The sequence below is a fragment of the Nitrospirillum bahiense genome (assembly GCF_007828025.1).
GTDB classification, from domain to species: Bacteria; Pseudomonadota; Alphaproteobacteria; order Azospirillales; family Azospirillaceae; genus Nitrospirillum; species Nitrospirillum amazonense.
Genome location: NZ_VITO01000003.1, coordinates 153,041 through 210,160, shown reverse-complemented (window position 1 = coordinate 210,160; position 57,120 = coordinate 153,041). Strand labels below are relative to the sequence as shown.

The 57,120-nt window shown below is 68.2% G+C and carries 47 protein-coding genes (2 of these 47 only partly in view); 30 read left to right on the top strand and 17 right to left on the bottom strand.

The genetic code is table 11. The features are described from left to right. Together FBZ88_RS06225 and FBZ88_RS06220 are read right to left on the bottom strand one after the other, a co-directional pair. Positions 1-785, bottom strand: partial view of a FadR/GntR family transcriptional regulator gene (locus FBZ88_RS06225; RefSeq protein ID WP_246138525.1) — the 5' portion only. 49 nt of this gene lie to the left of the window's left edge; the window shows 785 of its 834 coding nt (coding positions 1-785); it begins with the start codon at positions 783-785; the stop codon falls past the left edge of the window. A gap of 44 nt (positions 786-829) precedes the next feature. Beyond that, positions 830-1,060 carry a tautomerase family protein gene (locus FBZ88_RS06220; protein WP_145615913.1) on the bottom strand — a complete coding sequence of 77 codons (231 nt, stop codon included), beginning with the start codon at positions 1,058-1,060 and terminating at the stop codon, positions 830-832. Between the two features lie 798 nt (positions 1,061-1,858). On the opposite strand from FBZ88_RS06220, the gene FBZ88_RS06215 reads away from it, so the two are divergent. From FBZ88_RS06215 to FBZ88_RS06200, 4 genes are all read left to right on the top strand, one after another. Then, positions 1,859-4,612, top strand: coding sequence for a TonB-dependent receptor (locus tag FBZ88_RS06215; RefSeq protein WP_211102547.1), 2,754 nt, complete (start codon positions 1,859-1,861; stop codon positions 4,610-4,612). Positions 4,613-4,787: 175 nt separating this feature from the next. Continuing rightward, positions 4,788-6,323, top strand: coding sequence for a tryptophan halogenase family protein (locus tag FBZ88_RS06210; RefSeq protein ID WP_145615911.1), 1,536 nt, complete (start codon positions 4,788-4,790; stop codon positions 6,321-6,323). 15 nt (positions 6,324-6,338) lie between these two features. Then, the gene (locus tag FBZ88_RS06205) at positions 6,339-7,046 is read left to right on the top strand and encodes a SapC family protein (RefSeq protein WP_186464235.1); all 708 of its coding nucleotides are present in this window, start codon (positions 6,339-6,341) and stop codon (positions 7,044-7,046) included. Between the two features lie 14 nt (positions 7,047-7,060). Then, positions 7,061-8,068 carry a cupin-like domain-containing protein gene (locus FBZ88_RS06200; protein WP_145615909.1) on the top strand — a complete coding sequence of 336 codons (1,008 nt, stop codon included), beginning with the start codon at positions 7,061-7,063 and terminating at the stop codon, positions 8,066-8,068. Positions 8,069-8,136: 68 nt separating this feature from the next. On the opposite strand, the gene FBZ88_RS06195 is transcribed toward FBZ88_RS06200, so the two are convergent. After that, entirely contained in the window at positions 8,137-9,687 is a 1,551-nt protein-coding gene (locus tag FBZ88_RS06195; RefSeq protein ID WP_186464234.1) for a tryptophan halogenase family protein, read from the bottom strand. A gap of 139 nt (positions 9,688-9,826) precedes the next feature. On the opposite strand from FBZ88_RS06195, the gene FBZ88_RS06190 reads away from it, so the two are divergent. The 5 genes from FBZ88_RS06190 to ku (FBZ88_RS06170) all read left to right on the top strand — a co-directional run bounded on the left by FBZ88_RS06190 (position 9,827) and on the right by ku (FBZ88_RS06170) (position 16,911). Further along, positions 9,827-10,159 (top strand): hypothetical protein, encoded by a 333-nt coding sequence (locus FBZ88_RS06190; RefSeq protein ID WP_145615908.1) that lies wholly within the window; start codon positions 9,827-9,829, stop codon positions 10,157-10,159. A gap of 77 nt (positions 10,160-10,236) precedes the next feature. After that, complete coding sequence (locus FBZ88_RS06185; protein WP_145615907.1) at positions 10,237-11,478, top strand: TolC family protein; 1,242 nt, start codon at positions 10,237-10,239, stop codon at positions 11,476-11,478. Beyond that, positions 11,475-12,647 (top strand): efflux RND transporter periplasmic adaptor subunit, encoded by a 1,173-nt coding sequence (locus FBZ88_RS06180; protein WP_145615906.1) that lies wholly within the window; start codon positions 11,475-11,477, stop codon positions 12,645-12,647. Before FBZ88_RS06185 ends, FBZ88_RS06180 begins: the two co-directional genes overlap by 4 nt. Before the next feature lie 170 nt (positions 12,648-12,817). Continuing rightward, on the top strand, positions 12,818-16,039 hold the full coding sequence (locus FBZ88_RS06175) for an efflux RND transporter permease subunit (RefSeq protein WP_145615905.1): 3,222 nt from the start codon (positions 12,818-12,820) through the stop codon (positions 16,037-16,039). A gap of 59 nt (positions 16,040-16,098) precedes the next feature. Next, the gene (gene ku / locus FBZ88_RS06170; protein ID WP_145615904.1) at positions 16,099-16,911 is read left to right on the top strand and encodes a non-homologous end joining protein Ku; all 813 of its coding nucleotides are present in this window, start codon (positions 16,099-16,101) and stop codon (positions 16,909-16,911) included. A 10-nt stretch (positions 16,912-16,921) separates the two neighbouring features. Here ku (FBZ88_RS06170) and FBZ88_RS06165 read toward each other — a convergent pair whose 3' ends face one another. The 3 genes from FBZ88_RS06165 to ku (FBZ88_RS06155) form a co-directional block, all read right to left on the bottom strand. After that, positions 16,922-17,536 carry a glutathione S-transferase family protein gene (locus FBZ88_RS06165; protein WP_145615903.1) on the bottom strand — a complete coding sequence of 205 codons (615 nt, stop codon included), beginning with the start codon at positions 17,534-17,536 and terminating at the stop codon, positions 16,922-16,924. A 79-nt stretch (positions 17,537-17,615) separates the two neighbouring features. Further along, the gene (ligD, locus tag FBZ88_RS06160) at positions 17,616-20,186 is read right to left on the bottom strand and encodes a DNA ligase D (RefSeq protein ID WP_145615902.1); all 2,571 of its coding nucleotides are present in this window, start codon (positions 20,184-20,186) and stop codon (positions 17,616-17,618) included. Between the two features lie 3 nt (positions 20,187-20,189). Further along, positions 20,190-21,059 (bottom strand): non-homologous end joining protein Ku, encoded by an 870-nt coding sequence (ku, locus tag FBZ88_RS06155; protein WP_145615901.1) that lies wholly within the window; start codon positions 21,057-21,059, stop codon positions 20,190-20,192. Between the two features lie 129 nt (positions 21,060-21,188). On the opposite strand from ku (FBZ88_RS06155), the gene FBZ88_RS06150 reads away from it, so the two are divergent. The 3 genes from FBZ88_RS06150 (at position 21,189) to FBZ88_RS06140 (ending at position 25,237) form a co-directional block, all read left to right on the top strand. Then, entirely contained in the window at positions 21,189-22,268 is a 1,080-nt protein-coding gene (locus FBZ88_RS06150; protein ID WP_145615900.1) for a zinc-binding metallopeptidase family protein, read from the top strand. Positions 22,269-22,405: 137 nt separating this feature from the next. After that, the gene (locus tag FBZ88_RS06145) at positions 22,406-23,626 is read left to right on the top strand and encodes an ROK family transcriptional regulator (protein ID WP_145615899.1); all 1,221 of its coding nucleotides are present in this window, start codon (positions 22,406-22,408) and stop codon (positions 23,624-23,626) included. A 99-nt stretch (positions 23,627-23,725) separates the two neighbouring features. Further along, positions 23,726-25,237 (top strand): carboxylesterase/lipase family protein, encoded by a 1,512-nt coding sequence (locus tag FBZ88_RS06140; protein WP_145615898.1) that lies wholly within the window; start codon positions 23,726-23,728, stop codon positions 25,235-25,237. Positions 25,238-25,244: 7 nt separating this feature from the next. Here FBZ88_RS06140 and FBZ88_RS06135 read toward each other — a convergent pair whose 3' ends face one another. After that, complete coding sequence (locus FBZ88_RS06135; RefSeq protein WP_145615897.1) at positions 25,245-25,808, bottom strand: TetR/AcrR family transcriptional regulator; 564 nt, start codon at positions 25,806-25,808, stop codon at positions 25,245-25,247. 102 nt (positions 25,809-25,910) lie between these two features. Here FBZ88_RS06135 and FBZ88_RS06130 point away from each other — a divergent pair, with 102 nt between their 5' ends. Beyond that, entirely contained in the window at positions 25,911-27,320 is a 1,410-nt protein-coding gene (locus FBZ88_RS06130) for an amidase (protein WP_145615896.1), read from the top strand. Between the two features lie 26 nt (positions 27,321-27,346). Here the strand turns inward: FBZ88_RS06130 and FBZ88_RS06125 are convergent, their stop codons facing one another. Next, positions 27,347-27,658: a helix-turn-helix domain-containing protein gene (locus FBZ88_RS06125; RefSeq protein WP_145612001.1), complete on the bottom strand. Its 312-nt coding sequence runs from the start codon at positions 27,656-27,658 to the stop codon at positions 27,347-27,349. An 83-nt stretch (positions 27,659-27,741) separates the two neighbouring features. Here FBZ88_RS06125 and FBZ88_RS06120 point away from each other — a divergent pair, with 83 nt between their 5' ends. After that, entirely contained in the window at positions 27,742-28,104 is a 363-nt protein-coding gene (locus FBZ88_RS06120; RefSeq protein WP_145615895.1) for a VOC family protein, read from the top strand. A gap of 51 nt (positions 28,105-28,155) precedes the next feature. On the opposite strand, the gene FBZ88_RS06115 is transcribed toward FBZ88_RS06120, so the two are convergent. Continuing rightward, entirely contained in the window at positions 28,156-29,187 is a 1,032-nt protein-coding gene (locus FBZ88_RS06115) for an aldo/keto reductase (protein ID WP_145615894.1), read from the bottom strand. 99 nt (positions 29,188-29,286) lie between these two features. On the opposite strand from FBZ88_RS06115, the gene FBZ88_RS06110 reads away from it, so the two are divergent. The 11 genes from FBZ88_RS06110 to FBZ88_RS06060 all read left to right on the top strand — a co-directional run bounded on the left by FBZ88_RS06110 (position 29,287) and on the right by FBZ88_RS06060 (position 44,987). Then, positions 29,287-29,907: a TetR/AcrR family transcriptional regulator gene (locus FBZ88_RS06110; RefSeq protein ID WP_145615893.1), complete on the top strand. Its 621-nt coding sequence runs from the start codon at positions 29,287-29,289 to the stop codon at positions 29,905-29,907. Between the two features lie 268 nt (positions 29,908-30,175). Beyond that, the gene (locus FBZ88_RS06105) at positions 30,176-33,652 is read left to right on the top strand and encodes a glycosyl hydrolase 2 galactose-binding domain-containing protein (protein ID WP_211102546.1); all 3,477 of its coding nucleotides are present in this window, start codon (positions 30,176-30,178) and stop codon (positions 33,650-33,652) included. A gap of 188 nt (positions 33,653-33,840) precedes the next feature. After that, on the top strand, positions 33,841-34,689 hold the full coding sequence (locus FBZ88_RS06100) for a universal stress protein (RefSeq protein ID WP_145615892.1): 849 nt from the start codon (positions 33,841-33,843) through the stop codon (positions 34,687-34,689). A 108-nt stretch (positions 34,690-34,797) separates the two neighbouring features. Further along, positions 34,798-35,358, top strand: coding sequence for an Hsp20/alpha crystallin family protein (locus FBZ88_RS06095; protein ID WP_145615891.1), 561 nt, complete (start codon positions 34,798-34,800; stop codon positions 35,356-35,358). A gap of 199 nt (positions 35,359-35,557) precedes the next feature. Continuing rightward, positions 35,558-36,391: a universal stress protein gene (locus tag FBZ88_RS06090; protein ID WP_145615890.1), complete on the top strand. Its 834-nt coding sequence runs from the start codon at positions 35,558-35,560 to the stop codon at positions 36,389-36,391. 84 nt (positions 36,392-36,475) lie between these two features. Further along, positions 36,476-37,513 carry a zinc-dependent alcohol dehydrogenase family protein gene (locus tag FBZ88_RS06085; RefSeq protein WP_145615889.1) on the top strand — a complete coding sequence of 346 codons (1,038 nt, stop codon included), beginning with the start codon at positions 36,476-36,478 and terminating at the stop codon, positions 37,511-37,513. 146 nt (positions 37,514-37,659) lie between these two features. Further along, positions 37,660-38,499, top strand: coding sequence for an LOG family protein (locus tag FBZ88_RS06080; RefSeq protein WP_145615888.1), 840 nt, complete (start codon positions 37,660-37,662; stop codon positions 38,497-38,499). 32 nt (positions 38,500-38,531) lie between these two features. Beyond that, positions 38,532-40,133 (top strand): MBL fold metallo-hydrolase, encoded by a 1,602-nt coding sequence (locus FBZ88_RS06075; RefSeq protein WP_246138524.1) that lies wholly within the window; start codon positions 38,532-38,534, stop codon positions 40,131-40,133. Positions 40,134-40,148: 15 nt separating this feature from the next. Further along, a complete protein-coding gene (locus FBZ88_RS06070; protein WP_145615887.1) occupies positions 40,149-41,144 on the top strand; it encodes an HlyD family secretion protein in 996 nt (331 codons plus the stop codon). Next, complete coding sequence (gene rbbA / locus FBZ88_RS06065) at positions 41,141-43,855, top strand: ribosome-associated ATPase/putative transporter RbbA (protein WP_145615886.1); 2,715 nt, start codon at positions 41,141-41,143, stop codon at positions 43,853-43,855. Before FBZ88_RS06070 ends, rbbA begins: the two co-directional genes overlap by 4 nt. A gap of 4 nt (positions 43,856-43,859) precedes the next feature. Next, positions 43,860-44,987 (top strand): ABC transporter permease, encoded by a 1,128-nt coding sequence (locus tag FBZ88_RS06060; RefSeq protein WP_145615885.1) that lies wholly within the window; start codon positions 43,860-43,862, stop codon positions 44,985-44,987. Between the two features lie 3 nt (positions 44,988-44,990). On the opposite strand, the gene FBZ88_RS06055 is transcribed toward FBZ88_RS06060, so the two are convergent. After that, on the bottom strand, positions 44,991-45,974 hold the full coding sequence (locus FBZ88_RS06055) for a zinc-dependent alcohol dehydrogenase family protein (protein ID WP_145615884.1): 984 nt from the start codon (positions 45,972-45,974) through the stop codon (positions 44,991-44,993). A gap of 193 nt (positions 45,975-46,167) precedes the next feature. On the opposite strand from FBZ88_RS06055, the gene phbB reads away from it, so the two are divergent. Beyond that, positions 46,168-46,893, top strand: coding sequence for an acetoacetyl-CoA reductase (phbB, locus tag FBZ88_RS06050; protein ID WP_145615883.1), 726 nt, complete (start codon positions 46,168-46,170; stop codon positions 46,891-46,893). A 66-nt stretch (positions 46,894-46,959) separates the two neighbouring features. Here phbB and FBZ88_RS06045 read toward each other — a convergent pair whose 3' ends face one another. Together FBZ88_RS06045 and FBZ88_RS06040 are read right to left on the bottom strand one after the other, a co-directional pair. Further along, positions 46,960-47,316 (bottom strand): hypothetical protein, encoded by a 357-nt coding sequence (locus FBZ88_RS06045; protein WP_145615882.1) that lies wholly within the window; start codon positions 47,314-47,316, stop codon positions 46,960-46,962. A 16-nt stretch (positions 47,317-47,332) separates the two neighbouring features. After that, positions 47,333-48,550: a site-2 protease family protein gene (locus FBZ88_RS06040; protein ID WP_145615881.1), complete on the bottom strand. Its 1,218-nt coding sequence runs from the start codon at positions 48,548-48,550 to the stop codon at positions 47,333-47,335. 172 nt (positions 48,551-48,722) lie between these two features. Between FBZ88_RS06040 and FBZ88_RS06035 the strand changes: the two genes are divergently transcribed. Further along, on the top strand, positions 48,723-50,546 hold the full coding sequence (locus tag FBZ88_RS06035; RefSeq protein WP_186464233.1) for a PHA/PHB synthase family protein: 1,824 nt from the start codon (positions 48,723-48,725) through the stop codon (positions 50,544-50,546). A gap of 67 nt (positions 50,547-50,613) precedes the next feature. On the opposite strand, the gene FBZ88_RS06030 is transcribed toward FBZ88_RS06035, so the two are convergent. Both FBZ88_RS06030 and FBZ88_RS06025 read right to left on the bottom strand, forming a co-directional pair. Beyond that, positions 50,614-51,537: an NADP-dependent oxidoreductase gene (locus tag FBZ88_RS06030; RefSeq protein ID WP_145615880.1), complete on the bottom strand. Its 924-nt coding sequence runs from the start codon at positions 51,535-51,537 to the stop codon at positions 50,614-50,616. A gap of 2 nt (positions 51,538-51,539) precedes the next feature. Beyond that, entirely contained in the window at positions 51,540-51,992 is a 453-nt protein-coding gene (locus FBZ88_RS06025) for an ester cyclase (RefSeq protein ID WP_145615879.1), read from the bottom strand. 88 nt (positions 51,993-52,080) lie between these two features. Here FBZ88_RS06025 and FBZ88_RS06020 point away from each other — a divergent pair, with 88 nt between their 5' ends. Then, positions 52,081-53,007: a LysR family transcriptional regulator gene (locus tag FBZ88_RS06020; protein ID WP_145615878.1), complete on the top strand. Its 927-nt coding sequence runs from the start codon at positions 52,081-52,083 to the stop codon at positions 53,005-53,007. A gap of 255 nt (positions 53,008-53,262) precedes the next feature. Next, positions 53,263-54,324 (top strand): aldo/keto reductase, encoded by a 1,062-nt coding sequence (locus FBZ88_RS06015; RefSeq protein WP_145615877.1) that lies wholly within the window; start codon positions 53,263-53,265, stop codon positions 54,322-54,324. Here the strand turns inward: FBZ88_RS06015 and FBZ88_RS06010 are convergent, their stop codons facing one another. Next, positions 54,325-55,248, bottom strand: a complete 924-nt coding sequence (locus tag FBZ88_RS06010; RefSeq protein ID WP_246138523.1) for a LysR family transcriptional regulator — start codon at positions 55,246-55,248, stop codon at positions 54,325-54,327. It lies immediately after the preceding gene. An 11-nt stretch (positions 55,249-55,259) separates the two neighbouring features. Then, positions 55,260-56,000 (bottom strand): TetR/AcrR family transcriptional regulator, encoded by a 741-nt coding sequence (locus FBZ88_RS06005; protein WP_211102545.1) that lies wholly within the window; start codon positions 55,998-56,000, stop codon positions 55,260-55,262. On the opposite strand from FBZ88_RS06005, the gene FBZ88_RS06000 reads away from it, so the two are divergent. Continuing rightward, positions 55,990-56,424 carry a DUF1330 domain-containing protein gene (locus FBZ88_RS06000; protein WP_145615875.1) on the top strand — a complete coding sequence of 145 codons (435 nt, stop codon included), beginning with the start codon at positions 55,990-55,992 and terminating at the stop codon, positions 56,422-56,424. The genes FBZ88_RS06005 and FBZ88_RS06000 overlap by 11 nt on opposite strands. A 60-nt stretch (positions 56,425-56,484) precedes the next feature. Here FBZ88_RS06000 and FBZ88_RS05995 read toward each other — a convergent pair whose 3' ends face one another. Beyond that, positions 56,485-57,120 carry the 3' portion of a hydantoinase/oxoprolinase family protein gene (locus FBZ88_RS05995; protein ID WP_145615874.1) on the bottom strand. The gene runs 1,470 nt beyond the window's last position, so the window shows 636 of its 2,106 coding nt (coding positions 1,471-2,106); the start codon falls outside the window, past its right edge — the gene reads right to left on this strand; it ends in the stop codon at positions 56,485-56,487.

Below are 57,120 nucleotides of genomic sequence, written 5' to 3'. Positions count from 1 at the left end.
AGGCGCATGGCGTCGCGCGCCGCCTCGGCATCGCGGGCGGCGACGGCGTTCAGGACGTAGCGGTGCAGGGGGATGGGGTCGCGCAGCACCACCCCCTCGCGCAGCTTGTGGATGGTGCTCCACCGCACCGCCGCCCCGATGCTGACGGCCAGCGACCCGATGAGCGGATTGCCGCTGGCCTCGAGCAGGGTATCGTGGAAGTCGGCGTCGGCGGTCTGTCCCTTTTCCGCCGCCAGCGTGTGGCGATCCATGATGTCCAGCGCCGCCGTCATGCGGGCCAGCTGTTCCTCGGTGCGCCGCTCCGCCGCCAAGGCGGCTATGCCCGGTTCCACGATCATGCGCAGTTCGAACAGGCTGTAGATGAAGTCCTTGCTGGGCTCGGCCGCGAAATGCCAGGCCAGGACATCGGGATCCAGCAGGTTCCAGCGCGACCGGGCGCAGACCTGGGTGCCGCTTTTGGGCCGGCTCTCCACCAGCCCCTTGGCCGCCAGGATGCGCAACGCCTCGCGATAGGCGGAGCGGGAGACCTTGAATCGCCCGGCGTTGACGATCTCATTCTCCAGGACATCGCCCGGCCGGTAGCGGCCGGTGACGATGTCGGTGCCCAGCTTTCGGGCCAGGGAGCCGTGCAGCCGACCCATCGGGGAACCCCGGCCCAGACGAGTCAGCCCGGCGATCAATTCATCCATACGACAATCCGCCGGCGCTGACGTCCACAGGGCGGCCCCGCGATGGGCCACCGCCAGCACCGTTGTAACATTCGCGGCGGCAACGGCACCAGTCATCGCCGCCGCGGCATCCGTCGACGGACCATCTTGGGTGGGGTCTTTTACCGGGGATCGTAGCCCGGCTTCTTATAAAGGATCGCGGGCTTGTCCACGATGTCGGGCTTGTAGACCGTCTCCACCCAATCCGCGGGATCGACGTCCTCGATGCTGATGGAAACCGATGCCTCGCTGCTGCCCATGTGGGTCATGAGGGTCCGGGTCAGTTCCTCGGCCAGCTTGGCCTTCTGCGTTTCACTGCGGCCGGCGTACATCTTCACGATGATGTGGGGCATGGGTCAGGCGGCTCCGTACAGGTCGGGGTCCATCAGGCGGTCGGCCCTTAGGCGGCCGCTGAACAGGCGTGTGACAGGCCGGCCACTTTAGCAGAGGCCGGGCGCATTCAGGGGGCGCGATCACGCATGGTCTATGAGATGGCCTCAGGCCTGCGGCGGCGTTTCGGGCGACCGGGGCATTTCCCCTTCTGGTTGCTGCACCCGCGAAAAACGCCGGAGTCCCCATGCCGCGCCGCCGTTGTGGGCCGCGCGTCATTGGCTGAGACCGCTCTCACCGGCCCGTTGCCGCCGGAAATGTTGGTACAAATGACACACTCACCCTCTCAAAATCGCAATGTTCAGATTTTTGTCGCCCCTACCCGCACCCTGTGGTAGCGTTACCATTGCATAGGGTTGGGGGCTTTCCACGACAGTGGCGGCTTAGAATTACTCTAGCGAACGGGAGGATGAACGCTGGCCGGCAAATCATGCCGCTTCGCCGCCAGCCATAAGCTACACACGGGATTTTGCATATAAATATGATAGCGCTAACAGCTGCTGTTGGTGCTTCCGTTTTTCTGCGCCCCGTGCCCGGTACCACAAACAAAATCAGTGCCTTCAAAACTAGGGAGGGAAAATATGGTGAGTTTCCAAAGAAAAAAGGGAGCGTCCAAGTCACCGGCAGCGAATTTCCGCACGGCCGTTCTGGCCGGTGTTTCGCTGATGACCATCGCGGGCCTGGCAACGCCGGCATTTGCGCAAACGACTCAGCCCAGCCCCGGCACAGGAACAGGCAAGGGCGGCGCCAATTCCGATACGATGGAAGATATCATCGTCACCGGCATCATCGGGTCTCTGCAACGTAACCTTGACATCAAGCGCGAGGCGGACGGCATCGTCGATGCCATTTCGGCCGAGGACATCGGTAAGTTCCCCGATTCCAACGTCGCGGCCTCGATGCAGCGCATTCCCGGCGTGTCCATCAGCCGCGGCACCAGCAGCATGGGCGGCGTGCCCACCTCCACCGGTGACGCCACCGCCATCACCGTCCGCGGCTTCGGTCCCAGCTTCAACGAAACATTGTTCGACGGCCGTGTGTCCGCCTCGGCCGCCAGTTCCGGCCGCGGTTTCGACTTCAGCTCCGTCAGCTCCGATTTCGTCGGGCAGATCGACGTCCTGAAGTCGCCGGACGCGTCCCTGTCGGCCGGCGCCATCGGCGCCACCGTCAACATCAAGTTCCCCAAGCCGCTGGAGCATTCGGGTTTCCGGGCGGCGGGTTCCGTCTCGGGCTCCTACGCCTCTGACGCGGATGGCGCTTCACCCAACGGCGCTTTCCTGGTCAGCGACACCTTCGCCCACGACACCTTCGGCATCCTGCTGGCCGCTGGCTTCAACGAGACCCAGACCCTGGGCAACCACGTGAACAGCCAGGGCTGGATCGGTACCACCAGCGACAAGTTCGGCAGCCTGGCGTCCGGCACGCCGTCCGGCGTTCCAGCCTGGTTCATCCAGGACTACGGCCTGTACCAGGAACACAGCGACACCATCCGCAAGTCCGGCCGCCTGGCGTTGCAGTGGCAGCCGTCCGACCAGCTTGAAATCACGCTGAACGACGACTTCCAGCGTGAGGACGCCCACCAGAACCAATACGGCTACAGCATCTGGTTCAACTCGGGCGCCCTGCAGAATGTGAAGCTGAACAGTAACGGGTCGGTGACCGACTTCGTTCAGCCCAACACGCCGACCGATTTCCAGGCCCAGTACAACAGCCAGGTCCTGCAGAACAACCTGTACGGCCTGAACGTCAAGTGGACGCCGACCAACAACTGGAAGATCACGGTCGACGCCGCCCGGTCGGAATCCTGGCAGAACCCGGGCGATCAGCTGACCAGCCTGGACGCCGACGTGGGTTACGGCTCCTGCGCCAGCGGCACCTGCATCAACACCAACAATGTGGGCATCACCGGCGTCGCGGCCGGCGCCCTGCCCTACCCCACCGTCTACGGGCCGAACGGCGACGCGTCGCACTTCACCAACGGCTTCATCGGCTCGCACGTCTTCCCGATGAGCTCGACCCGCAACTACAACGTCATCGACCAGGGCAAGGCCGAGGCTGAATGGAAGAGTGGCGACACCACCATCCGCTTCGGCATGCAGTACATCGATAACAAGGAAGACCTGAGCAGCTACGACACCTTCACCAACAGCGATTGGCAGGCGTACAGCGGCTACGGTCCGGCATCGGGCTCGCCCACGGGCGTGGCGCTGCCGCAGGATTGGTTCACCAAGACCTTCAGCACGTCCAACTTCATCCCGGGCTTCGCCAACAACGGCAACCTGCCGCCGCAGATCCTGATGGCCAACCCGGGCCAGATCCTGAACTACCTGCAGTCGCTGGGCAATCCGCAGACGAAGAACATTCCGGGCTTCAACTACGGCTGTTGCACCCCGCCCTTCGACGGCACCTACCGCCTGATCCTGTCCCCGGGTTCCAAGCGCGACATCGAGGAAGAGACCTTCGCCCCCTATGTCGCGGCGACCTTCAAGACCCAGGTGGCGGATATGCCGCTGAAGGTCAACGTGGGCGCCCGCGAGGAAATCACCCACGTGACGTCTTCCGGCCTGGGCCAGACGCCGACCGCCTTCACCGTGACGCCGGGCGACAAGACCGCGTTCACCGTGGCCTACGGTCCCGTCACCACCGTCTCGGGCACCAACAACTACCAGTTCCTGCTGCCCAACCTGGACTTGACCTTGGGCGTCACGGACGACCTGCAGGTGCGCTTCAACGCGTCGCGCACCCTGACCCGTCCGCCGCTCAACAACATGACCCCAGTCTACAGCATCAGCACCCAGCGCGTCGGCACGGTGTCGGCGTCGGGCGGCAATCCGCAGCTGATGCCCTACCTGTCCGACAACGTGGACATCGGCGCCGAGTACTACTACCAGCGCAACTCCTACGTCGCGATCGACGGCTTCATGAAGAGCGTCACGAACTTCGTGGTCGGCGGCACGTCGCAGAAGAGCTTCGCCGGCGTTCTCGACCCGACCACGGGCAAGGACGTCCAGTACGCGTACAGCACCTACCTCAACGGACCGTCGGCCCAGGTCTATGGTCTGGAAATGTCCATCCAGCACGTGTTCGATGACACCGGCTTCGGCTTCCAGGCCAACGCCACCGTCGTCGGCACCGACAAGCCCTATGATCCGAACAACCTGTCGGTCAGCGGCTTCGCGGTCACGGGTCTGGCCAACTCCGCCAACTTCGTCGGCTTCTACGACAAGTACGGGTTCCAGGCGCGTATCGCCGTCAACTGGCGCGATGAGTACCTGGACCACTTCGGCCAGGCGCAGGGCGGTTCCATCTACGGGTCCGAGCCGACCTTCGTCGATCCGGCCTGGGAAGTGGACTTCAGCACCAGCTACGACGTGAACGAGTATGTGAGCGTCTACTTCGAAGCCTTGAACCTGACCAACGAGACCTACTCGACCCATGGCCGGTACAAGGAGCAGCTGCTGGACGCCGTCGCCTACGGGCAGCGGTACACCGTCGGCGCGCACTTCAAGTACTAAGGTTTGTTTGTGAGCGTACCTTCCTCCTAAACTCCTGGGGGGCCGCCGTGGCACGTGGCGGCCCCCTTTTTCCCTCTGAAGGAGCGGGAGAAAGGCCTTACACTGGACCGATACCGGATGCCGCACGTCCCCGCCAGGGAGGGGGGCCGGCGTCCCCGAAAACCAGGATGCCTTCATGGATCGTCCCATCCAGCATATCGTCGTCGTCGGCGGCGGTACCGCCGGCTGGCTGACCGCGGGCGTCATCGCCGCCCGGCACAAGGCGCGCATGGCCTCGGGTTTCAAGGTCACCTTGGTGGAATCCCCCAACGTCGCCATCATCGGCGTGGGCGAGGGCACCTGGCCCACCATGCGCACCACGCTGGAAAAGATGGGCGTGTCGGAGACGGAGTTCTTCCGCCACTGCGACACTGCTTTCAAGCAGGGCGGCAAGTTCGTGGGCTGGACCACCGGCGCCCCGGATGACGCCTATTACCATCCGCTGATGCTGCCGCACGGCTGGTCCCAGGTGAACCTGGTGCCCCATTGGCTGCAGGATGGGCGCGGCCGCACCTTCTCCGCCGCCGTCTGCCCGCAGGAAGCCATTTGCGAGGAAGGCCTGGCGCCCAAGACCATCGCCACCCCCGAATACCGGGGCCTGGCCAACTACGCCTATCACCTGGACGCCGGCAAGTTCGCCAGCTTCATGCAGAAGCACTGCACGGAAAAGCTGGGCGTCCACCATGTCCTGGCCGACGTCACCCAGGTGAAGCAGGATGAAAGCGGCGACATCACCAGCCTGGTGACCGAGCAGGCGGGTGAGATCACCGGCGACATGTTCGTGGACTGCACCGGTTTCCGTGCCCTGCTCATCGAAAAGACCTTGGGGGTGGGCTTCAAGGACTGCCGCGACGTGCTGTTCTGCGACACGGCGCTGGCCGTGCAGGTTCCGCACGAGAGCGACGACGCCCCCCTGGCGTCGCAGACCATCGCCACCGCGCAGTCATCCGGCTGGATCTGGGACATCGCCCTGCCCACCCGGCGCGGCCTGGGCTACGTCTATTCCAGCAACCACATCGATGAGGAGGCGGCGCGGGCCGAGCTGGCGCGCTACGCCGGCACCCAGGCCGAGGCGCGCAAGATCCCCATCCGCTCCGGCCATCGCGAGATGTTCTGGAAAAACAACTGCGTGGCCGTGGGCCTGGCGGCGGGTTTCCTGGAACCGCTGGAAGCTTCCGCCATCATGCTGATCGAGCTGTCGGCCAAGATCATCGCCGACCAGCTGCCGGCCCGCCGCAGCGTCATGGATGTGGTCGCCCGCCGCTTCAACGAGGTGACGCACTACCGCTGGGGCCGCATCATTGATTTCCTGAAGCTGCACTACGTCCTGACCCAGCGGACGGACACGGCGTTCTGGCGCGACAACATCGACCCCGCCTCGACACCGGCACGGCTGCAGGATCTGCTGCGCCTGTGGAAATACCGCGCGCCCTGGTTCCTGGATGAGTTCGACCGGCTGGAGGAAGTGTTCCCCGCCGCCAGCTACCAATACGTGCTGTATGGCATGGGCTTCCGCACCGAGGTGGACCCCGTCGAAAACAGCGCCGACGCCCTCCTGGCCAGCCGCATCATGGAGGAGAACGCGGCCATGGCCCAGAAGATGAGGGCGAACCTGCCCAAGAACCGCGACCTGGTGCGCAAGATCCGCGACCACGGCATGCAATCGATCTGAGCCCGGATGGGACCCATGACCAATATCGCCATCGTGAACGCCCACGCCCACCGCGACCTGCAGGTGAAGGCTAAGGCCAACCCCGCCTTCGACGCCAAGCATTTCGTCACCGTCATTGTGGCCGAGTTCCCCCTGCTGGCCGTCCAGTGCCCCATCCTGCTGTCCAAGGACGCGGAAACCGGCGCCTTCGTCTGTGGCGCCGTGCTGGGTTTCGCCCAGAATGAAAACCTGTTCCTGACCCCGGACGGCTGGCAGGGCTACCGCCCCCTGACCCTGCAGCGCGGCCCCTTCTACACGGTGGGGGAGGATCTGGCCATCGACCTGGACGACGCCCGGGTTGGCACCGACGCCGGCGAGCCGCTGTTCGCGCCGAACGGGGAAATGACCCCCTATCTGCGGGGCATCATCAACGCCATGCAGGAATTACGGCCAGGGCTGGAGCGCACCAAGCGCTTCATCGAGACGCTGATGAACCTGAAGCTGATCGAGCCCATCGACATCAGCCTCAGCTTCGACGACGGCAGCCGGCATGAGCTGGCCAACCTGTACACCATCGATCGCGAGGCCCTGCGCGCCCTGCCCGACGCCGCTGTGCTGGACCTGTTCCGCCGCGGCTATATGCAGCTGATCTACCTGATGATCGCGTCGCTGAAGCACGTGCCCCTGATGGCGGAGCGCAAGAACAAGCAGCTCAGCTCCGGCCCGGCTCCGGCCTGGGGCTGACGGCGGCGTACCCCATGACGACCGAAGTCGCCGACCGCGACGGCCGCACCATCACCTCGCCGGGGCAGTTCCTGGGTGAGGTGGTGGCGGCGGGCCAGCCCCTGATCCTGCGCGGCCTGGTGGCGCATTGGCCGGTGGTGGCGAAGGCCACGCCCGCCGCCCTGCGCGACTATCTCAGCGGCTTCGGACCCGGCACCGTCATGGAGACCTTCGTCGGCCCGCCGGAGATCCGGGGCAAGTATTTCTATGGCGCGGACCTCAAGGGCAACAATTTCGAGCGCCGCACCCTGCGCCTGGGTGAGGCGCTGGACCAGATGGTGAGGACCCTGGATGACCCAGCCTCCCCCACCCTCTACGCCGGGTCGCTGACCCTGGACGAGCATCTGCCGGGCTTCGCGGCGGAGAATGCCATGCCCCTGCTGCCGCCCGGTGTGGCGGGACGCATCTGGCTGGGCCACGCCTCCACCGTCGCCACCCATTACGACGCGTTCGAGAACCTGGCTTGCGTGGTGGCCGGCCAACGGCGTTTCACGTTGTACCCACCGGCGGCCGTAGGCGACCTTTACGTCGGCCCCATCGACAACACCCTGTCGGGCCAGCCCATCAGCCTGGCCGCATCCGACCCTGACAACCCCGCCTATCCGCGCTTCCAGGCAGTCCGCGACCAAGCGCTGGTGGCGGATCTCGAGCCTGGCGACGCCCTGTTCCTGCCCAAGCTGTGGTGGCACCAGGTGGAGGCGACCGCCCCCTTCAACGGCCTGGTCAACTATTGGTGGGACGCCTTCGCCACCGGCCCGGACGCCCCCTTCACCAGCCTGCTTCTGGCCATGATCACGATGGCGGAGCGGCCGGCGGCCGAGCGCCAAGCCTGGCGCGCTTTCTTCGATCACTACGTCTTTCGCCCCGAGGGCCACCCCCTGGCCCACCTGCCAGCGGAGCAGCACGGCGTGCTGGGACCCCTGAAGGCAGGCAACTACGGCCGCATCCGTGCGCGGGTGATGCAATTGCTGCGCGGGGGATAGCCCTTATTCGCCTCGGTCGCCGGACGGTCCCCGCCGGCGCCGATCAATACCCATCATGTCAATGCCCATCATGATTGGGCGGCGCAGTACCGGTCGATGAAGGCCTGATGATGGGGCATGGTCTGGACCACCCGGCCGATCACGTCGTGGATGTTGGCCAGGGCGCCGCGCATCTTCTCCGGATCCAGCAGGTCGGTCAGCGGGTCATAGCGGCGCGGGACCAGGCCCTGGCCGGTGAAGACGTAAAGCCAGCTTTGCTCAGGAAACAGCTCGGTATCCTCGCGCTGGATACGGCCATGGCTCTGGAACAGCTCGATCTTGGACTTCAGGCTGTCCGGCCACTCGATGCCGGCGCAATGGCGCCAGAAGTCCGTATCCCGCCGTTCGTTGGTGGCGTAGTGCAGCACCAGGAAGTCGCGGATGCGCTCATACTCGAACGCCACCATCCTGTTGTAGCGGGCAATGTCCGCAGGCTCGCACCGCCGGTCGGGCAGCATCTGGATGAACAGGGCCAAGCCCCGGTGCACCATGTGAATGCTGGTGGACTCCAGGGGTTCGAGAAAGCCGCTGGCCAGGCCCAGGGACAGGCAGTTGCGCTTCCAGGTTTCACGGCGGCGGCCGGTGACGAAGCGCAGGATGCGGGGGTCGGCCAGGGGCTTGCCCACCAGGTTGGCCAGTAGCGTCTCCCGCGCCGCCTCATCGTCCAGGAAATCGCGGGCGTAGACCACGCCGTTGCCTTCACGGTGCTGCAGCGGAATGCGCCATTGCCAGCCGGCCTCCCGCGCCGTCGCCAGCGTGTAGGAGGGCGGCGCGCCCGCCCGCTCGCTGGGTACGGCGACGGCACTGTCGCACGGCAGGTAGCTTTGCCAGTTCTCATAGCCGGCCTGCAGCGCCTCCTCGATCAGCAGGCCACGGAAGCCGCTGCAGTCAATGAAGAAATCACCTTCGACCCGGCGGCCATCCTCCAGCCTCAGGGCGTCGATGAAGCCATCTTCGGGCCGCAGGTCGACCTTCACCACCTTCCCCTCCACCCGGGTGACGCCCCGCGCCTCGGAATAGGTGCGCAGATATCGGGCGAACAGGGCGGCATCGAAATGCAGGGCGTAGGTGATGCCCTCCAGCGGCGATCCCGGCGCCTTCACGGGGCGCATGAAGCGATTGTGCGCGGCCGCCTGGGCCTGCAGCGAATATTCCTCCAGCGGGGCGGCGGCACCGGCCAGCCGCTGCCGCATCCAGTAGGCGGGGAAGCCTATCCCCTCCATCTCGAAGCCGGTGTGGCCGAAGGGATGGAAATAGGAATGGCCCAGGCGGGTCCAGTCCTGGAAGCGGATGCCCAGCTTGAAGGTGGCGTTGGTCTGGCGGATGAGGTCGTCCTCATCGATGCCCAGCACGCGGATGAAGTTCATGATGGGTGGGATGGTGGCCTCACCCACGCCCACGGTGCCGATCTGTTCGGATTCCACCAGCTGGATATCGCACTTCAGATTGCGCAGGAACCTGGCCAAACTGGCGGCCGCCATCCATCCGGCGGTCCCACCGCCGACGATGACGATGCGGCGCAAGGGGGCGTTGGTAGCGGTATCATCCGAAGGTTGGTGCGAAGTATGCGGCGCGGCCATGCGTTGGGTCCCGGCGATGTCTCTCCCTGTTCCCCCTTTCTATCGTGGCGCGACACGGGGCGTCACAACTTTTTGTGGCGCACCCCATAAATCGCCGAAAGACTTGAAGCCGGCGGGCTTAGTCGCCAAATTGGCGGCCATGCGCTGGTTGCTCGCCCTTCTGCTGCTGTTCACGGCGGTGTTCGACGGCCCGTCCCTGACCGAGATGGCGGGCGGCGCGCCGACGTGCGGCATCGTCCAGGAGCATGTGGCCGTGGACGGGGCGCCCGACCCCACCGATGGCCTGCGCCACAGCGCCGTGCATTTCCACGCCGGCCAGGGCCCCTGCGGCCATGTCCATGTGGCCGACGCCGTCGGGCCCACGTTTATGCCGGGGCCTAGCGTCACGGTGCGCCTGGCGGCCCTTCCGCCGCTGGACCAGCCCTATACCACCCGCGCCCTGGCCCCGCCGGACCGCCCCCCGGCCGCCTGATCGATCCCCCGCGCGCTTTCGCGTCCTAGCGCCGCCCCCAGGGGCGGCCCGATCGATCCTGCTTGTCCGGAGCCTTTATGCGCATCCCGATCCTCGGGCTGGCCACGGCGCTTGCCGTGGGCCTGGCCATCCCCCTATGGCCCGCCTGGGCCACACCCCCAAACGATACCTCCCTCACCGCCCTGATCGCCCAGGCGCTGGCCACAAACCCGCGCCTGAAGGCTGCCGAGGCCCGCGCGGCCGCCGCCCAGGGCGACGTGATGCAGGCCGGCGTCCTGCCCAATCCGCAGTTCTCGCTGCAAACGGAAAACCTGGCCGGGTCCGGCCCCTATCGTGGCACCCGCGCCATGGAAACCACCATAGGCCTGAACCAGCTGGTGGAGCTGGGCGGCAAGCGCGGCAGCCGCCGGGCGGTGGCCACGGCGGCCGAGAGCCGCGCCCGCCTGGACGCCGACATCGTGCGCCTGGACCTGGTTCGTGACGTGCGCGTGGCCCATGCCGCCCTGTTGGCCGCCACGGCTCGCCGCGCCATCGTGGAGGAACAGCGCGGCCTGGCGGCGGAAACCGCCCGCGCGGTCGCGGCCCGGGTGCGGTCCGGCCACGACAGCGCCATCCAGGAGGACCGCGCCGCCACCGACCTGCGCCAGGCGGAGATCGAGGCGGCCCGCGCCGTGCGGGACGAGACCGCCGCCCGCCGCAGCCTGGCACTACTGGTGGGCGGCCCGGTGCCGCCGCTGGATCCGGCCGCCTTGCGCGACTTGGGCGCCGCGTTGCCCGTCGCTGCCGGCGGGACCACCCCCGACGTGGCCCGCTGGCGGGCGGAGGTGGGCCGCACCCGCGCCGCCATCGCCGTGGAGCAGGCACGGGCCGTGCCTGATGTGACCGTGGGCGCCGGCGTGCGCCGCTTCAACGATGGGCGCGACACCGCCCTGGTGCTGGGCGTCACGATCCCCATCCCGGCCTTCGACACAAACCGGGGCGGAATCCATCGCGCCTATCAGGAGAGCACCGAGGCGGAGATGGAATTGGACCGCGCCACCCGTGACCAGGACACCGCCCTGGCCATCGCGCGGGACCGCGTGGCGGTGGCCAGGGCCGAGGCCGAGACCCTGGCAGGGCAGGTCGTCCCCGGGGCGGAGCAGGCCGCCGCCGCGACCCGAGAAGGCTACCGCCAGGGCAAGTTCCCCTACCTGGATGTGCTGGACGCCCAGCGCACCCTGCTGGCCGCCCGCCTGACCCTGGTCGCCGCCTACCAGGACTATCACCAGAGCCGTGCCGACCTGGACCGGCTGACCGGCGCCGAGGAGGCCCAGCCATGATCCGTATCTCCACGCAGACCCTGGCACGCCTGGGCGCCGGTGCGCTGGCCCTGGGCGGGCTGGCCATCTGGATCGCCACCGGCGAGGCGCCCAAAGGTCAGGAACCCGCCGCCCATGAGGCGCATGACGACGGGCTGGTGCGCCTGACGGCGGAGCAAGCCAAGGCCGCCGGCATCACCACCGCCATCGCCGGCCCCGGCCGCCTGGTCCGCCAGGTGCGCGTCACCGCCACGGTGACGGCCGACCAGGACCACATCGTCCATATCGCCCCCCGCATCGCCGGTGTGGTGGCGGAGGCGCGCAAGAAGCTGGGCGACGCCGTCGCGGCCGGCGAAGTGCTGGCCCTGATCGACAGTACGGAGGTCGCGGACGCCCGCGCCGAGTATCTGGCGGCACGGGAAAACGAAGAGCTGGCCCGCACCACGGCGGCGCGGGAGGAGGCGCTGTGGCGCCAGCGCATCTCGCCCGAGCGCGATTACCTCCAGGCCAAGGCGGCGGCGGCGGAAGCCGGCATCCGCACCGGCCGCGCCCGCCACAGCCTGCAAGCCTTGGGGCTGGATGAAACCAGCGTGAGGTCCAAGAGTGCCAATCTGCAGAGGCTGGACCTGCGCAGCCCCATCGCCGGGCACGTCATCGCCCGGGGCGCCACCCGGGGCGACCGCCTGGCGGCCGACGCCGACGCCTATGTCGTGGCCGACCTGGCCAGCCTGTCCCTGACCTTCCCCGTCTATGCCCGCGACCTGCCCTTCGTGGCGGTGGGCAAGGAACTGGGTGTCAGCGGCGCGGACGGCCGCACGGCCACCGCCCGCGTCACCCATGTCGGTCCCGTGCTGGATCCGGCCACCGGCGCCGCCCCCGTGGTGGCGACCCTGGAAAATCCGGACGGGTCCTGGCGGCCCGGCGATTTCGCCACCGGCACCCTGGCGGCGGACGCGCAAGCGGCCGCCCTGCTGGTGCCGGAGGACGCGGTGGTGACGCTGGAGGGCCGGACCCAGGTGTTCGTGCCCGTCCCCGGCGGCTATGAGCGGCGCCCTGTCACCCTGGGCCGGGGCGATGGCACCCGCGTGGAAGTGCTGGCCGGCCTTAAGCCCGGCGACAGCGTCGCCGCCGGCAACGCCTTCATCCTAAAGGCGGAAGCTGGCAAGGGCGACGCCGGCCACGACGAGTGAGCCCAGCGGCATGCATGCCGCTGTAGGACGCGACTGCGTCCGCCGCAGCATTCCGGGAAACGCAGTGGACCGGAATGCGAGGAAAGCCAAGTCGCCGGATGGCGACGCCCGGCGCCTGAGGGGGCGGCTGACCGGCCACGGTCGGACGCCGCACGTATAAAGGATTATCCATGCTTGAGTACATCCTCACCCTGTCCGTGCGCCACCGCTGGATGGTGGTGGCGCTGGCCCTGCTGGCAATGGCCGTGGGCGGCTGGACGGCCCTGCGCTTGCCCATCGACGCCGTGCCCGACATCACCAACAAGCAGGTGCAGATCAACACCACCGCCCCGGCCCTGTCGCCGGTGGAGGTGGAGAAGCAGGTGACCTTCCCCATCGAGACGGCGCTGGCGGGCATCCCAGGGTTGGAGGGCACCCGCTCGCTGTCGCGCAACGGCTTCTCCCAGGTCACCGCCCTGTTCGCCGAGAACGTGGACATCTACTTCGCCCGCCAGCAGGTCGGGGAACGACTGGGCGAGGCCAAGGCGGCCCTGCCCGAGGGGGCGGAACCCCATATGGGGGCGCTGTCCACGGGCCTGGGCGAGGTCGCCATGTGGACCGTGTCCCTGACCCCCTTTGATTCCGCCAAGATCAAGCCGGGCGCCGCCGGCTGGCAGGCGGACGGCAGCTACCGCACGCCGGAGGGTGAGGTGCTGGCCACGGAGGCGCAACGGGCGACCTACCTGCGCACCGTGCAGGACTGGATCATCCGCCCGCAGGTGAAGGGCGTGCCCGGCATCGCCGGGGTGGACGCCATCGGCGGGTACGTGAAGCAGTACCAGGTGGCGCCGGATCCGCAGCGGCTGGCCGCCCGGGGCCTGACCCTGACGGATGTCGCACAGGCGCTGGAGCGCAACAACACCAGCGCCGGCGCGGGCTATCTGGAACGGCGGGGGGAGGCCTACGTGGTGCGGGCTGATGGCCGCCTGCGCGATACGGAGGACATCGCCGCCGTGCCCATCGCGACCCGTGACGGAACCCCCGTCCTGCTGCGCGACGTGGCCGCCGTGACCCTGGGCCATGAACTGCGCAGCGGCAGCGCCAGCGAAAATGGCCGTGAGGTGGTGGTGGGCACCGCCCTGATGCGAGTGGGGGGCAACAGCCGCACGGCGGCCGCGGCCGTGACGGCCAAGCTGGCCGACGTCGCCCGCACCCTGCCCCCCGACATCAAGGCGGAGGTGGTGCTGAACCGCACCAAGCTGGTGGATGCCACCATCCACACCGTGGGCAAGAACCTGGCGGAGGGCGCCCTGCTGGTGATCGTGGTGCTGTTCGCCCTGCTGGGTAATGTCCGCGCCGCCTTGATCACCGCCGCCATCATCCCCGTGACCATGCTGCTGACGGCCATGGGCATGGTGGAGGCCGGCATCAGCGCCAACCTGATGAGCCTGGGCGCGCTGGACTTCGGCCTGATCGTCGACGGCGCCGTCATCATCGCGGAGAATTGCCTGCGCCGCCTGGGCCACCGCCAGCAGGCCCTGGGCCGCCCCCTGGCGACACCGGAGCGGCTGGCGGAGGTGGTGGCCGCCTCGACGGAAATGATCCGCCCGTCCGTATACGGCCAGGCCATCATCATCCTGGTCTATGTGCCGCTGCTGACCTTCACCGGGGTGGAGGGCAAGATGTTCCAGCCCATGGCCCTGACGGTCATCACCGCCCTCGTGGCCGCCTTCGTCCTGTCCCTGACCCTGGTGCCGGCGCTGATCGCCCTGGTCATCACGGGGCCGGTCAATGAGAAGGAGAACCGCGTGGTGGCGCAGGCCAAGGGCTGGTACGCGCCCATCCTGGAAAGGGCCTTGGCGGCACCCTCGCCCTGGATCTTCGGTGCCGCCTGCCTGTTCCTGGCCAGCGTGGGCCTGTTCACCCGCATGGGGCAGGAATTCATCCCCACGCTGGATGAGCAGGACATCGCCGTGCAGGCGGTGCGCATCCCCAGCACCTCGCTGTCCCAATCCACCGCCATGCAAAGGGAGGTGGAGCAGGCGGTGGGCGCGATGCCGGAGGTGGCCTTCGTCTTTTCCAAGACGGGCACGGCGGAGATGGCGGCGGACCCCATGCCGCCCAACGCGTCCGACACCTTCATCATCCTGAAGCCGCGCGCGCAATGGCCCGACCCGGCCTTGCCCAAGGCCGCGCTGGTGGCCCGCGTCGAGGCGGCGTTGGGCCAATTGCCCGGCAACGCCTATGAGTTCACGCAGCCCATCCAGATGCGCTTCAACGAGCTGATCTCCGGCGTGCGCAGCGACGTGGCGGTGAAGCTGTACGGCGATGACTTCGAGGCCCTGCAGGCCTCGGCCAACCGCATCGCCGGCGTGCTGCAGGGCATCGCCGGCGCGGCCGACGTGCGGGTGGACCAGGCGGCAGGCCTGCCCACCCTGGACATCCGTATCGACCGCCAGACCGCCGCCCGCTTCGGCCTCAGTGCCCAGGACGTGCAGGACGTCGTGGCCATGGCCGTGGGCGGGCGGGCCGCCGGCCAGGTGTTCGAGGGCGACCGCCGCTTCGACGTCACCGTGCGGTTGGCCGACCCCTTGCGCAACGACCTGGACACCTTGCGCGCCCTGCCGGTGCCCTTGCCCGGCCAGGGCAAGGAGGGCCCGCGCTTCGTGCCGCTGGGCACCATCGCCAGCTTCACCTTGGCGGAAGGGCCCAACCAGATCGGGCGGGAGGACGGCAAGCGGCGCATTGTCATCCAGGCCAATGTGCGCGGCCGGGATATCGGCAGCTTCGTTACCGAGGCGCAGGCGCGGCTGGCCACGGTGTCTCTGCCGCCCGGCTATTGGGTGGCATGGGGTGGGCAGTTCGAGAATCTGGCGGCGGCGCGCGACCGGCTGGCGGTGGTGGTGCCGGCCTGCTTCGCCGCCATCTTCCTGCTGCTTTACGGCGCCTTGGGCTCGGCCCGAGACGCCGGGCTGGTGTTCAGCGGCGTGCCGCTGGCCCTGACCGGCGGCATCGCGGCCCTGTGGCTGCGCGGCATGCCCTTCTCCATCTCCGCCGCCGTGGGCTTCATCGCCCTGTCCGGCATCGCGGTGCTGAACGGCCTGGTCATGGTGTCCTTCATCCGCCAGGCCATCGCCGATGGCGACGATCCCCTGGCCGCCATCCGCGACGGAGCGCTGACCCGCCTGCGGCCGGTGCTGATGACGGCGCTGGTGGCCTCGCTGGGGTTCGTGCCCATGGCCCTGGCCACCGGCCCGGGGGCGGAGGTGCAGCGGCCGCTGGCCACGGTCGTCATCGGCGGCCTGATCAGCGCCACGGCGCTGACCCTGGTCGTCCTGCCCGCCCTCTACCGCCGCTTCGCCGTGCCCCGTGAGCTGGGAACGGTGACGGCGGTCCCGACGCCGGCGGAGTAAGGGAACCCGGCGTCCCCTCCGGCGGTTTCCTGGGGTCTAACGCCGCAGGAGATCGCCGGATGGCGCCGCGTTCGTTCTGGAAGGGCTATCTCAAGCTGTCCCTGGTCACCTGCCAGGTGGCCATGACGCCGGCCACGTCGGAGAACGAGAAGGTCCGCTTCCACACCCTGAACCGCGAGACGGGCAACCGGGTGATCAGCCATTATGTCGACGCCGTCACCGGCAAGCCGGTGGACGAGGACGATGAGGCCAAGGGCTACCCCAGGGGCGAGGATGATTACCTGATTCTGGAGGATGACGAACTGGACGCGGTGGCGCTGGAAAGCACCCGCACCATCGACATCGAGATGTTCGTGCCGCGCGACAGCATCGAATGGATTTGGTACGACACCCCCCACTACCTGACGCCCAGCGATCCGGTGGGGGAGGAGGCGTTCTCCGTCATCCGCGAGGCCATGGCCGCCACCGGCAAGGTCGGCATCTCCCGTCTGGTGATGTACCGGCGGGAACGGGCCGTGATGCTGGAGCCGCAAGGCAAGGGCATCATCGTGTGGACCCTGCGCTACGGCGATGAGGTGCGCGACGCGGAAGCCTACTTCGGCGGCATCCGCGAGGAGAAGCCCGAGCCCAAGCTCATGTCCCTGGTCAAGACCCTGATCGAGGAGCGCACGCGGCCATGGAACCCTTCGCTGGTGGGCGACCCCGTGCAGGACCGCCTGCTGGACCTGATCGCCGCCAAGAAGAAGGGCCGCAAGCGCCCCGCCAAGGCCAAGGCGCCCGAGACCGACACGCCCAGCAACGTCATCAACATCATGGACGCGCTGAAGAAAAGCCTGGCCGCCGAGGGCAAGGGCGCGCCCAAGCGACGGTAGGCCCGTCCGCTCAGGCGTACGGCACGGCCTGGAATTCGGGCAATGCCTCGGCCCGGTCGGACAAGCAGACCAGGCCGGGATGCTTGGCCGGGTCGATCAGGCCCGGGGCCATGTTCTGGGCGAAATACCAGGCGACGGCGGTGGTGATGTCGGCCTGGTTGGGACGGTCGCCGCCCATCCAGGCACCGCCATCCCCCACCTCGCGCTCCAGCAGGTCGAAGGCGGTGATGGCCTGGGCGCGCACCCGCTCCAGCCAGGGTTGGTGCTGCTTGTCCTCGGGGCGCAGTTCCAGCTCATAGACCACCTGCACGGTCTTCTCGCACGCCACCAGCGCCAGGCCGATAAGGCGCTGGGCCCGGATGAAGGCGGCGGAGTCGGCGGGCATGAGACGCTTGTCCGCTGGCACCAGTCGTTCCAGCGCGTCCAGGATCAATGTGCTGTCCATCAGTACCGTGCCGTCGTCCAGCACCAGGGTCGGTGCCTTCACCACGGGGTTGATGGCGGCGAAGGTGTCGTAGTGGCGGAAGACGGACACGCGCTCATGCTCGAAAGGCAGGCCCATGGCCACCAGCGAGATCCCGACACGGCGGACATAGGGTGAATCCGGCATTCCGATCAGGCGCATGGCGGGGGTCTCCTGAGGCTATTGGGAGGCGCATTCTGCCTGAAACCGGGCGCGGCGCCAGCCCCTTGACCCGCCGCCCCTAACCGGCCCGCTTGCGCGCCGGCCTTTTCGCCCCCTCCAGGGGCCGGGCCGCCGCCCGGAAATCCGCCCAGGGGTCGGCGGAGAGGGCGGCCAGCCGCGTGGGCGCCGTCATTACCGTGAAATAGGCGGGGCCGACGGCCGGGCTCAGTTCCTCCCACGCCAGGGGCATGGAGACGGCAGCACCGGGCCGCGCGCGGGTGGAATACGCCGCAACCGCCGTGGCACCCCGCTGGTTGCGCAGATAGTCGACCAGGATCTTGCCGGTGCGCTTGGCCTTGGTGATGGTGGCCACGAAACGGTCCGGGCTGTCGGCGGCCATGGCGTCGGCGATGCCCTTGGTGAAGGCCTTCACGGCCGGCCAGTCAGCCTGGGGCTTCAACGGCGCCACCACATGCAGGCCCTTGCCGCCCGTGGTCTTGACGAAGGCCGCCAGGCCCGCCTGCTCCAGCCTGTCCTTGACCTCGCGCGCGGCGTCGATGACCGCCTGCCATACCACGCCCTCCCCCGGGTCCAGGTCCAGGGTTATGGTGTCCGGCCGCTCCCAGTCCTTGAGCGTCGAACCCCAAGGGTGGATTTCCAGCACCGCCGCCTGCACCAGGCCCAGCAGGCCATCCAGGTCGTTGATGGCTATCAGCGGCCCCTCCGCTGGCTCGGTCGGGTCGGGCACCTGGACGATGGCTTTGCTCAGCCCCTTCCAGGCATGCTTCTGAAAGAATTTCTCACCGGCGATGCCGTTGGGGCAGCGCAGCAGAGCCAGCGGCCGGCCGACGATGAACGGGGCGATGGACCGCCATATCTCCGTGTAATAGTCGGCCAGGCCGGCCTTGGTCACCCCCTCGTCCGGCCAATAGAGGCGGTCGGGATGGCTCAGCTTCAGCAGGGGCTTGGGCTCCGCGCCGCCCGCCGCGCGGGCGGTTCCTGCCGGCGCATTGGCGGCTGGTTCACGCACGACGTCTTTCGGGTCCTTGTCTTCCCGCAGGCCGCGGAAAGCGGCATGCCGGATGTTACCGTCGCCCGTCCAGGTGCGGAAGTCCACCTCCGCCACCAACTCCGGCCGGACGTAGCGCACCAGCCGCCGTTCCTCCGCCGTCAGGGTGTCGTCGAAGGGGCTGTCCTGCACCCGCATGCGTTCCAGCCGGCGGAACAATTCTTCCGCTACCGAAACGGTATAGCCGGTGCCGACGCGACCGACGTGGCGCAATTTGCCCTCGTCATAGACCCCCATGACCAGGGAGCCGATGGCGCGGCGGGCGGTGGTGGAGGGGACATAGCCCGCCACCACGAATTCCTGCCGGTTGCCGCACTTGGACTTGATCCAGCCCTTGCCCCGACCCGGCCTGTAGGCGGCGTCTCGCACCTTGGAGACGATGCCTTCCAGGCTCAGGCGGCAGGCGTGGTTCAGCACCAGGCCGCCGGACTCATCGAAATGCTCGCTGTACCGCAGGGGATCGCCGGCTTCCGCCAGCAGGTCCTTCAGGGCCGCCTTGCGCCGTTCCAGCCCTACGCCGCGCAGATCCCGGTCCTCCAGATAGAGAAGGTCGAAGGCGTAGAACAGGAAGCGGTCGCTGCGGCCCTCGCTGAGGTCGGCCTGCAAAGCGGAGAAGTCGGAGGCGCCGGCCGCGTTTTCCACCACCAGTTCGCCATCGATCAGTGCCTTGCCCACCGGCAGCGCCGCCAGCGCCTCCGGCACTGCCTTGCCGAACTTCTTGGTCCAGTCCAGGCCGCCCCGGGTCAGCAGCTTCACCCGCCCCGCCTCGACGCGCGCCTGCAGGCGGTAGCCGTCGAACTTGATCTCATGCACCCAGCGCTCCCCCACCGGGGGCTTGGCCTGCAGCGTGGCCAGAGCTGGCTCCACGAAATCCGGCAGCGGGCCGGCTTTGGCCCCCTTCAGGGTGGGCGCCGCCGGCGTTTGCGCGCTCTTGGGCACGGCCTTACGGGTCGGCACGCGGGCCTTCTTCTCGATCTTGCCCGTTTTGGAGGACCAGCCCGGTTCCTCCCCCGCCACCTCATTGATGACGCGGCCCGTCTTCACCGATTCCGGGCGCTCCTCCAGGATGTCGGGGTCGCCCTCGCCGCGCGCGGCCTCATCCTCGCCCTTGATCAGCAGCCAATTCTCGCGCTTCTCCCCCGGCCGCTTGTGCATGCGCACCAGGTGCCAGTGGCCGCCCAGCTTTTCCCCGTGCAGCTCGAAATCCAGATGGCCTTTGGCATAGCCCTTGTGGGCGTCGCCGATGGGGGACCACTCCCCCCGGTCCCAGACGATGACCGTCCCGCCGCCGTATTCGCCCTTGGGGATGGTGCCTTCGAAGTCGCCATAGTCCAGCGGGTGGTCCTCGACATGGACGGCCAGGCGCTTTTCGCCGGGCACCAGGCTGGGCCCGCGGGTGACGGCCCAGCTTTTCAGCACGCCGTCCATCTCCAGCCGAAAATCATAATGCAGGCGGGTGGCGTCATGCTTCTGGATGACGAAGCTGTGGCCCGCCTTGCGGCCTTTGCGCCCGCCCTCGCGTCCCCGGGGCTCAGGCGTGGCGGTGAAGTCGCGCTTCTTGTGGTAGGTTTCCAGCGCCATGGCTCAGCTGGCCTTCCGTCGGGCGGGGGCCGCCGCCCGGGTGGAGCGCGGTTTGCTGCGGTTGGCGTTGGATGCCTCCTTCTTGGCCACCGGCTTGCCGGCCAGCCCCGCGCTTTCCCGCAAGGCCGCCATGAGGTCGGTGGTCTTGGCCGGCGGCGCCCGTTTCCGCGCCGGCGGCGCCTTGCCCTCCAGCTTGGCCTTCACCAGGTCGGCCAACGCCGCCTCGTACCGGTCGTCGAAGTCCGCCGGCTTGAAGACACCCTTCTTGGTCTCGATGATGTGCCTGGCCAGGTCCAGCATCTCGCCCTCGATCTTGATGTCGGCGATCTCATCGAAGGCCTGGGCGGCCGACCGCACCTCATAATCGAAGTTCAGGGTGGTGGCGATCAGGCCGGCGCCATGGGCGCGGACCAGCACGGTGCGCACCCGGCGGAACAGCACCGTCTGCGCCAGCGCCGCCACCTTTTTGGCGCGCATGCCCTCACGGATCAGGGCGAAGGCCTCGTCCGCGTGCCGGTCGCTGGGCGCCAGGTAATAGGGTTTGTCGAAATAGACGTCGTCGATGTCGGCGCAGGGGATGAAGGCCAGGACGGACAAGGTCTTGTCGCTTTCCGGCACGACGGCCGCCACCTCATCCGGCTCCAGCACCACATAGTCGCCGCGGGCGACCTCATACCCCTTCACCTGGTCCTCGCGGTCCACCGGCTTGCCCGTCTCGCTGTCCACGAACTGCCGGTGCACGCGGTGCCCCGTGGCCCGGTTGACCGTATGGAAGGCGATCCGTTCGGAGGAAGAGGCGGCGGTGTAGAGCGCCACCGGGCAGCTGACCTCCCCGATCTTCAGGAACCCCTTCCAGTTCGCCCTGGGTGCCATGGCCGCCGCCTTCCACGTTAGAATGACGACTCAACGCCGGCGGCGGCGTGCGGGTTCCGGGAACCTTGGGCGGCGGGGGACGGTTTAACGCGCGCCATCAGCGGGGCCATCAGCGGGGGAGATCCGAGCGTGAAGCTGTTCAACTGCCAGTCTTGCGGCCAGATGCTGTATTTCGAGAACCGCGTCTGCGAGCGCTGCGGCCACCGGCTGGGCTATCTGCCCGATGACGACAAAATGCATGCGGTCGAGGCGGCAGGGGACGCCTGGCACGCCCTGGGCGCGCCTGAGCAGCTTTACAAGTTTTGCGCCAACGCGGAGTTCGACGCCTGCAATTGGCTGCTGCCGGCGGGGTCGGAGGAAACCTTGTGCGTCGCCTGTCGCCACAACCGCACCATCCCCGACGTGTCCTGCCCCACGGCACTGGCCCAGTGGCGCAAGATCGAGCTGGCCAAGCACCGCCTGTTCTACACCCTGATCAGGCTGGGCCTGCCCCTGGCCAACCGGACGGACGACCCGGAGGGCGGCTTGGCCTTCGACTTCCTGGAGGACCCACCCCAGGGGGCATCCGAAGGCGCGATCATGACCGGACATGACAACGGCCTGATAACATTGGCCTTGAAGGAGGCCGACGATGCGGAGCGAGAGACGCGCCGCACCCAGCTGCATGAGCCCTACCGCACCCTGCTGGGCCATTTCCGGCATGAGATCGGCCATTACTATTGGGACCGGCTGGTGCGTGATGAGGACAGGCTGGACGCCTGCCGCGCCCTGTTCGGCGATGACCGGCAGGATTACGGCGCCGCCCTGCAACGCCACTACGACCAGGGCGCCCCGGCCGACTGGCAGCAGAATTTCATCAGCGCCTATGCCGCCAGCCACCCGTGGGAGGATTTTGCCGAGACCTGGGCGCACTACCTGCATATCATCGACACGCTGGAAACGGCCCACGCCTTTGGTGTACGGGTGCGCCCCGCGGTGGACCGCACCGGCGACCTGTCCGCCAAGGTCGACTTCAACCCCTATCGCCACGGCACCATCGCCGACATCGTGGAGGCTTGGCTGCCCATCGCCTTCGCCGTCAACAATATCAACCGCAGCATGGGACAGGTGGACTTCTATCCCTTCATCCTGACCCCGGCCGTCATCGCCAAGCTGGGTTTCATCCATGATCTGGTGGGCGCCGACCGGACGGCCAAAGCGGCGGCGTGAGGGTTTCCGGCCATCGTTCCGGCACCGCATCTGTCTCGCCAGGACAGATGCGACTTTTCTTGTGACTTGCCGATTGTCACAGGCCAGACTGGGGTGTAATCCGACAGCGATGTCATCACCAGGACAGGCAATAGGCCATGCTCGACGGCCACAGTCACGTTGACGCCCTCCACGCCATTGCCGCCAGCCTGTCCGGCACCAACCTGGAGCGGGCCAGCGACCATAACCAGCGCGTCACCCTGCAGGCCATCCGCGTCAGCGGCCAGATCACCCGCGCCGAACTGGTGGAACTGACGGGCCTGACGCTGCCGGCCATCGCCAACATCACCAAGCGACTGTTGGCCGAGGGGCTGATCGTGGAGGCCGGGCGCCAGCACGGCGGCCGGGGACAGCCCGCCATCCTGCTGGAGATGAACCCGGACGGCTGCTTTTCCATCGGCGTCACCATCGACCGCGACCACATCACCCTGGTGGTGCTGGACCTGCTGGGCACGGTGCGGGCGCGGGCTTCGCGCGAGATCGACCTGGCCCCGCCGGAGGTGGTGGCCCAGTTCTTCCGGACGGAAATCTCCGCCATTCTGGCAACCACGCGCCTGCCTCTGTCGCGTTTCATCGGCATCGGGGTCGCCATGCCGGATGATATCGGCCGCGTCAGCCTGGCGCGTTGGCCCCAGGCCTATGCCGCCTGGCGCGACGTGGACGTGGCCCGCCTGTTCGCCGACGTGCTGCCCCTGCCCGTGTTCGTGGAAAACGACGCCACCGCCGCCGCGTTGGGAGAGTTGCAGTTCGGCCACGGCCTGCGCCATCGCAGCTTCTTCTACATCCTTATCAGCGGCGGCCTGGGCGGCGGCATCGTCGTGGACGGCAGCCAGTTCCGCGGCGCGCGGGGCCGCAGCGGAGAGATCGGCTTCCTGCCCGTGCGGTCGGACCGCACCACCGCCCGCACCCTGCAGGAAGCCGTGTCCCTGTCCGCCCTGTACGACCGCCTGGCCGCCGCCGGCTACACCGTGGACGAACCCGAACAGCTGTGCCGGTTGGCCGGCACCCCGGCTGAAGCGGTGGTGGAAGAGTGGATAGAGCTGGCGGCCGACCTGATGACTGACCCGCTGGTGGCCACCAACTGTCTGGTCAACCCCGAGGCCATCTTCCTGGGCGGGCGCCTGCCCGCCCCGCTGGTGGACAAGCTGGCCGCCGCGTTGAACCACCGCCTGGGCGAACTGCGGGACATCCCCCAGGTGGCACCCGTGCTGCGCGCCGCAATGGCAGCGGACGCGCCCGCCGTGGGTGCCGGCATGCTGCCCTTCACCGACCGCCTGCTGCCCAGCCGCGCCGCCCTGATGAAGACGGCGGACAATTGAGGCCGCCTTCTGTCCTGTCGGACAGAAAGCCGCGCTTGATCAAGTAAAACGACTTCCTTTAATTGGGCCGTAACCACAGCGCCTGGGGAGGGCGGCCCGGTGATCCAACGGATAATCCAGACGCTTTTGGCGCTGGCCCTATTGCTGGGTGGTGCGACGCAAGCTTACGCCGCCACGGTGGAAGTCTTCACCAGCATCGGCGCCCTACTCGGCACGGATGATGGCAAGGGCGGCGCCTTGTTCCGGGGCATCCCCTTCGCCCAGCCGCCCGTGGGTCCGCTGCGCTGGCAGCCGCCGCAGCCCGTCGGCTGGGTACAGCAGACACGCGACGCCACCCGGCCCTCACCGCCCTGTCTGCAACGCGGCTATGGCTGGAACGACGCCCTGGCTGCGCGCAGCCAGGAGGATTGCCTGTACCTGGACATCCGCACCCCGGCCCTGCTGCCACGCGCCGCCCTGCCCGTCATGGTGTGGATCCATGGCGGCGCCAACCGCGCCGGGGCGGCAGATGGCACCGTGCTGTCCAATTTGGCGGGTCAGGGGGTGGTGCTGGTAGCCATCCAGTACCGGCTGGGTACCTTCGGCTTCCTGTCGCTGCCGGAACTGACGGCGGAGTCCCCGCACCACGCCTCGGGCAATTACGGCCTGATGGACCAGATGGCGGCATTGGCCTGGATCCGCCAGAACATCGGCGTGTTCGGCGGCGATCCCGGCAACATCACCATCTTCGGTGAGTCCGCCGGCGGCCAGGACGTGGGCCAGTTGATGCTGGCGCCCCATGCCCGCGGCCTGTTCGCCAAGGCCATCGAACAGAGCGGCACCGCCGGCTTCGGCGTTCCGCCCCGCACCCTGGCCGAGAATGAGGCCCTGGGCCAACAGCTGCTGGACCAGGCGGGGGTGAAAAGCCTGGCGCAGTTGCGCACCCTGTCCGGGGCGGACATCCTGGCGGCCACGGACAGGCTGAAACCCACCACCATCGCCGACGACAGCTTCATCTGGCTGCAGGCCGTCATCGACGGCTGGATCCTGCCTCAGGCACCGGAGGACCTGCTGGCCGGCGCCGCATCCGTGCCGCTGATGATCGGCAGCAACGCCCGCGAGCTGACGCTCTACGGCGGGCCGGACGCCGTGGTGCCCACCATCCGCCAGGCGTTCGGCCCCAACGCGGCGAAGGCGCTGGCCTTTTACGGCATCCAAGGCACGGCCCTGCCCATACCGGACCCGCGCCTGGGCGACATGGCGACGCAGCTGGCCGATGACCTGACGTTCCGCTGTCCCGCCCTGCATGTGGCGGCGGTGCACGCCGCCGGCGGGCATCCCACCTGGGTCTATCATTTCGACCGCAGCCCCGCGCAGGGGAGTGTCACCCACGGCAGCGACCTGCCCTACGTCTTCGACGGGCGGCCCGCCGGCGCCCCCGGCGACGACACGCCCACCCTGCAACGCTATTGGGTCAACTTCGCGCGCAACGGCGATCCCACCGGCCAAGGCCTGGCCCGCTGGCCCACCTACGACGCCAGGGGCGCTTACCTGGCCTTCACCGATGCCGGGCCGCAGGCCATGACAGCGCTGCGCGGGCCTCTGTGCGGCCTGCGCCCGCCCACACCATAGGCGCGGATCACGCGGGCAGCAGGCCCGCCGCGCGATAGCTGTCGACCAGGGTATCGTACAGGGTGATGTCCGCGCGGCTGCGCGCCATCAGCTGCGCGCCCGAAATGGCGGCGAAGATCGCGCGCGCCCGCGCCTCCGCCTTATCGGGTGCCACAATGCCGGCAGCCACCAGCCCCTTGGCCAGCCAGGCGACGTTGACGTCGGCGAAGGCCCGCACCTCCGCCTTGACGATATCCGGCAGGTCATCGACTTCGGCGGACATGAAGCTGCACAGGCAAATACGGTTGTCGTTTTCCAGCGCGCGGCGAAAAGCCTGCGGATACCGCCGCAGGGCAGCTGCCGCATTGGGCGCCTGGGCCGCCATGGCCTCCAGCTCCACCGCCGTATCCTCCCAATAGCGCTTGGCCACCGCAGCGGCCAGGTCGGCCTTGCTGGGGAAGTGGTGATAGATGCTGGCGGCCTTGATACCCACCGCCGCCGCCAGATCGCGGAAGTTCAGCCCGCCATAACCGTGCGCCTGCGCGATCTGCCGGGCGGCGGCCAGAATCGCTTCCTTGGAGTTCGTGCTCATTCTCTCGCCCCACCAACCTAACAACTGTTAGATAGGCCTTGACGCCCAAAAAGGAAAGGTCTATTCGGTTTCCCTACCAAACGTTAGGTAGGATATACCGACATGACATCCGACATCCTGTTTTCCGATGCCACCACGCTGGCTCAACTGATCCGCACCCGCGAGATTTCACCGGTGGAGGTGGTGCAGGCACACCTGGACCGCATCGCCACCGTGGATCCCAAAGTCAACGCCATCGTCACCGTGGCCGACGGCGCGCTGGACGCGGCCAAGACGGCGGAAGCGGCCGTGCTGAAGGGCGAGGAGCTGGGCCCACTGCACGGCGTGCCCTTCACCGCCAAGGATTCCATCGATACTGCCGGTGTCGCGACCCAGCGCGGGTCGCCCATCTTCAAGGACCGCGTACCGGACACCGACGCCGTCAGCGTCGCGCGGCTGAAGGCTGCCGGCGGCATCCTGCTGGCCAAGACCAACCTGCCGGAGTTTTCGTACTCGATCGAGTCCGACAATTTATTGACCGGCCGGTCCAACAATCCCTGGAACCTGGACCGCACCCCCGGTGGGTCCAGCGGCGGTGAGTCCGCCGCGATCGCCGCCGGCATGTCGCCCCTGGGCCTGGGCACCGACCTTGCCATCTCCGTCCGGGGCCCAGCGGCGCAGACCGGCATCATCGGCCTGAAGGCTACACACGGCCGCGTGCCCATGACCGGCATCTGGCCACGCGCCCCGCGCCGTTTCTGGCACGTGGGGCCCATGGCGCGCAGCGTCCGTGACATCGCCCTGGCTTATGCGCTGCTGGCCGGCCCGGATGGCGCCGACGCCTTTTCGAGCATCACGGGGCCGGTCGACACCGGCATCGGCGCAGCCCCCATCCGGCCGTTGCGGGTGGGCTGGCTGGTTGAGCCGGGTTTCGGGCCCGTTGACACGGAGGTGGCTGCGACCGTGCAGGCCGCCGCCGAAGCGCTGAAGGGCAGCGGCTGCGTCGTGGAACCGGTGCGCATCCCGGCGCTGGAACGTGACTTCGCCCTGGACGTGTTCCTGCGCCTGCACATCATGGAGATGAAGCCGGCCTTCGTGGAGGCCACCGCCGGTCAGCCACCGGAGAACCTATTCCACATCGCCCAGGCCATGCTGGGGGCGCCCGAGACGTCCATGGCGGACTTTATCGAGGCGGAGCAGGCGGCGGAGCGGTTGAAGGACGGCTTCGCCGACTATTTCAGCCGCTATGACGCCCTGCTGTGCCCCGTGCTGCCCCTGCCGGCCCATGGGCACGACGTCACGGAAGTCACGATCAACGGCCAGACGGTGAGCGCGCTGAACGTCATGGCAGCCACGTCACCGCTGAACGTGACCGGCTTGCCCGGTCTGTCCTTGCGCTTCGGCACCAGCCGCGATGGCCTGCCCATCAGCGTACAGCTGGTGTCCGGCTGGATGGCGGAATCGACCATCCTGCACCTGGCGTCATTGCTTGAGGGGGTGAGCCCGGTGCGCGGCCTGCACCCGGACCTCTAACCACCACACGCCGCGGCATCGACGCCCTAACCGGCGGAGGTGCCGCGGCGGCCGCGCCAGGGGAAACGGGGCTCCACCACCGCCGGCTCCGTCCGGCGGCTGCGGGTGATGGTCACCAGGTCGCGCCCCGCCAGATGACGCAGGGCATCCTGCACCGCGCGCTTGGACAAGCCGGTGCGCTCCGCCAGCTCGGCATGACTCAGCATGGCGCGGCCGTTCACCGTGTCCGCCACCAGCGCCAGATAGACCAGGTAGGCGGACGGCCGGTGATCGTGCCCCACCAGGTCGCGCATCAGCGTATCCAGGACGTAGCTGTCGATCTCTATCTTGGCAATCATTGCTATAGCAATGCCTGCTTATCTACCGACCTTCAAGGGTCCATGCTAGTCGTGGGCACCCAAGAAGCCGGGAGACAGCGGGCATGATCAGGCATCTGAAATTCGTCGGCATTCCCACCAAGGATCAGGACCGGGCGCTGGCATTCTGGACGGGAAAAATGGGTTTCAAGGTCGCGACCGATCAGCCCATGGGCAATCAGCGCTGGATCGAGCTGACCATTCCCGGCGCCCAGACCAGCGTGGTGCTGTTCACCCCGCCGGGCCAAGAAGACAGGGTAGGCACCTTCTTCAACGGCAGCTTTCATTGCGATGACCTGGAGTACACCTTTGCCAAGCTCAGCGAGCGGGGCGTAGTCTTCGTTTCCGGCATCGAGAAGCAGCCCTGGGGCAGCTACGCCCGCTTCCAGGACCCGGATGGCAACATTTTCGTGCTGTCCAGCCGGTGAAACCGGCGGGCGTCCTGTCCTGCCGGTCGGAAGCGGGCAGCACCGCTTCGCCTAGGCCGCCGCGCGCTCGTCGGCCGGCCGGCGGCGCAGGTCCGCCTTCTGGATTGCCGGCGGGTCATACATGGCGGTCAGCACGCCCAGGTCGATGCCGGGCGGCACGATGGCGTCGATGCGGTCCAGGATCTCATCTGACAGCGACACTTCGGCCCCGGCCAGCAGGTCGTCGAACTGCGCCGGCGTGCGCGGCCCCAGGATGGCGGCGGTCACGCCCCGGTGCGCGATGGCGAAGGCCATGGCCAGGTGGGTCAGGGACAGGCCCGCCTCCGCCGCCACGCCCATCAGCTGCTCCACCGCGTCCAGCCGGCGTTCATCCGCCATCTGCTTGGGAAAGCGGCGCGCACGCAGGCTGTCGGGCATGGCCTGGCCCTTGCGGTAGCGGCCGGTCAGCATACCCATGGCCAGCGGGCTCCACACCATGGCGCCCATGCCGTACCGCTCGCATACCGGCAGCACCTCGCGCTCGATGCCGCGGTTCAGGATGGAATAGGGCGGCTGTTCGGCGCGGAAACGGGCCTGGCCCCGCCGCTCCGCCACCCATTGCGCCTCCACGATGTCAGACGCCGGGAAGGTGGAGGTGCCGATGGCGCGCACCTTACCCGCGCGCATCAGGTCGGTCAGGACGGACAGCGTCTCCTCGATATCCGTGTCGGGGGCAGGCCGGTGGATGAGGTAGAGGTCGACATGGTCGGTCCCCAGCCGGCGCAGCGAATTCTCCAGCGCGCGGGTGATCCAGCGGCGGGAATTGCCTTGCTGGTTGGGATCTTCACCCATGGGCAGGTGGGCCTTGGTGGTCAGCACCACATGGTCGCGCCGGCCCTTCAGGGCCTTGCCCACAATCTCCTCAGACTCACCCCGGCTGTAGAAGTCGGCCGTGTCGATGAAGTTGATCCCGGCATCAAGCGCCTTGTGGATGATGCGGATGGCCTCGTCATGGTCGGGGTTGGCCATGGCCCCGAACATCATGGCGCCCAGGCAATAGGGGCTGACCTTCATGCCGGTGCGGCCCAGGGTGCGATACTGCATCGCCCTCTCCTTCTCTCTAGCGTCGATGGATGCTATATATAAACGGAACAGCGTTCCGGTCACATATACGGAACACTGTTCCGTTTTTCAAGTGAGGATATGGTGGACGACACGGCGGGAGAGATCCGTCCTGAAGATGACGGCAAGCCGCGGCGGGTGCGTGCGGATGCGCAGCGCAACCTGGATGCCCTGCTGCGCGCGGCCATGGCGGTGTTCGCCACGTCCGGCGTCGACGCCCCGGTACGGGAGATCGCGGAGAAGGCCGGCGTGGGCATCGGCACCGTTTACCGCCACTTCCCCCAGCGGTCGGACCTGATCATCGCCGTCTTCCGGCAGGAGGTGGACGCCTGCGCCGACGCCGCCCCCGCCCTGGCGGCGGCGCATGACCCGGGAGAGGCGCTGAGCCGCTGGATGCGCCGGTACCTGGATTTCATCGCCGCCAAGCGCGGGCTGGCAGCCGCCTTGCATTCCGGCGACCCCGCCTATGAGATCCTGCCCAGCTATTTCCAGAAGCGCCTGGTACCGGCGCTGCAGTCCCTGCTGGAAACGGCGGCGGCGGCGGGGGTGGTGCGGGGCGGCTTCGCCGCCACCGATCTTCTGCGGGCCGTCGCCGTGCTGGCCGCCCCGTCGCAGGAGATGGGGCCGGAGCATGGGCGGCGCATGGTGGATTTGCTGCTGGACGGCCTGCGCTATGGCGCCGGCCCCTCCCCAGGCGCCTGATCCGCCTCAGGGTCCCAGCCGGCCGGCTTTTTCCTCCAGCAATACGCGGTGGCAATACCGACAAGCATAACCCCATGGCCCCGCTTCCTTCCCTCTTTTTTATTTAAAAAAGTTGTTTTATTAAATTAACCCTCATCTGTTTGTCGGTAGGCCTTCACGTCGGCCCCCGGGACAGGGAAACCGGATAGGATGCCGCTCGGCATCCAACGTCCGTGACCAAAGAATAACGGTCCGCCCGGCGGGGTCGACCTGGGAGGGAGGCCTTAAAATGCGGATGCCCAAAGACCATAGCCGCGCCCAGAAGACGGGCCAGGGCCTGCTGTGGGCCACCCTGATGCTGTCGGCCGCCTGGACCGCGCCCTTGGGCGCGATGGCGGCGCCGATGGCCGCCGACGACGTCTACGGCCCCTACAATGCCGCCTTCCTGGCCGGCGGTGATGGACTGACCAAGCCCTTGCGCGACGCGACCCTGTCCGCCACCGGCCCCTGGACCCTGTCCACCTGGTTCCAGGCCGACGACGTGGCCGGCGGCATCGTGCTGCTGGCCGGCGTGGGCGACCCGGCCCAGGGCCGCTACCTGGCGCTGAAGGACGGCCGCCTGGCCTTGCGCACCGGTTCCAGTGAGACCATCTCCGGCGGGTCGGCCGTGAAGGCCGGCACGTGGCACCATGCCCTGGCCAGTTCCGACGGCAAGACCGCCCGCCTGTACCTGGATGGCGCCGAGGTGGCACACGGCATCCCCGCCCAGGTCAACGTCACCCCGGTGGTGAGTCTGGCGCCGCGTCTGGGGGGCGCCTTCGCCGGCCGCATCGCCGGTTTCACCGTCACCCCCCAAGCGCTGGGCGCGGTGGAGGCCAAGGCCGCCGCCCAGGGCAAGCCCGCCGCCGACCTGATCAATTTCGAGGCCGCCAGCCCGACCTGGCCGGTGCAAGTCAGGCAGATGATGGGCCAGGTAACGCCGCAGGATCCGTGGACCCTGCCCAAGAGCACCGCCCCGTTTTCCAAGCCCGTGGCGAAACCTCTTCCCACCGGCCCGGCGTTGAAGCCCGATGGCGCCGACAATTGGACCGTGGGCGGCTGGCGCCTGGCGGAGGCACCCAAGGTGCAGGGCGACGGCGCCCGCATCTCCCAGCCGGGGTTCGACACCGCGTCCTGGTATGTGGCGACGGTGCCCGGCACGGTGCTGACCACCCTGGTCGACCGCGGCGTCTACCCCGACCCGGATTACGGCCTGGACAACCTGGCCATCCCGGAAAGCCTGAACAGGCAGGATTACTGGTACCGGACGGAGTTCGACGCCCCCGCCGACCTGCAGGGCCGCCATCCGCTGCTGACCTTCAAGGGCATCAACTACGCCGCCGAGGTGTGGCTGAACGGCGAACGGCTGGGCAGCGTGCGCGGCGCCTTCATCCGGGGGCAGTTCGACGTCACCGGTCCTCTGCGCCCGGGCCAGAAGAACGTGCTGGCGGTCAAGATCACCCCGCCGCCCCATCCCGGACTGCCACATGAGCAATCCATCGCGGCCGGCGTGGGCGAGAACGGCGGCATGCAGGCGCTGGACGGCCCCACCTTCATCGCGAGCGAGGGCTGGGACTGGATCCCCGCCGTCCGCGACCGCAACACCGGCCTGTGGCAGGACGTGACCCTGACCGCCACCGGCGCGGTGCGCATCGGCGACAGCCAGGTGGTGACCAAGCTGCCCCTGCCTGATACCAGCAAGGCGGAAATCACCATCACCGTGCCGGTGGAAAACCTGACCGGCCAGCCGGTGCAGGCCGAGATCCGCGCCGCCTTCGACGATGTGACGGTGGCCAAGACCGTGACGCTGGCGCCAGGTGCCGGCAACGTCACCCTTACGCCCGCTGAATTCCCGCAGCTGAGGGTCAGGAACCCCACGCTGTGGTGGCCCAACGGCCTGGGCGATCCCGCCCTGCACAACCTGACCCTGACGGCCGCCGTCGGTGGGGCCCAGGGGAGTATGAAGTCGGATGAAAAGCACACCCGCTTCGGCATTCGCGAGGTCAGCTATGAGCTGTCCCTGATGGACAGCGGTGGCCACCTGCGCCGGGTGGAGGTGGACCCCACGGCCGCCTTCCAGCGGGGCGAACGCGTGATCGACGGCAGCCACACCGGCATCCACAAGATCGCCGGCGGCTGGGTTTCCTCCTTGGTTCCGGGCGCGGAGAAATCCCCGGCGGTGAAACCGCTGGAGGATGCCAGCCTGGCCCCCTATCTGATCCTGAAGGTCAACGGCGTGCGCGTGCCGGCGCGCGGCGGCAGCTGGGGCACCGACGACTGGCGCAAGCGCGTGTCGCGCGACCGGCTGGAGCCGTTCTTCCGCCTGCACCGCGAGGCCCACGTCAACATCATCCGCAACTGGGTAGGCCAGAATACCGAGGACGTGTTCTTCGACCTGGCCGATGAATATGGCCTGATGGTGCTGAACGATTTCTGGGAAAGCACCCAGGACTACAACATCGAAGCCCAGGACGTGCCCCTGTTCCTGGACAACGCCGCCGACGTCATCCGCCGTTATCGCAACCATCCCTCCATCGTGCTGTGGTTCGGCCGCAACGAGGGCGTGCCCCAGCCGGTGCTGAACGAGGGGCTGGAATCCCTGGTCGCCACCCTGGACGGTACCCGCTATTACAGCGGCAGTTCCAACCGCGTGAACCTGCAGGACAGCGGCCCCTACGACTACCGCGACCCGTCGCAGTATTTCACCACGCTGTCCCGTGGCTTCGCGGTGGAGGTGGGCACGCCCAGCTTCCCCACGCTGGAGGCGTTCGAGGCCGCCGTGCCCGCCGCCGACCGCTGGCCGGTCAGCGACACCTGGGCCTATCACGACTGGCACCAGACCGGGAACGGCGACACCCACGGCTTCATGGCCGCCATGGACCGCAAGCTGGGGGCGGCCACCAGCCTGGCCGACTTCGAGCGCAAGGCCCAGCTGATGAACTATGAAAGCCACCGGGCCATCTTCGAGGGCATGAATGCCGGCCTGTGGACGGTGAACAGCGGCCGCCTGCTGTGGATGACCCAGCCGGCCTGGCCCAGCACCAACTGGCAGATCATGAGCCACGACTACGACACCCATGGCGCCTTCTACGGCTTGCAGAAGGCGGCGGAGCCCCTGCACGTGCAGCTGAACGCGCCGGACGACGGGATCAGCGTGGTCAACAATACCCGCGAGGCCAAGAAGGGCCTGACCATCCGGGCCCGCGTGCTGACCGTGGCGGGCCAGGTCATCAGCGACCAGACGCAGAAGGTCGATGCCCAGGCCGACGCCGCCACGCCTGCGCGGAAACTGGACCTGGCCGCCGCCATCCAGGCCAATGGCCTGGTGCTGGTGGAACTGGAGCTGTCGGATGCCACCGGCACGCTGTCGCAGAACGTCTACTGGCGCGCGGCGGACGAGGCCGCCACCCGCCGCCTGAACGACCTGGCGCCGCAGCCCGTGACCCTGGCCACGCGCACGGAACGGGCGGGTGACGAGGTCAAGGTGCACGTGACCCTGACCAACACCGGGACCGCCGCGTCCCTGATGAACAAGCTGACCCTGCAGAACGCCGACGGCAGCCGCCTGCTGCCGGCCTATGCCAGCGACAACTACGTCTCCCTCCTGCCGGGAGACCGGCGCGAGGTCACCATCGCCTACCCTGCGGCCCTGGCGCAGGGCCAGCCCAAGGTGGGCTTACGCGGTTGGAACACCCAGCCGGCCACGGCGGCTGTCACCGTGCCCTGAAGCCTGCGGGTCGTCCCCATTTCCATTGGGAATGACGACGCCTGTTGTGCGTATCCCCTCCGGCAGGAGCGCCCTTGACCTGGGTCAATGCGGCGCCGGCCCGGCATGACAGACTGCGATCAGAGCTGGCGACCCGGCATCGTGCTAAGGCACGGACAGGCCGCTCCCCTGTGACGAGGGCGGGTGTCATGATCACGGAAATACTGGTTCATCTGGACGGAAGTTCCGACGACGAGTTCCGGTTGCTGCACGCCGAGCATCTGGCGACCGCGCACAGGGCCCACATCCGGGGGCTTTACTGTGAAAGCCTACCCGAGATCGTCCTGACGCTGCCGCAGTACGCCGTCAGCCGCAGCGCGGCATCCGAACAGATGACCGAGCTCAAGGCCCAGGCGGACAGGACGGAGAAGGACATCCGCCTTCGGCTCGACAAGCTGAGCATTCCTTATGATTTCCGCCGGTTCGATGTCCTGGTGGACGGCGTGGATCGCGTCGTGGCCAGCCAGGCGCGCACGACCGACCTGACCGTGGTGCGCACCCCCTACCAGCCTGGCTTCGCCCTGCCGGGCCGGGCGCCCGAATTCGTGGAAGCCGCCCTGTTCGGATCCGGGCGTGGCGTGTTCGTCGTGCCGGAGGAAGATCCGGCCCGGCTCCGGCCCCTGGACACCGTCCTGGTCGCCTGGACCGACAGTAAAGAGGCGGCGAACGCCGTAGCCCAGGCCATGCCTTTCCTGAAAAAGGCGACCCAGGTGGTGGTCGCCATGGTGGAAGGCGACAAGCCGGCGGAGGCCGGCGGCACGGAACCCGGCGCCGATGTGGCCCGGTACCTGGACCGCCACGGCGTGACCGTCGAACTGCGCCACCTGCGGGAATGGAACACCGTTTCCGAGGCCCTGTTCAATGAAGCGAGGCGTCTGGACGCCGGTTTGCTGGTGGCCGGCGCCTACGGCCATTCCCGCCTGCGGGAATGGATTCTGGGGGGCGTCACCCGGGACATCCTGACGAAAACACCCCTCCCGGCCCTGTTGGCCCACTGACGCGAAAGACGCGGCCATCCGGCCCGTTCCGGCACCCCCAAGCGGCTGGCCGCGGGGCAGCCGCGCAACCGCCCTTCCCTGTTCACCACCCGTGAAAGGAGACATGCCATGCCTGAAGCAACCACCCCGACTGAACCGGCCAAAGCCACGGCGCCGCAATCCGTTCCGGTCAACACCGATGCCGCACCCGCCGCTTCGCCCTTCCACTTCTGGAACTCGTTTCGTGACGAGCTGGACAGCGCCTTCGGCCGCTTCTCGCGCTCGCTGCTCAACGTGCCCGCCCTGTGGCGGTCGCCGGACACCGACCCCTTGCGCCATTTCGAGGGGGCGTTCGGCATGACCATTCCCGCCGTCGATATCACCGAGCGGGAGGCGGACTACCAGATCACCGCGGAATTGCCCGGGATCGAAACCAAGGACATCAGCGTGTCCCTTGCCGACAACGTCCTGACGCTGAAGGGGGAGAAGACCATCAATGTCGATGAGAAGCGGGGGGATGTGCACCTGACCGAGCGTCGCTACGGTAGCTTCCGCCGGTCCTTCCATATGCCCAGCGACACGGATGTGGAGAAAATCTCCGCAGCCTTCGACAAGGGCATCCTGACCGTGACACTGCCCAAAGCCGGCACCGGCGCCAAGCCGGAACGGACGATCCCGATCGCCCATTAGGGCGAGACGCGATGGCGCGTGTGACGGCCAAGCTGAAGGGGACCTTGGTCTGAATGCTTCGGGATCGCGCCTTCATCCCGTGACCCGTTGAGCCAGGTCAAGGTCCCACCAGCCCGCCTGCGGCAAGCTGTGTTCCAGAGCTGGCGACCGCCTCCATGCCCCCATGGACAGGCCGCTTCACCGAAGGAGGGCCGGCGCGATGATCAAGGAAATTCTGGTTCACCTGGATGGCGGCGACGACGACGAAAGCCGCATCCTGCATGCCGACCATCTGGCGATCGTGTATCAGGCCCATGTCCAGGGCCTGTACATCAACATCCTGCCCGAACCGCCGGAGAGCATATCGCATTACGCCGTCAGCCGCAGCCTGCTGTCCCAGCATCTGGACGACGCCAAGACCCAGTGCCGGCTGGTGGAACATGCACTGGAAGAGCGCCTGGGGAAACTGGCCGGCCCCCACGATCTGCATCGCATCGATTGCCGAGCGGCGAATGTCCAGGGGCTGGTCGCCACCCAGGCCCGCACGGCGGATCTGCTGGTGGTGCGCACACCCTATCGTATCGCCGAACCCAATCGCGCCAGCGATGTGGTGGAGGCGGCGCTGTTCGGATCGGGCCGCGGCGTGTTCGTCATCCCGGAAGAGGATCCGTTGCGCCTGCGGCCGTTCGACACCGTGCTGGTCGGGTGGAAGGATAGCCGCGAGGCGGCGAACGCCGTGACCCAGGCCATGCCCTTCCTGCGCCGCGCCAGCCAGGTGATCATCGCCACGATCGACAACGGCGGGTCCAAGGACGCGCCGGGCGACCGCAACTTGGCCCGCTATCTGGAACGGCACGGCGTGGCCACCGAAATCCGGCGGCTGGGCAAGTGGGACAACATCGCCGCTGGGCTGTTCAACGAGGCCGAGCTTTCGGGCGCCGGCCTGATCGTGGCGGGAGCCTATGGCCATTCCCGCCTACGGGAATGGGCGCTGGGCGGCGTGACCCGGGACATCCTGACCAAGACCCCGGTCCCGGCGCTGCTGGCCCACTGACGCCGGCGCCCCGCTGACCCGACCCATCAATCTGAGACGCCATCAACCTGAGACGTCACTAACCTGAGATAAGGGAAAACCGTCATGAAGGCGCTTGTCTACCAAGGCCCCGGCCGCAAGGCACTGGAGCAGCGGCCCAAGCCGGAGATCAAGGACCCCGGCGACGCCATCGTCCGCATCACCAAGACGACCATCTGCGGCACCGACCTGCACATCCTGAAGGGCGACGTCCCCACCTGCGCGCCGGGCCGCATCCTGGGCCATGAGGGCGTGGGCGTGATCGATGCGGTTGGCCCGGGCGTCACGACGTTCAGGCCAGGCGACCGCGTGCTGATTTCCTGCATCACCGCCTGCGGCACCTGCGACTACTGCCGCCGCGGCATGTATTCCCACTGCCGCACCGGCGGCTGGATCCTGGGCAACGTCATTGATGGCACCCAGGCGGAATACGTGCGCATCCCCCACGCCGCCACCAGCCTCTATCCCATCCCCGACGGGGCGGATGAAGAGGCGCTGGCCATGCTGAGCGACATCCTGCCCACCGGCTTCGAATGCGGGGTGCTGAACGGCAAGGTGGCGCCGGGGGCCACCGTGGCCATCGTGGGCTCGGGCCCCATCGGCCTGGCCGCGCTGCTGACGGCCCAGTTCTATTCCCCGGCCGAGATCATCATGATCGACGTGGACGACAACCGGCTGGAGGTCGCGCGCCGTTTCGGCGCCACCCGCACCCTAAACAGCGCGCAAACCAACGTGCCGGAGGCGGTCAAGGCCTGGACCGGCGGCCTGGGCGCCGACACGGTGATCGAGGCGGTGGGCATCCCGGCCACGTTCGAGCTGTGCCAGGATCTGGTGGCGCCTGGCGGGATCATCGCCAACGTGGGCGTGCACGGACACAAGGCCGATCTGCACCTGGACCGGCTGTGGGCACAGAACATCGCCATCACCACGCGGCTGGTGGATACCGTCAGCACACCCATGCTGTTGAAGACCGTGCAGTCGCGGAAACTGGACCCGTCGGTGCTGATCACCCACCGGTTCACGTTGGACGGCATCCTGTCCGCCTATGACACCTTCGGCCACGCCGCCGACAGCCACGCCCTGAAGGTGGTCATCAGCCCTTGATCCCACGCCCGCCGCGACGCGATCGGAGATTGAGGTGGATCATTTTGCCAACAGCCGGGATGGTGAATGGTTGGGTCATGAACGGATGCGCGGCCGGACGAGATCCGGCCGCGCATCCGGCGGTCATGACAAGGACGCTTCCCATCATGTCGCGCGATGCTTCGAGGCCCGACAACCGGGCGCAACTGGCGTCCCCCGCCTATCGCCTGCCGGCACTGGATCAGAGTTTCCTGCTGAGCGACAGCATGCGGGGGGCCCGCCTGATGCTGGAGTATGAGAAGGCCGAGGAGCGGCTGAGGGCCTGGGGCGTGCGCTCCACCCTGGTCGCCTTCGGCAGCGCGCGGGTTCGCGACCCGGATGGGCCACCGGCCACGGCGGAGGAGGTGGCGCGCGCCGCGGAATTTCCCAATTCCCACCGCTGGTATGGCGAAGCGCTGGCCTTCGGCCGGCTCGCCTCACAACAGGGCGGGGCGCTGGACGGCATTCCTGGCGGCTACCGCGACAACGTCATCGCCACCGGCGGCGGCGGCGGCCTGATGGCGGCGGTCAACCGCGGCGCATGGGAGGCGGGCGCGCCCAGCATCGGCTTCAACATCGCCCTGCCGCATGAGCAGGAACCCAACCCCTACACCACGCCGGAGCTGACCTTTCAGTTCCATTACTTCGCCATGCGCAAGCTGCACTTCGCCATGCGGGCGGCGGGCCTGGTCATCTTCCCCGGCGGCTTTGGCACCTTGGACGAGATGTTCGAGATCCTGACCCTGCGCCAGGCGGGCAAGTCCCCGGCCATTCCCGTGGTGCTGATGGACAGGGCCTACTGGAAACGGGTGGTGAATTTCGACGTGCTGGCCAAGACCGGCATGATCTCCCCGGCCGATTTGGAACTGTTCAGCTTCGCCGACGACGCCGTGGGCGTATGGCGCGCCCTGCTGGCCCATGGCCTGAAGGTGCCGGCGGCCCCCGCCGCGCCGCCTTCCGAAGCCTGACCCTACGCCTGACCATTCAAAGGCCTGTTCCCATGATCCCCACCATCACCTTCCACGGCGCCGCCGGCACCGTCACCGGGTCCTGCACCCTGATCCGCCACGATGGCGGGGCGCTGCTGATCGACTGCGGCCTGTTCCAGGGTCCCAAGACGGTCAAGGAGCTGAATTACCGCGACTTCCCCTTCGACCCCCGCGAGCCGGCGGCGCTGGTGCTGACCCATGCCCACATCGATCACAGCGGCCTGGTGCCCAAGCTGTGCCGCCAGGGATTCAAAGGCCGCATCCACTGCACGGGGGGCACGCGGGACCTGTTGACCTTCATGCTGCCCGACAGCGGCTTCATCCAGGAAAGCGAGGTTCAGCACCTGAACCACCGCAACCGCCAGCGCGGCCGGGCGGAGGTGCAGCCCATCTACACCCGCAAGGACGCGGAGGCCTGCCTGGACCAGCTGGAACCGGGGGAATACGGCGTCTGGATCGACGTCATGCCCGGCGTGCGGATCCGCTTCTGGGATGCGGGGCACCTGCTGGGCTCGGCCTCGGTTGAGGTCAAGGTGGCGGGCGACGGTGGGGAACAGACACTGCTGTTCTCCGGCGACCTGGGCCCGGGCGACAAACCCTTCCACGGCCTGCCCGAGGGCCCGTCGGGCGTGGACTGGGTGTTTTGTGAATCGACCTACGGCGGCACGCTGCGCCCGCCCATGGACAATGAGGAACGGCGGCGCCAATTGGGAGAGGAGGTGGCCGCGGCGCTGAAGGCGGGCGGCGTGCTGCTGATCCCCGTGTTCGCGGTGGAGCGGACGCAGGAGCTGCTGTACGACCTGGCCCGGCTGATGGACGACGGGGCCCTGCCGCGCACGGACATTTTCCTGGACAGCCCGCTGGCGGTGAACGTGACGGAAGTCTTCCGCCAGCACCTGCCGGACATCAACCACGCCGCCGTGGCCGATCCCTTCGACCGGCCCTATTTCCACCCCATCACGGCGGTGGAGAACAGCAAGCGCCTGAACCGTCTGGGCGGCGGCGCCATCATCATGGCGGCCAGCGGCATGTGCGACGCGGGCCGCATCCGCCACCACCTGAAAAATCATTTGTGGCAACGCAACGCCACGGTCCTGTTCGTCGGCTATCAGGCGCCGGGCACGCTGGGCCGCATCCTGACCCAGGGAACCAGCCACGTCCGCATCCATGGCGAAGAGGTGGAGGTGCACGCCCGCATCCGCACCCTGGACAGCTACTCCGGCCACGCCGACCAGGCGGCCTTATTGGCATGGCTGGCGGCGCGCGGTCCCATCCGCAACGGCATCGCCCTGATGCACGGGGAGACCACGCCGCGGCAGGCCCTCGCGGACGCGCTGGCCACCCGGGGCCTGTCCGTCCCGGTCCATCAGCCTGAACTGGATGAAACCATCGTCCTGCGGCCCGGCCATGCGGAGCGGAAGCCGGCCGACCAGCCGCGTCTGGCCACCGTGCCCGAACAGGATTGGCACAACATCTATGCCGCGACGATCCTCGACCTGGCGGAAACGCTGCGTCATGCCGACAGCGACGCCCAGCGCCTGGCCCTGCTGGACCGCATCGCCGCGCTGCTGAAACCCCAGGCCCCCATCCCGGCGCCCCCGGCCAACCCCTGAAGGAGCACCGGCCCCATGCGTTTCCTCAAATTCCTGCTGGTGTTGATCCTGTTGGCCGGCGCTGGCGGCGGCGGCTACCTGCTGTGGCTGCGCACGCGTGGCAACGTGCTGCCGGCGGGCTTCGTCTCCGCCGACGGCCGCATTGAGGCGCAGGAGGTGGACATCGCCGCCAAGTACGCGGCCCGCGTCCTGACCATAGAATTCGAGGAGGGGCAGCTGGTGCAGGCCGGCACCGTGCTGGCGCGACTGGACGTGCGGGACGTCCAGGCCCAGTACCGCGCCGCCACCGCCACCCTGGCGCAGGCGCAGAAAACCCGTGACCAGTCCGCCAGCCTGGTGGTGCAGCGGCAAAGCGACCTGGAGTTCGCCACCAAGGAGATGAATCGGGCCAACGAATTGTTTTCCCGAGGCAACGTTTCGCAGCAGCGGGTGGACACCAACCGCAATCAGCTGAAAAGCGCCGCAGCCGCCCTGCGATCGGCCAAGAGCGGACTGAGCGCTGCCGAGGAGGCGATCCGCGCGGCGGAGGCTGATGCCGACCGGCTGCGCGACCTGGCGGACGACGGCATCCTCAAGGCACCGGTGACCGGCCGCATCCTGTACAAGCTGGCGCAACCGGGGGAGATGCTGGGCGCCGGCGGCAAGGTCGCCACCCTGCTTGACCTGTCCGATGTCTACATGACCTTCTTCCTGCCCACCGACTACGCCAACCGCGTGGCGCTGGGCGCCGACGTGCGGCTGCTGCTGGATGCCCTGCCCGGCCTGGCCATTCCGGCCAAGGTCAGCTTCGTGGCGCCCAAGGCCCAGTTCACGCCCAAGCAGGTGGAAACCCGGGCGGAGCGCGACCGCATGATGTTCCGCCTGAAGGCCCGGGTGCCGCAGGCCCTGGTGACCAGCCATATCGAGCAGGTGAAGACGGGTGTCAGCGGCACGGCCTATGTCCGCCTGGACGCGACGGCCGCCTGGCCCGCCTGGCTGCAGTCACGTCTGACCACGACGGCGGCGCAATGACATCGCCCCCAGCCGTCCGCGCCACGGGCATCAGCCACCAGTATGGCCGCATCCCGGCGCTGGATGCCGTGACCCTGGCGGTGCCGCCCGGCGGTACCCTGGCCTTGATCGGCCCGGATGGCGTGGGCAAGTCCACCCTGCTGGGCCTGATCGCCGGCGCCAAGCGGCTGCAGCGGGGCGGCTTGGAGGTCTTGGGCGGGGACATGGCACGCGGGCGGGACCGCCGGCGCCTGCAACCCCGCGTCGCCTTCATGCCCCAGGGCCTGGGCCGCAACCTCTATCCCGACCTGTCGGTGCGGGAAAACCTGGAGTTCTTCGGCAAGCTGTTCGGGCAGGGCCCGGGAGAACGCCGCCGGCGCATCGACCATCTGCTGGCCGCCACCGGCCTCGCCCCCTTTCCCGACCGGCCGGCGGGCAAGCTATCGGGCGGCATGCGCCAGAAGCTGGGGCTGTGCTGCGCCCTGATCCACGATCCCGACCTGCTGATTCTGGATGAGCCCACCACCGGCGTCGACCCGCTGTCCCGCCGGCAGTTCTGGGACCTGATCGATGGCATACGGGCGGAGCGGCCGGGCATGACCCTGCTGGTCGCCACCTCCTACATGGACGAAGCCCAGCGCTTCGACCGGGCAGTGATGATGGATGGCGGCCGCATCCTGGCCGACGGCACGCCGGTCGAGCTTATGAGCCGCACCGGCACGGCCACCCTGGAAGCGGCCTTCGTTGCGCTGCTACCGCCGGACCGGCGGGGGCCGGACGAAGCCGCGGCCACCACCACCCTGCCGTCCGGCCAGCCCATCGCCATCGAGGCGCGGGAGCTGACCTGCCGCTTCGGCGATTTCGTCGCGGTGGACCGGGTCAGCTTCGCCATTCCCAAGGGGGAGATCTTCGGCTTCCTGGGGTCCAACGGCTGCGGGAAGACCACCACCATGAAGATGCTGACCGGCCTGCTGCCGGCCAGCGCCGGCACGCCCCTGCTGTTCGGCCGGCCGGTCGATCCCGGCGACCTGGCCACCCGCCGCCGGGTGGGCTACATGGCCCAGTCCTTCTCGCTCTACGGTGACCTGTCGGTGGCGCAGAACCTGGATCTGCACGCCACCCTGTTCGGCCTCACGAGTGGCGCGGCGCAGGCGCGCATCGCCGAGGTGGTGGCGGACTTCGGCCTGGCCCCCTACCTGACGGCCCTGGCGGACAGCCTGCCGCTGGGCGTGCGCCAGCGCCTGTCGCTGGCCGTGTCGGTGCTGCACAAGCCCGAAGTCCTGATCCTGGACGAACCCACCTCAGGCGTCGACCCGGTGGCCCGCGACGCCTTCTGGCGGCAGCTGACCACCCTATCGCGCGACCAGGGCGTCACCATCTTCGTCTCCACCCACTACATGAACGAGGCGGCGCGCTGCGACCGCGTCGCCTTCATGCAGGCCGGCCGCGTGCTGGCGGTGGGCGCGCCGGATGACCTGCGCCGGGCCAAGGACGCCGCCAGCCTGGACGACGCCTTCGTCGCCTACATGCGGGAGAGCGCCCCGGACGAGGCGCCGGCACCCGGCCCGGCAGCGGCATCGCCGACGCCGAACGCCTTGGCGGACACCGGCGCCTTTTCCCTGCGGCGGCTGTCAGCCTATGCCCTGCGCGAGGGGTTGGAACTGCGTCGCGACCCCGTCCGCCTGACCGTCGCCCTGCTGGGCACCCTGATGCTGATGCTGGTCTTCGGCTTCGGCATCAACTTCGATGTCGAGAACCTGCGCTACACCGTGCTGGACCGCGACCACAGCCCCCTGTCGCGCACGGTGGTGGAGGCGTTCTCCAGTTCCCGCTACTTCCAGGGAACGCCACCCGCCGCCGACGCGGCCCAGGCTTTGAAGCGCCTGCAGGCCAATGACGTCGCCCTGGTGGTCGATATCCCGCCGGACTTCGGCCGCGACGTGAAGAAGGGCACGCCGACGGAGGTGGCGGTGCGCATCGACGGCGCCATGCCCTTCCGGGCGGAGACCATCCAGGGCTATGTCGCCGGCCTGTTCGTCCGGCTGCAGCAGGATCTGGCGACGGAGGCCGGTGTCGAGGACGCGCCCGGACTGAACCTCATTCCGCGCTTCCGCTACAATCAGGCCTTCCGTTCCGCCGACGCCATGGTGCCCTGCGTCATCGGCCTGCTGCTGGTCTTCATCCCGTCCATCCTGACGGCTCTCGGCGTGGTGCGGGAGAAGGAGCTGGGGTCCATCACCAACCTCTACGTCACGCCGGTATCGCGCCTGGAATTCCTGTTGGGCAAGCAGCTGCCCTACATCGCCATCGCCTTCTTCAACTACGCCATCATGGTCATGATGGCGCTGGTCATCTTCCACGTGCCCTTGAAGGGCAGCCTGTTGGGCCTCAGCCTGGGGGCGCTGGCCTACGTCATGGCCACCACCGCGCTGGGCCTGCTGGTATCCTGCTTCGTCAGCACGCAGACGGCCGCCGTCTTCGGCACCGCCATCGTCACCATGCTGCCGGCCATCCAGTTCTCCGGCATGATGCAGCCCGTCTCCACCCTGTCGGGCATGCCCCATCTGCTGGGCGCCATCTTTCCCACGACATACTTCGTGAAGACAGTGGTGGGCGCCTTCACCAAGGGGCTGTCGCTGGCGGAGCTGACGCCCTTCATCCTGTCGCTGCTGGCCTTCTTCCCCGTCCTGGTGGTGACGGCGGCCGTGCTGCTGCGCAAGCAGGAGGCCTGAGCCCATGGCGGCCATCCGCAATCTGCTGACCCTGGCGCGCAAGGAACTGGCCGGCCTGCTGCGCGACCGCTTCATGCTGTTCTTCGTGCTCTACGCCTTCACCGGCATGATCTACCTGCAGGCCACGGGCATCAGCCACGAGCTGCGCAACGCCTCCATCGCCATCGTGGATGAGGACCAGTCGCCCCTGGCGCTGCGGTTCCGGTCCGCTTTCCGCGCGCCGGACTTCCAGGCCCCCGCCCTCATCGGCAAGGGCGAGGTCGACCGCGCCATGGCCGACGCGCGCTACACCTTCGTGCTGGATGTGCCGCCGGACTTCCAGGCCGACCTGCTGGCCGGCCGCGGAGCGGAGCTGCAGATCCTGGTGGACGCCACCGCCATGATGCAGGCCGGTATCGGGGCCGCCCAGATCCAATCGGTGCTGAGCGACGAGGTTACACGCTTCCTGGCGCGCGACAAGACCACCACCGTCCCCGACGCGGTCAGCGCCCAGCTGCGCTTCGCCTTCAACCAGACGCTGGAAACGACGCGCTTCACCGGCCTGATGGCCATCCTGTTCAACGTCACCATGCTGTCGGTCCTGCTGACCGGCGCCGCCGTCATCCGGGAGCGGGAGCACGGCACGCTGGAGCATCTGCTGGTCATGCCCGTGCGCCCGTTGGAGATCATGGGGGCCAAGGTGCTGGCCAACGGCCTGGTGGTGCTGGGCATGACGGCGCTTTCCCTGGCGCTGATCATCCGCTGGGCCCTGGGCATCCACCTGGCCGGGTCCCTGCCCCTGTTCATGGCCGGCACCGCCGTCTATCTGTTCTTCACCACCGCCCTGGGCATCTTCCTGGCCACGGTGGCGCGGTCCATGCCGCAGCTGGGCCTGCTGTTCATCCTGATCGTCCTGCCCCTGAACCTGCTGTCGGGCGGCAACACGCCGCTGGAGAGCATGCCCGTCTGGCTGCAGCGGGTCATGCAGTTCTCCCCCGCCACCCAGTTCGTGGCCTTCGCCCAGGCCATCCTGTACCGGGGGGCGGACATCACCCTGGTCTGGCGCCACTTCGCCGCCGTCGCCGGCACGGGCGCGCTGTTCTTCTGCCTCAGCCTGTGGCGCTTCCGCCGCCACCTGGCGGCGGCGCGCTGACCGTCACGGCACCAAGACCGCGGCCCCGCGCACCTGTCCAGCCCGCAGATCCTGGATCGCCCGGTTGGCCTGGGACAGCGGATAGGATGTCACCGCCGGCCGGATGCCCGCCAGCGGCACGACGCGCAGGAAATCCAGCGCGTCGGCCCGCGTCAGATTGGCGACCGAGACCAGCTGGCGTTCCCCCCACAGCAGGCTGTAGGGAAAGGCGGGGATGTCGCTCATGTGGATGCCGGCGCAGACCACCCGCCCGCCCTTGCGCACCGCCGCCAGCGCCGCCGGCACCAGCGCGCCCACCGGGGCGTAGAGGATAGCCGCGTCCAGGGGCTCGGGCGGCGGCTCCTCCGACGAGCCGGCCCAGACAGCGCCCAGGGTCAGCGCGAACTCTTGCGCGGCCAAGTCGCCGGGCCGGGTGAAGACGAACACCTCGGCCCCCTGCCAGCGGGCGGCCTGGAGGATGATATGGCCGGCGGCGCCGAAACCATACAGGCCCAACTTGCGATGCGGGCCGGCCATCACCAGCGACCGCCAGCCAATGAGACCGGCGCACAGCAGCGGGGCCACCATGGCGTCGGCCAGGTCGATGCCGTCCAAAGGATAGACGTAGCGCGCCTCCGCCACGGCCAGCGTGGCGAAGCCGCCGTCGCGGGTGTAGCCGGTGAAGGCGGGCTGATCGCAGAGGTTCTCATGACCCGCCAGGCAATAAGGGCAGCGCTGGCAGCTGTGGCCCAGCCAGCCCAAGCCCACGCGCTGGCCCAGGCTGAGGTCGACGACCCCCGGCCCCAGCCGGTCGACGACGCCCACGATCTCATGGCCTGGAATGCGGGGCAGGCCGCCCGGCGGCAGGTCGCCGTCAATCAGGTGAAGGTCGGTGCGGCAGACGCCGCAGGCCCGAACGACGAGGCGGACTTCGCCCGGCCCCGGTTCCGGATCGGGCAAGTCCCGTTCCTTCAGCGCCCCCGTCCCTTCCCAAACCATGGCACGCATGACGTTTCCTCCGTCTGGCCCTCCGTCTGGACGGCTCCCCGGCCAATCCCCAGTGGACGCCAATTCCCGGATCCCCGCATTGATCGGCCGCAATCCGGGCCGGAATCGTCGCTGTCTTGACGCATCACAAGGAGGCCTGGGCCTTCGCATGGTCCCATGGGCCAGCAACCGACACATAGGGATGGAGGTTCTGATGGTACGCGTCGCTTTGGTCACAGGCGGGGTCACCGGCATAGGGGCCGCCGTCTGTCTTGCCTTGAAGGCCGCCGGCCACACCGTGGTGGCCACCTGCCCGCCCGCGGACGAGGCGATGGCAGCGACCTTTCAGCAGGCGACGGGCCTGCCGACGGTCTTCTGGGACGTCGCCGACTATGCCGCCTGCGCCGACGGCGTGGCGCGGGTCACCGCAGCGCACGGCCCCATTGACATCCTGGTCAACAACGCCGGCATCACCCGCGACGCCATGCTGCACAAGATGACGCCCGAGCAATGGCGGGCCGTCATTGATGTCGATCTGGGCGGCTGCTTCAACATGTGCCGCGCCGTCATCGAAAGCATGCGCGAGCGCCGCTATGGCCGCATCATCAACATCACTTCGGTTAACGCCCTGTCGGGCCAGGCCGGGCAGACCAATTACGCCGCAGCCAAGGCCGGCCTGATCGGTTTCACCAAGGCGCTGGCGCTGGAGGGGGCCTCGCGCAACATCACCGTCAACGCCGTGGCGCCGGGCTACACTAAGACCGCCATGGTCGAGGCGGTGCCCGCCGACATCCTGCAGACCATCGTCAACGGCATCCCGGCCAAGCGCCTGGCCCAGCCGGAGGAGATCGCCCGCGCCGTGGCCTTCCTGGCCGCCGACGACGCCGGCTTCATCACCGGCGAGACCTTGTCGGTGAACGGCGGCAAATACATGCAATAAGGGCGGGCCAATAAGGGCATGCGGGCCCGATCGGATGGGGCGGCGCGGGGGCCGCCCCATCGCTTTTCAGCCGTGGGGACCGCGTCCGGCCCGGGGCCCCAACGCTTCCACCGCCACGTGCAGCAGCCGCCCGACGCCTTCGGCGTAATCCCGGCTGGCCTTGACCGCGAAAGCCTGGCCGAAGCGCTGCAGATCCAGCGGTGTATGGCATGCCGACAGGGCTTTGCACGCCTCGCAGTCCTCATGAAAGCGGCCCTCCCAAAGCCGCACCAGTTCCTGGACGGTGCCCAGCATGCCTTGGGTCCAGCGTCCGTAGACGTTGTGGACGTCGTCCAGCCAGGCGACGTTGCCGGTCAAAACCTCCTCCATGACGCCTTTCGCCAAGGTCCCGGCCGGGTTCAGGGGTTGCGTAGCATCAGGCATGATGACCTCCATTTCTTCAGGTGTGGATGTCGAGCGGATTGGGCCCTGTGAAATGCGGCGGGCTTGACGCGTCCCGGGCGGATGGTGCCGTGCCGCCGTGCCGGGCCAAGGCCGGCAGGTCGGTGGCCAGCGAGGCCAGGACCACCAGATCCCGGGCGGCGAGGACGCCCACCAGGCGGCCGTGGTCCAGCACCCACAGCCGGTGGCGCCCGGCCTCGCCCAGCCGGCGGAAGGCGTCGACCACGCCGGCGTCGGCGGCGATGAAGTCCAGCTCCCCGCACGGCACCATGATGTCGCGGACCGGGGTCGCGGCCCATTCGTCGGGCGTCAGGGTGGCCACCTGCGGTATGCCGACGACGCCCATGACGCGACCATCCCAGACCACCGGAAAGCTGCGGTGGTGATAGCGGTAGACATAGCGGGTGAGGAAATCGCCGACGACGGCCTGCGGGCTGACGAAAATGGGATCCGGCGTCATGATATCGGCCACGCGCATCCCGCCCAGGACCGTGCGCACCTGCATGTCCCGGTAGCCGCTCGCGGCGGCGTTCCGAAGAAACATGCCGATGACCACCCCCCACAAGCCGCCCATAACATCGCCGGTCGCGGTGTTCCAGAAGCCCAGCGCGATGAGGAACAAGCCGAACAGATCGCCGCAGGCCGCCGAGACGTGGGTGGCCCAGGCATAGTCGCCCCGCAGCCGCCACAGCGCCGCCCGCAGCACCCTGCCGCCGTCCAGCGGGAAGGCGGGCACCAGGTTGAACAGCGCCAGATAGGCGTTGAGCTGGCCCAGATAGGCGAGGGTCGCGGCGGCCGCCGGCCAGCCGCCCAGAACCGGAAACGGCTGCGACACCGCCCAGCAGGCGAGAGCGATGACTCCGCTGGCGGCGGGCCCCGCGATCGCCACCAGGAACTCGTGCGACGGCTTGCCGGGCTCGTCCGCGATTTCGGCCACGCCGCCGAAGACGAACAGGGTGATGCCGTTGATCCGCATGCCGAAAGCGCGCGCCACCACGCTGTGCGCCAGTTCATGCAACAGGACGCAGACGAACAGGCCCAGCGTCCCCGCCACCGCCATCCACAGATAGACCGGCCTCGGCATGCCGGGAAGCAGCGCGGGGAAGACCCCCGCCGCCAGCGACCACCCGATCAAGGCCGCCACGAAGAACCAGGACAGGTCCACGAAAATGGGAATGCCGAGCACCTGCGGCAGTTTGAGGCGAGCTGAGGTCATGACTCCTCCCCTTCCCGGCCCGCCGATGGGGAAGGCCCCTCGCGGGCCGTGACGGCACTATGCGCCCATGCCGGTGCGGGCGCCTTGCGATGCATCAAGGCCGCCGTCACCACGGCTGCCATGATGGGTATGGCCGGCCCCATGCCGCGGACCGGCGATAGGAGGCACCCCCATGACCGCCGCCGTCCCCGCCACCACCCTGCCCCAGGCCACGCCCCGGCGCGCGCGCCGTCCGGCGCCCCGGCCAAAGGCGGCCGTGACGCTGCCGCCACCACCACCCGCAGCGGATGCCGATCCGGATTTTCGCGCCCTCGACCGTGCCCTGCGCGCCACGGCGGCACGGATGACGCAGGGACTTTCGCCTTCGGTGCTGCTGGAGGCATGGACGGACTGGGCCTTGCACCTGTCGGCCAGCCCCGGACGCCGTCTGGGCTGGACACTGGCGGCAGCGGACGCCGCCGGGCAATTCGCCGTGTGGCTGGCGGAAGCGTCCGCCGCGGGCGATGCCGCGCCCCTGGTCGAGCCGCAACCCGGGGACCATCGCTTCGCCGACCCCGTCTGGCGGCAGTGGCCCCACGTGGCCGTGGCCCAGGCCTATCTGCTGGGGGAAAGGCTGCTGCTGGACGCCGCCCGACGCGTGCCCGGGGTGGCGCGCCAGCATGAGAACGAATTGGCCTTTCTCTTCAGCCAGTGGGCCGACGTCCTGTCGCCCACCAACGTGCCCTGGCTGAACCCCGTCATCATGGGGCACACGCTGCAGGAAGGGGGTGCGAACTTGGCGCGCGGCTGGCTGAATTGGATGGAGGATGCCGGCCGCCTGATGAAAGGCGCACCGCCGGCCGGCGCGGAAGAGTTCCAGGTGGGCCGCGACGTGGCGCTGACCCCGGGCGCGGTCATCTACCGCAACCGGTTGATGGAGGTGATCCAATATGCGCCGGCCACACCCACCGTCCATGCGGAGCCGGTGCTGATCGTCCCCGCCTGGATCATGAAATACTACATCCTGGATCTGCGGCCGGAGAATTCGCTGGTGCGCTGGCTGGTGGGGCGCGGCCACACCGTCTTCATGGTGTCATGGAAGAACCCCGATGCCGGCGACCGGGATTTGAGCCTGGATGATTACCGCCGCCTGGGAGTCATGGCGGCCCTGGACGCGGTCACCGCCGCCGTCCCCGGCCAGCGGATCCACGCCTGCGGCTATTGCCTGGGCGGCACCATCCTGTCCATCGCCGCCGCCACCATGGCCCGCGACGGGGACGACAGGCTGGCCAGCCTGTCCCTGCTCGCGGCCCAGACCGATTTCGCCGAAGCCGGCGAGCTGATGCTGTTCCTGGATGAACGCCAGGTCAGCCTGCTGGAGGACCTGATGTGGACGCAGGGCTATCTCAGCGGCGGCCAAATGTCCGGCGCCTTCCAGTTGCTGCGCCCCAACGACCTGATCTGGTCGCGCTTCATCCGCGACTATCTGCTGGGCGACCGCGAGCCTATGACCGACCTGATGGCCTGGAACGCCGACGCCACGCGCATGCCGGCGCGCATGCACGGCGAATACCTGCGCGGCCTGTTCCTGGAAAACCGCCTGTCCGCCGGCCGCTTCGCCGTGGAAGGGCGGGTGGTCGCGCTGCGCGACATCAAGGTGCCGATCTTCGCCCTGGGCACCGCGCGCGACCATGTCGCCCCCTGGCGTTCGGTCTACAAGATCAACCTGTTCAGCGACACCACCGTCACCTTCACCCTGGTATCTGGCGGGCACAATGTGGGCATCGTCAACCCGCCGGCGGCGGAGCGGGGCAGCTATCAGATCCTCACCCGGCAGCATGATCAGCGGTACGTCGATCCCGACACCTGGGCGGCCTCGGCACCCAGCCACGGCGGCTCCTGGTGGCCGGCGTGGGAGGAGTGGTTGCGCAGTATTGGTCAGACGGCCCAGGTCGCGCCGCCACGGCCATCGACAACGCTGTGTCCGGCACCCGGGGAGTACGTGCACCAGGCGTAAGACACCGGAACCCTCCGGACGCCGGGTGGCGCCCGGAAGGTTCCCTGGGCCGGAACTCGCCCGCCCGTCACCATCCGTTGGTCAGGACGATCTTGCCGCGCGCGCGGCCGGACGCCTGGTGATGGAACGCCGCCACGGCATCGCGGCCCGGCACCGTCCGGTCGACCAGCACCTCGACCCCGGCAGCGACCTTGTCCATGACGGCCGCCAACCGGACGGCGTCCGAACTGTGGAAGACGAACGCCGCCTCCACGCCATGCGCTTTCGCGAAAGCCCCGTCCGGCGGGGCGGCGATGGAGGCCAGGAAACCGCCGGCGCGCAGCACCTCATAGGACCGGGCCTGCGTGTCGCCACCGATGGTGTCCAGGACCACGTCCACGTCTGAGACGCGTTTGGTGAAATCCTGGTTGCGGTAGTCGATCACGAGATCGGCGCCTAAGCGTTCCGCGATGGCGATGCCGTCGCCGGAGGCGGTCGCCGCCACCCGCGCGCCGGCCTGGCGGGCGAACTGGATGGCGAAGCTGCCGACCCCGCCGGCACCAGCATGGATAAGCACTGTCTGCCCCGCACCTAGTCCGGCGACCTCGAACAGAGCCTGCCAGGCCGTGCCTGCGGCCGTCGGGATGCCGGCGGCCCGCTCGAAGCTGATGGTATCGGGCAGGCGTACCAGTTGGTCGGCGGGAACCACTGCGAACTCCGCCAGCGCGCCACCGCTGGTCGGCGCCGTTCGCGCCACGACCCGGTCACCGGCGCGCCAGCCCGACACGCCATCGCCCACGGCCTCGATGGTGCCGCTGAGGTCGCTTCCCAGCGTGTAGGAGAAGGTCAACGGGAAGAAGGCCTCCATATAGCCGCGCTGCAGCTTCACATCGAGCGGGTTCAGGCTGGCGGCCGCAACGCGTACCAGCACGTCGCCCGCCACGGGCCGGGGCACATCGACGGTGTCGATGACCGGATCCGCCCCGTAGCCATGAATACGAAACGCCTTCATCGTCACTTCTCCCCGACACCCATGGCGCCCACCTGATGCAACCAGCCGAACCAGTCCTCCAGGTGCCAGGTATGGGTGACGCGCCCGTCCCGCACATAATGGAACTCGTGGATCGGGATGGTGAACCGGACGCCGGTCGGCGCCACGCCGAACCATTCGCCCTGGTGGGTGCCCGTTATCTCGGCGCGCACGGCCGCCTTGCCCGGTGCGCCGATCAGTTCGTGGATGATGATACGCACGTCGGGGAAGGCGGCGCTGAAGGCGCGGACCAGCGGCTTCATACCCTCGCGGCCGGGGGCCTGGCCGGGGGCGAGGGGAATGTCCTGCCAGTCCGTGGCCAGCACCTCCTCCAGAAGGTCGGGATTATGGTCGGAAAAGGCGCGGTAGAGCGTTTCGATCGCGATGCGATCCCGCTCGGCGAGCCCATTGGATGTGACGATAGGGTCTTGCGACATGGACTGTCTCCTGGTTGACACCCTCAAAAGCTAGGCAACCGGCCAACATTCTTGAAATCGATAGTCCGTATGTGAAAACATCCACGGTATGGATTTACATGGCATCGATCTCAACCTGCTGGTCGCCTTCGACGCGCTGATGGCGGAGCGGAGCGTCACTCGGGCGGGCAAGCGGATAGGACGTACCCAGCCGGCCATGAGCGCCGCGCTGGCGCGGTTGCGCGCGCTGTTCGAGGATGAGCTGTTCGTCCGCAGTCCGTCGGGGTTGCAACCCACCCAGCGCGCCAGCGACCTGGCGGAACCGTTGGGCCGGGCGCTGGCCGAAATCAGCCGGACACTGGAGTTCACCCAGCGCTTCAACCCCGCCACGTCGTCGCAGGCGTTCACGCTGGCCCTGTCCGACCATCCGGCCCTGGTGTTGCTGCCGCGACTGACCGAAGCCCTGCGGCAACGGGCGCCCAATGTGACGCTGCGCATCAACGCCTTCACCCATCGGGACGACGCCGTCGCCATCCTGGACGCCGGCGACGCCGACCTGACGATCAGCGTCCCGCCCCGCCAGCCGGTGGGCGGCCGCATCCTCAGCCAGCCGCTGTTTGAGGAGCGCTTCGTCTGCATCATGCGGCGTAGCCATCCGGCCGCCTCGGGGGCGCTGGATCTGCCGACATTCCTCAGCCTGTCCCACCTTCTCGTCTCGCCGGAGGGGGAGCGGTTCGGCCAGGTCGACGCCGCGCTGGCGGCGATGGGCCTGCGGCGGCGCATCGCCCTGTCGCTGCCGCAGATGTACGCGGCCCCTCCCCTGGTGGCCCGCTCCGACCTTATCGCCACCCTCATGGAAGGTGCGGTTGGTGCGTCCGCGGCGCGCGACGATCTGCTGATCCTGCCGCCGCCGGTCGCGCTGGGCACCGTGTCGTTCGCCATGTCCTGGCATCGCCGGAACGACGCCCACCCGGTCCAGCGTTGGTTTCGCGAGACGCTGTCGAGCCTTTACGCGACCCAGCCTGTGCAGGGCTGATCATCGAAGCCACAGCGGAAGCCCGTCTACGTTTTCCAAATTTGGAAATCGAACTGCCATTTTCTTGCATTTCTTTCTGAGATCGGCGGGGCCAATCTGGCGTCACGACATAGATGACGCCCGCCCTCCGGTTCTCCCGCGCCCGTCAAGGTGTCGCGGTCGCCACGAGGCCGGCCAACAAATCACCACCACCAACCGACACGGCGCCCGCGCCCCCGCGGCCCGCATGCCCCGTCGCGTCTTCAGGAGAGGAAGATGAAATACAAGACATTGGGAAATACCGGCCTTCTGGTCTCGCAACTCTGTCTCGGAACCATGACGTTCAGCGACGGGACCGGCGTTTACGAGCATATCGGCAACGTCGGCCAGTCGGGCGCCGATGATCTGGTGAAGGCAAGCATCGATGCCGGCATCAACTTCTTCGACACGGCGGATGTCTATTCGGCCGGCGCCAGCGAGCGGACGCTGGGCCAGTCGTTCAAGAATCTCGGGATTCCTCGGAATGAGGTCGTGCTGGCGACGAAGGTCTACAGCCGGATGGGCCAGGGTCGGAATGACGTCGGCGCGTCGCGCGGCCACATCATGGACGCCGTCGAGGCCAGCCTGCGCCGCCTCCAGACCGATCACATCGACCTGTATCAGATCCACGCCACCGACACCCTGACGCCGGTGGAGGAGACGCTGCGCGCGCTCGATGATTTGGTCCGGCAGGGCAAGGTCCGTTACCTGGGCGTGTCCAACTGGCAGGCGTGGCGGATCGCGACGGCGCTGGGCGCCTCCGCGCGCCTCAACCTGGAGCGGTTCAACACGCTGCAGGCCTACTACTCCATCGCCGGGCGTGACCTGGAACGTGAACTCAAGCCGTTGTTGGAGGCGGAGAAGATGGGCCTGCTGGTGTGGAGCCCGCTGGCCGGCGGCCTCCTGTCCGGCAAGTTCAGCCGCGAGAACCAATCGCCGGAGGGGTCGCGCCGCTCTTCCTTCGACTTCCCGATCGTCGACAAGGAACGGGCCTGGACTGTCATCGATGCGCTGAAGCCCATCGCGGCGGCGCATAGTTGCAGCCCGGCCCGCATCGCGCTGGCGTGGCTGCTGGCCAAGCCGGTCGTGACCTCGGTCATCGTCGGCGCCAAGCGGCTCAGCCAGTTGGAGGACAATATCGCCGCGACCGGCATCGTGCTGAGCGACGACGAGATCGCGGCGCTCGACGCCGTCAGCGAGTTGCCGCCGGAATACCCCGGCTGGATGCTCGCCACCCAGGGCTCCGACCGGATGGGACCTGTCGATCTGTGGGCCGACAAGATATCCCAGACGTCGTGATCAACGCGCGCCAGGCGCTGGAGATGGCGCCTGGCGCCCCGAAAGCTCGGGATTGGCCCGCATCACCTCCTCGGTGAGAAAGTCACCGACGGCCCGAACCCGGGCGGATGCGACAAGATCAGCATGGGTCACCAGCCAGACCTCGGCACTGAACATCTGATCGGGTGGAATGACCCGGATGAAGTCCTCCCTCACGGTCAGGAAGTCCGGGATAACGGCCAGGCCCAGGCCGGCGCGTACGGCGGCGATCTGGGCGGGCAGGCTGCTGGCGACCAGCGCGATCTTGCAGCCGGGATATTCCCGCGCCAGCCAGGCCGCGGCCGGCATGAACGCGTGGCCGTCATCCCAGGCGATGAAGTGCCGTCCGCCCAGCGGCTCGCCCGCTATGGGAGGGTGCCGCTCAATGTAATCCCTGCTGCCGTAGACCGAGTAGGTCATGTGGCCCACGCGCTTGACCGTCAGGTTGCCGCGCGTCGGCCGCACGACGCGGAGCGCTATGTCCGCCTCGCGTTTTCCAAGCTCAGCCGTGACGGTGCTGGTGATGATTTCAAGGCAGATGCCCGGGTAGCGGTCCCGGAACGCCGGCAGGGCGGGGATGATGAGGTCCGTCGCCAGATTTTCGGACGTCGCGAGCCGCACGGTTCCCGCTGGCGTCTTGTCGAGGCCCGCGGCACCGCGTTCCAACGCCAGGATGCCGTCTTCGACCCGCTCGGCGTGCCCCAGCAACTCGCGCCCCTCGTCGGTGAGGAAGTAGCCGGTCTGATGCCGTTGGAAGAGAACCATTCCGATGCTCTCCTCGAATTCGGCGATGCGGCGACCGACGGTGGACTGGCTCACCCCAAGGTCGGCGGACGTCCGGGTGAGGCTTCCGGTCCGCGCCACGGCCAGGAAATATTTGAGGTCGTTCCAGTCCATGCCCATCATGCCCGGCCGCGTTATTGGGGGGAGCCGGCCTTCACCCCTGGAGCAAGGATGGAGGCGAAGATCACCCGCTTGAATTGCTCGATGGGTTGGGGGGACCGGTCCACTTTCATGCGCATCATAGCGCCCTCCCAGGCGGAGAGAAGGAAGGTCGCGATGTCGCCGGCATCGAGATCGTCCCGGATCTCGCCCGCATCCTGGCCGGCACGCACAGCCTCGGCGAACGCGTCCGTGAGGGCGCGGCAAACCTCGACCAGATGGGCGCGCAGCACGTCGCTCTGTTCCGGCACCTCAAGGCTCATGTTGCCGACAAGGCAGCCGTATCGCCAGCCCGCCGCTTCCAGCCGTTCGGTGATGGCATCGAAATAGGCGCGCAGCCGTTCGACGGCCGGCCGGCCTTTATCACGCAGCGTGCCGTCCATGATCGCCTGTGTGCGCTCATGGTAGCGATCGAGGATGGTGGCGGCGAAAGCCTCCTTCGATCGGAAATGGTTGGTGAAGCAGCCCTGGGGCACGCCAGCGTCACTGGTGATCTCGCGCACGCCGGCACCGGCGTATCCGCGCTCGTGCAGCGTACGCACTCCGGACTCGATGATTTTTTCGCGAAGGGACGGTCTGGCCATTGCTAATAAATACAGTTGGACGTATTTCTTGGCAAGCGCAGTTCCGCCGGCGGCCTCTGAACGCTTACGGGGATCCCCCGCGTGGAAGTGCTCAGCGCGACGATCCAAGAAGGCGAGAGATATGGCGATCATTGACTATACCCGTGCGGCGCTGGACGCGGCGGGCAGCACGCTGGCCGACGCGGGCCCCGTCTACATGATCAATCTGGTGCGCTATCGGGACCAGGCCACCTATGAGGCCACGTTTGAAGCGGCCTCCGACCTGCCACCCTGCTCGGGCAGGGAGGCCTATTTCCAGCGGTATGCCCCCGCCTTCCAGGCTATCGCACGGGGCGAGGACTATTCGGTTTTCTGGGTCGGCAATGTCCGTGGAGTGCTGGTGGGCGTCGCTGGCGAAGCCTGGGACGACATCGTCATCGTCCGTTATGCGAACTTCGCCACGCTGCGCCGGATTCTTGAGAACCCGGCCTACGCGGAGCAGGCCGCACCACACCGGCACGCGGCGTTTGCGGATTGGAAATTCATGGTCACCACCCAGCCCGAGCTACCACGGTGAACAGACTTCCGCCCCTGCCCGCGCCCCACGGAGCACCGGAAGGACGCCCCTGATGCCCTGTCAGCCTGCCGCCGTTCCGGCATCCGCGACAATGGTGGTGATCAGATGGCCATGCGGATCCACCTCCGTCACGCAATCCGGTCCCACCGCGAAAGTCGACTCCCGCTCCTCGAACAGGGCGGCACCGACGATACGCATGCCCGGCGCCAGGGCGTAGCGGTCGTAGATCGCCGTGTCGACCGGGCCGAAATCCGGGAAATCGACCCGCCGGTGGCCCCGCAGCGGCTCCGCCCCCTCCTCCCGCGTCCGCGTCAGGCTGATCTGCTGAATGGGCAGCGAGGCGGAGAGGCGCCATCCGACCACCTCGACCGGCATGCCCTGGGCCGCCCGGCCGAACCGGGCGCGATAGGCCGCGCCGAAGGCTTCGTGGAGAGCCCCACCGTCACCGGCGGCGATCGCCTCCGCCGGGACGCCGACCGACACCTCGAAGCCCTGGCCGACATAGCGCATGTCGGCATAGAGCCTGGTCTGCATCGGCGCGGTGGCGGCACTGGCCGCATCCAGCAGACGCCGGGCCTGGTCCGCCATATCGGCGATCAGTCCCCGCACATGGGGCCAGTCCAGCCGAGCCACCGGCGACACGTACCCGCGCACGAAGTCGACCGTGGGCGGCGCCACCAGGAAGCCGAAGGCCGA

Bases quoted from the DNA above. Each gene is read 5' to 3' on its own strand.
- FBZ88_RS06220 (WP_145615913.1), bottom strand. From the start codon at position 1,060: ATGCCCCACATCATCGTGAAGATGTACGCCGGCCGCAGTGAAACGCAG.
- FBZ88_RS06215 (WP_211102547.1), top strand. From the start codon at position 1,859: ATGGAAGATATCATCGTCACCGGCATCATCGGGTCTCTGCAACGTAAC.
- FBZ88_RS06210 (WP_145615911.1), top strand. From the start codon at position 4,788: ATGGATCGTCCCATCCAGCATATCGTCGTCGTCGGCGGCGGTACCGCC.
- FBZ88_RS06205 (WP_186464235.1), top strand. From the start codon at position 6,339: ATGACCAATATCGCCATCGTGAACGCCCACGCCCACCGCGACCTGCAG.
- FBZ88_RS06200 (WP_145615909.1), top strand. From the start codon at position 7,061: ATGACGACCGAAGTCGCCGACCGCGACGGCCGCACCATCACCTCGCCG.
- FBZ88_RS06195 (WP_186464234.1), bottom strand. From the start codon at position 9,687: ATGGCCGCGCCGCATACTTCGCACCAACCTTCGGATGATACCGCTACC.
- FBZ88_RS06190 (WP_145615908.1), top strand. From the start codon at position 9,827: ATGCGCTGGTTGCTCGCCCTTCTGCTGCTGTTCACGGCGGTGTTCGAC.
- FBZ88_RS06185 (WP_145615907.1), top strand. From the start codon at position 10,237: ATGCGCATCCCGATCCTCGGGCTGGCCACGGCGCTTGCCGTGGGCCTG.
- FBZ88_RS06180 (WP_145615906.1), top strand. From the start codon at position 11,475: ATGATCCGTATCTCCACGCAGACCCTGGCACGCCTGGGCGCCGGTGCG.
- FBZ88_RS06175 (WP_145615905.1), top strand. From the start codon at position 12,818: ATGCTTGAGTACATCCTCACCCTGTCCGTGCGCCACCGCTGGATGGTG.
- ku (WP_145615904.1), top strand. From the start codon at position 16,099: ATGGCGCCGCGTTCGTTCTGGAAGGGCTATCTCAAGCTGTCCCTGGTC.
- FBZ88_RS06165 (WP_145615903.1), bottom strand. From the start codon at position 17,536: ATGCGCCTGATCGGAATGCCGGATTCACCCTATGTCCGCCGTGTCGGG.
- ligD (WP_145615902.1), bottom strand. From the start codon at position 20,186: ATGGCGCTGGAAACCTACCACAAGAAGCGCGACTTCACCGCCACGCCT.
- ku (WP_145615901.1), bottom strand. From the start codon at position 21,059: ATGGCACCCAGGGCGAACTGGAAGGGGTTCCTGAAGATCGGGGAGGTC.
- FBZ88_RS06145 (WP_145615899.1), top strand. From the start codon at position 22,406: ATGCTCGACGGCCACAGTCACGTTGACGCCCTCCACGCCATTGCCGCC.
- FBZ88_RS06135 (WP_145615897.1), bottom strand. From the start codon at position 25,808: ATGAGCACGAACTCCAAGGAAGCGATTCTGGCCGCCGCCCGGCAGATC.
- FBZ88_RS06130 (WP_145615896.1), top strand. From the start codon at position 25,911: ATGACATCCGACATCCTGTTTTCCGATGCCACCACGCTGGCTCAACTG.
- FBZ88_RS06125 (WP_145612001.1), bottom strand. From the start codon at position 27,658: ATGATTGCCAAGATAGAGATCGACAGCTACGTCCTGGATACGCTGATG.
- FBZ88_RS06120 (WP_145615895.1), top strand. From the start codon at position 27,742: ATGATCAGGCATCTGAAATTCGTCGGCATTCCCACCAAGGATCAGGAC.
- FBZ88_RS06115 (WP_145615894.1), bottom strand. From the start codon at position 29,187: ATGCAGTATCGCACCCTGGGCCGCACCGGCATGAAGGTCAGCCCCTAT.
- FBZ88_RS06110 (WP_145615893.1), top strand. From the start codon at position 29,287: ATGGTGGACGACACGGCGGGAGAGATCCGTCCTGAAGATGACGGCAAG.
- FBZ88_RS06105 (WP_211102546.1), top strand. From the start codon at position 30,176: ATGCGGATGCCCAAAGACCATAGCCGCGCCCAGAAGACGGGCCAGGGC.
- FBZ88_RS06100 (WP_145615892.1), top strand. From the start codon at position 33,841: ATGATCACGGAAATACTGGTTCATCTGGACGGAAGTTCCGACGACGAG.
- FBZ88_RS06095 (WP_145615891.1), top strand. From the start codon at position 34,798: ATGCCTGAAGCAACCACCCCGACTGAACCGGCCAAAGCCACGGCGCCG.
- FBZ88_RS06090 (WP_145615890.1), top strand. From the start codon at position 35,558: ATGATCAAGGAAATTCTGGTTCACCTGGATGGCGGCGACGACGACGAA.
- FBZ88_RS06085 (WP_145615889.1), top strand. From the start codon at position 36,476: ATGAAGGCGCTTGTCTACCAAGGCCCCGGCCGCAAGGCACTGGAGCAG.
- FBZ88_RS06080 (WP_145615888.1), top strand. From the start codon at position 37,660: ATGTCGCGCGATGCTTCGAGGCCCGACAACCGGGCGCAACTGGCGTCC.
- FBZ88_RS06075 (WP_246138524.1), top strand. From the start codon at position 38,532: ATGATCCCCACCATCACCTTCCACGGCGCCGCCGGCACCGTCACCGGG.
- FBZ88_RS06070 (WP_145615887.1), top strand. From the start codon at position 40,149: ATGCGTTTCCTCAAATTCCTGCTGGTGTTGATCCTGTTGGCCGGCGCT.
- rbbA (WP_145615886.1), top strand. From the start codon at position 41,141: ATGACATCGCCCCCAGCCGTCCGCGCCACGGGCATCAGCCACCAGTAT.
- FBZ88_RS06060 (WP_145615885.1), top strand. From the start codon at position 43,860: ATGGCGGCCATCCGCAATCTGCTGACCCTGGCGCGCAAGGAACTGGCC.
- FBZ88_RS06055 (WP_145615884.1), bottom strand. From the start codon at position 45,974: ATGCGTGCCATGGTTTGGGAAGGGACGGGGGCGCTGAAGGAACGGGAC.
- phbB (WP_145615883.1), top strand. From the start codon at position 46,168: ATGGTACGCGTCGCTTTGGTCACAGGCGGGGTCACCGGCATAGGGGCC.
- FBZ88_RS06045 (WP_145615882.1), bottom strand. From the start codon at position 47,316: ATGCCTGATGCTACGCAACCCCTGAACCCGGCCGGGACCTTGGCGAAA.
- FBZ88_RS06040 (WP_145615881.1), bottom strand. From the start codon at position 48,550: ATGACCTCAGCTCGCCTCAAACTGCCGCAGGTGCTCGGCATTCCCATT.
- FBZ88_RS06035 (WP_186464233.1), top strand. From the start codon at position 48,723: ATGACCGCCGCCGTCCCCGCCACCACCCTGCCCCAGGCCACGCCCCGG.
- FBZ88_RS06030 (WP_145615880.1), bottom strand. From the start codon at position 51,537: ATGAAGGCGTTTCGTATTCATGGCTACGGGGCGGATCCGGTCATCGAC.
- FBZ88_RS06025 (WP_145615879.1), bottom strand. From the start codon at position 51,992: ATGTCGCAAGACCCTATCGTCACATCCAATGGGCTCGCCGAGCGGGAT.
- FBZ88_RS06020 (WP_145615878.1), top strand. From the start codon at position 52,081: ATGGATTTACATGGCATCGATCTCAACCTGCTGGTCGCCTTCGACGCG.
- FBZ88_RS06015 (WP_145615877.1), top strand. From the start codon at position 53,263: ATGAAATACAAGACATTGGGAAATACCGGCCTTCTGGTCTCGCAACTC.
- FBZ88_RS06010 (WP_246138523.1), bottom strand. From the start codon at position 55,248: ATGATGGGCATGGACTGGAACGACCTCAAATATTTCCTGGCCGTGGCG.
- FBZ88_RS06000 (WP_145615875.1), top strand. From the start codon at position 55,990: ATGGCGATCATTGACTATACCCGTGCGGCGCTGGACGCGGCGGGCAGC.
- FBZ88_RS06005 (WP_211102545.1), bottom strand. From the start codon at position 56,000: ATGATCGCCATATCTCTCGCCTTCTTGGATCGTCGCGCTGAGCACTTC.